General features: G+C 50.5%; 42 protein-coding genes and 2 pseudogenes. 28 read left to right on the top strand and 16 right to left on the bottom strand.

All coding sequences use genetic code 11. The features are described from left to right. Positions 1 to 172: 172 nt before the first annotated feature. Positions 173 to 1,288: a diguanylate cyclase AdrA gene (gene adrA, locus ABZJ92_RS08260; protein ID WP_005053118.1), complete on the top strand. Its 1,116-nt coding sequence runs from the start codon at positions 173 to 175 to the stop codon at positions 1,286 to 1,288. A gap of 16 nt (positions 1,289 to 1,304) precedes the next feature. Here adrA and proC read toward each other — a convergent pair whose 3' ends face one another. Next, positions 1,305 to 2,114, bottom strand: a complete 810-nt coding sequence (gene proC, locus ABZJ92_RS08255; RefSeq protein WP_001295331.1) for a pyrroline-5-carboxylate reductase — start codon at positions 2,112 to 2,114, stop codon at positions 1,305 to 1,307. A 119-nt stretch (positions 2,115 to 2,233) separates the two neighbouring features. On the opposite strand from proC, the gene ABZJ92_RS08250 reads away from it, so the two are divergent. The 7 genes and pseudogenes from ABZJ92_RS08250 to ABZJ92_RS08220 all read left to right on the top strand — a co-directional run bounded on the left by ABZJ92_RS08250 (position 2,234) and on the right by ABZJ92_RS08220 (position 5,873). Continuing rightward, positions 2,234 to 2,692: a YaiI/YqxD family protein gene (locus ABZJ92_RS08250; protein WP_000158164.1), complete on the top strand. Its 459-nt coding sequence runs from the start codon at positions 2,234 to 2,236 to the stop codon at positions 2,690 to 2,692. A gap of 182 nt (positions 2,693 to 2,874) precedes the next feature. Continuing rightward, complete coding sequence (aroL, locus tag ABZJ92_RS08245) at positions 2,875 to 3,399, top strand: shikimate kinase AroL (RefSeq protein WP_000193385.1); 525 nt, start codon at positions 2,875 to 2,877, stop codon at positions 3,397 to 3,399. Between the two features lie 49 nt (positions 3,400 to 3,448). Next, positions 3,449 to 3,640, top strand: a complete 192-nt coding sequence (yaiA, locus tag ABZJ92_RS08240) for a protein YaiA (protein WP_001142439.1) — start codon at positions 3,449 to 3,451, stop codon at positions 3,638 to 3,640. A 257-nt stretch (positions 3,641 to 3,897) separates the two neighbouring features. After that, positions 3,898 to 4,575, top strand: a complete 678-nt coding sequence (locus ABZJ92_RS08235) for an AroM family protein (protein WP_001276420.1) — start codon at positions 3,898 to 3,900, stop codon at positions 4,573 to 4,575. A 71-nt stretch (positions 4,576 to 4,646) separates the two neighbouring features. Beyond that, entirely contained in the window at positions 4,647 to 4,931 is a 285-nt protein-coding gene (gene ppnP, locus ABZJ92_RS08230; RefSeq protein ID WP_000941942.1) for a pyrimidine/purine nucleoside phosphorylase, read from the top strand. Positions 4,932 to 5,085: 154 nt separating this feature from the next. Next, positions 5,086 to 5,421: pseudogene (locus ABZJ92_RS08225) on the top strand (DUF2773 domain-containing protein); the annotation flags it as partial. Next, entirely contained in the window at positions 5,418 to 5,873 is a 456-nt protein-coding gene (locus tag ABZJ92_RS08220) for an SF0329 family protein (RefSeq protein WP_000194195.1), read from the top strand. The pseudogene ABZJ92_RS08225 and the gene ABZJ92_RS08220, both read left to right, overlap by 4 nt. A gap of 77 nt (positions 5,874 to 5,950) precedes the next feature. Here the strand turns inward: ABZJ92_RS08220 and rdgC are convergent, their stop codons facing one another. Continuing rightward, the gene (gene rdgC, locus ABZJ92_RS08215; RefSeq protein WP_005053105.1) at positions 5,951 to 6,862 is read right to left on the bottom strand and encodes a recombination-associated protein RdgC; all 912 of its coding nucleotides are present in this window, start codon (positions 6,860 to 6,862) and stop codon (positions 5,951 to 5,953) included. Between the two features lie 124 nt (positions 6,863 to 6,986). Here rdgC and mak point away from each other — a divergent pair, with 124 nt between their 5' ends. Next, the gene (gene mak, locus ABZJ92_RS08210) at positions 6,987 to 7,895 is read left to right on the top strand and encodes a fructokinase (protein ID WP_001219335.1); all 909 of its coding nucleotides are present in this window, start codon (positions 6,987 to 6,989) and stop codon (positions 7,893 to 7,895) included. Positions 7,896 to 8,037: 142 nt separating this feature from the next. Here the strand turns inward: mak and araJ are convergent, their stop codons facing one another. The 3 genes from araJ to sbcD all read right to left on the bottom strand — a co-directional run bounded on the left by araJ (position 8,038) and on the right by sbcD (position 13,687). After that, the gene (araJ, locus tag ABZJ92_RS08205) at positions 8,038 to 9,219 is read right to left on the bottom strand and encodes an MFS transporter AraJ (protein WP_005053102.1); all 1,182 of its coding nucleotides are present in this window, start codon (positions 9,217 to 9,219) and stop codon (positions 8,038 to 8,040) included. Positions 9,220 to 9,344: 125 nt separating this feature from the next. Beyond that, the gene (gene sbcC, locus ABZJ92_RS08200) at positions 9,345 to 12,488 is read right to left on the bottom strand and encodes an exonuclease subunit SbcC (RefSeq protein ID WP_000698943.1); all 3,144 of its coding nucleotides are present in this window, start codon (positions 12,486 to 12,488) and stop codon (positions 9,345 to 9,347) included. After that, positions 12,485 to 13,687 carry an exonuclease subunit SbcD gene (gene sbcD, locus ABZJ92_RS08195; protein WP_001221306.1) on the bottom strand — a complete coding sequence of 401 codons (1,203 nt, stop codon included), beginning with the start codon at positions 13,685 to 13,687 and terminating at the stop codon, positions 12,485 to 12,487. Before sbcD ends, sbcC begins: the two co-directional genes overlap by 4 nt. A 189-nt stretch (positions 13,688 to 13,876) precedes the next feature. Between sbcD and phoB the strand changes: the two genes are divergently transcribed. From phoB to malZ, 5 genes are all read left to right on the top strand, one after another. Next, positions 13,877 to 14,566 carry a phosphate response regulator transcription factor PhoB gene (gene phoB / locus ABZJ92_RS08190; protein WP_000113938.1) on the top strand — a complete coding sequence of 230 codons (690 nt, stop codon included), beginning with the start codon at positions 13,877 to 13,879 and terminating at the stop codon, positions 14,564 to 14,566. Between the two features lie 57 nt (positions 14,567 to 14,623). After that, complete coding sequence (phoR, locus tag ABZJ92_RS08185; protein WP_000893611.1) at positions 14,624 to 15,919, top strand: phosphate regulon sensor histidine kinase PhoR; 1,296 nt, start codon at positions 14,624 to 14,626, stop codon at positions 15,917 to 15,919. A gap of 406 nt (positions 15,920 to 16,325) precedes the next feature. After that, positions 16,326 to 17,645, top strand: a complete 1,320-nt coding sequence (gene brnQ / locus ABZJ92_RS08180; protein WP_000149647.1) for a branched-chain amino acid transporter carrier protein BrnQ — start codon at positions 16,326 to 16,328, stop codon at positions 17,643 to 17,645. Positions 17,646 to 17,720: 75 nt separating this feature from the next. Beyond that, entirely contained in the window at positions 17,721 to 19,094 is a 1,374-nt protein-coding gene (gene proY, locus ABZJ92_RS08175; protein WP_000444173.1) for a proline-specific permease ProY, read from the top strand. Positions 19,095 to 19,249: 155 nt separating this feature from the next. Further along, positions 19,250 to 21,067 (top strand): maltodextrin glucosidase, encoded by a 1,818-nt coding sequence (gene malZ / locus ABZJ92_RS08170; protein WP_000979361.1) that lies wholly within the window; start codon positions 19,250 to 19,252, stop codon positions 21,065 to 21,067. Between the two features lie 4 nt (positions 21,068 to 21,071). Here the strand turns inward: malZ and acpH are convergent. Beyond that, a pseudogene (gene acpH, locus ABZJ92_RS08165) lies at positions 21,072 to 21,645 on the bottom strand (ACP phosphodiesterase). A 92-nt stretch (positions 21,646 to 21,737) separates the two neighbouring features. Here acpH and queA point away from each other — a divergent pair. The 6 genes from queA (at position 21,738) to yajD (ending at position 27,678) form a co-directional block, all read left to right on the top strand. After that, positions 21,738 to 22,808, top strand: coding sequence for a tRNA preQ1(34) S-adenosylmethionine ribosyltransferase-isomerase QueA (queA, locus tag ABZJ92_RS08160; RefSeq protein WP_001266503.1), 1,071 nt, complete (start codon positions 21,738 to 21,740; stop codon positions 22,806 to 22,808). 54 nt (positions 22,809 to 22,862) lie between these two features. Continuing rightward, the gene (gene tgt, locus ABZJ92_RS08155) at positions 22,863 to 23,990 is read left to right on the top strand and encodes a tRNA guanosine(34) transglycosylase Tgt (RefSeq protein ID WP_000667315.1); all 1,128 of its coding nucleotides are present in this window, start codon (positions 22,863 to 22,865) and stop codon (positions 23,988 to 23,990) included. 22 nt (positions 23,991 to 24,012) lie between these two features. Beyond that, positions 24,013 to 24,345 (top strand): preprotein translocase subunit YajC, encoded by a 333-nt coding sequence (gene yajC / locus ABZJ92_RS08150; RefSeq protein ID WP_000007629.1) that lies wholly within the window; start codon positions 24,013 to 24,015, stop codon positions 24,343 to 24,345. A 27-nt stretch (positions 24,346 to 24,372) separates the two neighbouring features. Beyond that, positions 24,373 to 26,220: a protein translocase subunit SecD gene (gene secD / locus ABZJ92_RS08145; RefSeq protein WP_000934822.1), complete on the top strand. Its 1,848-nt coding sequence runs from the start codon at positions 24,373 to 24,375 to the stop codon at positions 26,218 to 26,220. A gap of 10 nt (positions 26,221 to 26,230) precedes the next feature. Next, positions 26,231 to 27,202 (top strand): protein translocase subunit SecF, encoded by a 972-nt coding sequence (gene secF, locus ABZJ92_RS08140; protein WP_000046642.1) that lies wholly within the window; start codon positions 26,231 to 26,233, stop codon positions 27,200 to 27,202. Positions 27,203 to 27,330: 128 nt separating this feature from the next. Then, positions 27,331 to 27,678 carry an HNH nuclease YajD gene (yajD, locus tag ABZJ92_RS08135; RefSeq protein WP_000974813.1) on the top strand — a complete coding sequence of 116 codons (348 nt, stop codon included), beginning with the start codon at positions 27,331 to 27,333 and terminating at the stop codon, positions 27,676 to 27,678. A 176-nt stretch (positions 27,679 to 27,854) separates the two neighbouring features. On the opposite strand, the gene tsx is transcribed toward yajD, so the two are convergent. Both tsx and ABZJ92_RS08125 read right to left on the bottom strand, forming a co-directional pair. After that, on the bottom strand, positions 27,855 to 28,739 hold the full coding sequence (tsx, locus tag ABZJ92_RS08130) for a nucleoside-specific channel-forming protein Tsx (RefSeq protein WP_001295328.1): 885 nt from the start codon (positions 28,737 to 28,739) through the stop codon (positions 27,855 to 27,857). A 297-nt stretch (positions 28,740 to 29,036) separates the two neighbouring features. After that, positions 29,037 to 29,576, bottom strand: a complete 540-nt coding sequence (locus ABZJ92_RS08125) for a SadB/YajI family lipoprotein (protein ID WP_001382892.1) — start codon at positions 29,574 to 29,576, stop codon at positions 29,037 to 29,039. A gap of 150 nt (positions 29,577 to 29,726) precedes the next feature. Between ABZJ92_RS08125 and nrdR the strand changes: the two genes are divergently transcribed. The 6 genes from nrdR to pgpA all read left to right on the top strand — a co-directional run bounded on the left by nrdR (position 29,727) and on the right by pgpA (position 33,832). Further along, complete coding sequence (gene nrdR / locus ABZJ92_RS08120; RefSeq protein WP_000543539.1) at positions 29,727 to 30,176, top strand: transcriptional regulator NrdR; 450 nt, start codon at positions 29,727 to 29,729, stop codon at positions 30,174 to 30,176. 3 nt (positions 30,177 to 30,179) lie between these two features. Continuing rightward, the gene (gene ribD, locus ABZJ92_RS08115) at positions 30,180 to 31,283 is read left to right on the top strand and encodes a bifunctional diaminohydroxyphosphoribosylaminopyrimidine deaminase/5-amino-6-(5-phosphoribosylamino)uracil reductase RibD (RefSeq protein WP_001150448.1); all 1,104 of its coding nucleotides are present in this window, start codon (positions 30,180 to 30,182) and stop codon (positions 31,281 to 31,283) included. 88 nt (positions 31,284 to 31,371) lie between these two features. Further along, positions 31,372 to 31,842 (top strand): 6,7-dimethyl-8-ribityllumazine synthase, encoded by a 471-nt coding sequence (gene ribH, locus ABZJ92_RS08110; RefSeq protein WP_001021161.1) that lies wholly within the window; start codon positions 31,372 to 31,374, stop codon positions 31,840 to 31,842. Positions 31,843 to 31,861: 19 nt separating this feature from the next. Continuing rightward, positions 31,862 to 32,281, top strand: coding sequence for a transcription antitermination factor NusB (nusB, locus tag ABZJ92_RS08105; protein ID WP_000801125.1), 420 nt, complete (start codon positions 31,862 to 31,864; stop codon positions 32,279 to 32,281). A gap of 77 nt (positions 32,282 to 32,358) precedes the next feature. Next, the gene (gene thiL, locus ABZJ92_RS08100) at positions 32,359 to 33,336 is read left to right on the top strand and encodes a thiamine-phosphate kinase (RefSeq protein WP_000742108.1); all 978 of its coding nucleotides are present in this window, start codon (positions 32,359 to 32,361) and stop codon (positions 33,334 to 33,336) included. Continuing rightward, the gene (gene pgpA / locus ABZJ92_RS08095) at positions 33,314 to 33,832 is read left to right on the top strand and encodes a phosphatidylglycerophosphatase A (protein ID WP_000154147.1); all 519 of its coding nucleotides are present in this window, start codon (positions 33,314 to 33,316) and stop codon (positions 33,830 to 33,832) included. Before thiL ends, pgpA begins: the two co-directional genes overlap by 23 nt. A gap of 110 nt (positions 33,833 to 33,942) precedes the next feature. On the opposite strand, the gene yajO is transcribed toward pgpA, so the two are convergent. From yajO to xseB, 4 genes are read right to left on the bottom strand one after another with little or no spacing between them, the layout of a single operon-like run. Next, the gene (yajO, locus tag ABZJ92_RS08090) at positions 33,943 to 34,860 is read right to left on the bottom strand and encodes a 1-deoxyxylulose-5-phosphate synthase YajO (protein ID WP_001199828.1); all 918 of its coding nucleotides are present in this window, start codon (positions 34,858 to 34,860) and stop codon (positions 33,943 to 33,945) included. Between the two features lie 54 nt (positions 34,861 to 34,914). After that, positions 34,915 to 36,777: a 1-deoxy-D-xylulose-5-phosphate synthase gene (gene dxs / locus ABZJ92_RS08085; RefSeq protein ID WP_000006825.1), complete on the bottom strand. Its 1,863-nt coding sequence runs from the start codon at positions 36,775 to 36,777 to the stop codon at positions 34,915 to 34,917. 24 nt (positions 36,778 to 36,801) lie between these two features. Continuing rightward, a complete protein-coding gene (gene ispA, locus ABZJ92_RS08080) occupies positions 36,802 to 37,701 on the bottom strand; it encodes a (2E,6E)-farnesyl diphosphate synthase (protein WP_000347234.1) in 900 nt (299 codons plus the stop codon). Continuing rightward, positions 37,701 to 37,943 (bottom strand): exodeoxyribonuclease VII small subunit, encoded by a 243-nt coding sequence (gene xseB, locus ABZJ92_RS08075; protein WP_001124935.1) that lies wholly within the window; start codon positions 37,941 to 37,943, stop codon positions 37,701 to 37,703. The genes ispA and xseB overlap by 1 nt, the downstream gene beginning before the upstream one ends. 205 nt (positions 37,944 to 38,148) lie before the next feature. Between xseB and thiI the strand changes: the two genes are divergently transcribed. Continuing rightward, positions 38,149 to 39,597, top strand: coding sequence for a tRNA uracil 4-sulfurtransferase ThiI (thiI, locus tag ABZJ92_RS08070; RefSeq protein WP_000668704.1), 1,449 nt, complete (start codon positions 38,149 to 38,151; stop codon positions 39,595 to 39,597). A gap of 53 nt (positions 39,598 to 39,650) precedes the next feature. On the opposite strand, the gene yajL is transcribed toward thiI, so the two are convergent. Next, a complete protein-coding gene (gene yajL, locus ABZJ92_RS08065; protein WP_001276336.1) occupies positions 39,651 to 40,241 on the bottom strand; it encodes a protein deglycase YajL in 591 nt (196 codons plus the stop codon). Then, positions 40,204 to 41,115 (bottom strand): 2-dehydropantoate 2-reductase, encoded by a 912-nt coding sequence (gene panE, locus ABZJ92_RS08060; protein WP_000705865.1) that lies wholly within the window; start codon positions 41,113 to 41,115, stop codon positions 40,204 to 40,206. The genes yajL and panE overlap by 38 nt, the downstream gene beginning before the upstream one ends. Before the next feature lie 167 nt (positions 41,116 to 41,282). Between panE and yajQ the strand changes: the two genes are divergently transcribed. Next, positions 41,283 to 41,774, top strand: a complete 492-nt coding sequence (gene yajQ, locus ABZJ92_RS08055) for a nucleotide binding protein YajQ (protein ID WP_001138904.1) — start codon at positions 41,283 to 41,285, stop codon at positions 41,772 to 41,774. A 59-nt stretch (positions 41,775 to 41,833) separates the two neighbouring features. Here the strand turns inward: yajQ and ABZJ92_RS08050 are convergent, their stop codons facing one another. Together ABZJ92_RS08050 and ABZJ92_RS08045 are read right to left on the bottom strand one after the other, a co-directional pair. Continuing rightward, complete coding sequence (locus ABZJ92_RS08050; RefSeq protein ID WP_000645013.1) at positions 41,834 to 43,564, bottom strand: tetratricopeptide repeat protein; 1,731 nt, start codon at positions 43,562 to 43,564, stop codon at positions 41,834 to 41,836. A gap of 52 nt (positions 43,565 to 43,616) precedes the next feature. Then, positions 43,617 to 45,770, bottom strand: a complete 2,154-nt coding sequence (locus ABZJ92_RS08045) for an SEL1-like repeat protein (protein WP_005060811.1) — start codon at positions 45,768 to 45,770, stop codon at positions 43,617 to 43,619. Positions 45,771 to 45,961: the final 191 nt, after the last annotated feature.

Below are 45,961 nucleotides of genomic sequence, written 5' to 3'. Positions count from 1 at the left end.
AAAAACGAGTATTTTTAGTCATCCTGTTTACCTCTTTCTCAGGAAGTTTAGTCTCCAGGATTCCCGGGGCGGTTCAGATAGTGCTAACGGGTGAGCTACGAAAGTGGCTCACCCGAAATTTCATACTTCTGCCTTTAGCCCCGTCTCTATAATTTGGGAAAATTGTTTCTGAATGTTCCCAAAAATAATGAATGATGAAAACTTTTTCAAAAAAGCGGCGGCGCATGGGGAGGAACCTCCTTTAACTCCTCAAAACGAACATCAGCGGTCCGGGCTGCGCTTCGCCCGTCGCGTCAGACTACCCCGTGCGGTTGGCCTGGCTGGCATGTTCTTACCGATTGCTTCAACGCTGGTTTCGCACCCGCCGCCGGGCTGGTGGTGGCTGGTGTTGGTCGGCTGGGCGTTCGTCTGGCCGCATTTAGCCTGGCAGATAGCGAGCAGGGCCGTCGATCCGCTTAGCCGGGAAATTTACAACTTAAAAACCGATGCAGTATTAGCGGGAATGTGGGTAGGCGTAATGGGCGTAAACGTGCTGCCTTCCACCGCTATGTTGATGATTCTGTGTCTGAATTTGATGGGGGCAGGCGGCCCCCGTCTGTTTGTCGCGGGTCTGGTGTTGATGGTGGTTTCCTGCCTTGTCACCCTCGAGCTTACGGGCATTACCGTGTCGTTCAATAGTGCTCCGCTGGAATGGTGGCTCTCCCTTCCCATTATTGTCGTTTATCCTCTGATGTTTGGCTGGGTCAGCTACCAGACGGCAACCAAACTGGCGGAACATAAACGCAGGTTGCAGGTCATGAGTACTCGCGACGGCATGACGGGCGTGTATAACCGACGTCATTGGGAAACTATGTTACGCAATGAATTTGATAACTGTCGGCGGCATAATCGCGATGCAACGTTACTGATTATCGATATCGACCATTTCAAGAGCATCAACGATACCTGGGGTCATGATGTGGGCGATGAAGCGATTGTGGCGCTTACCCGACAGTTACAAATTACCCTGCGCGGTAGCGATGTGATTGGTCGGTTTGGCGGCGATGAGTTTGCAGTAATCATGTCCGGTACGCCAGCTGAGAGCGCCATTACCGCCATGTTACGGGTGCGTGAAGGGCTAAACACGTTACGCTTGCCGAATACGCCACAGGTAACTTTACGGATTAGTGTGGGGGTTGCGCCGCTGAACCCACAAATGAGTCACTATCGTGAGTGGTTGAAATCGGCAGATTTGGCGCTTTACAAAGCAAAGAAAGCCGGACGTAACCGCACCGAAGTGGCGGCCTGACGTCCGGCGAAAGTCATCAGGATTTGCTGAGTTTTTCTGATTTTTCCATACACTTCGTCATCGCTTCGATCACTGCGGCACGGAAGCCTTTCTCTTCCAGTACGCGTACCGCTTCAATGGTGGTGCCTCCCGGTGAGCAGACCATATCTTTCAGTGCCCCCGGATGTTCTCCCGTTTCCAGCACCATTTTTGCGGAACCCATTACCGCCTGAGCGGCAAATTTATACGCCTGGGCGCGTGGCATCCCGCCCAGCACGGCGGCGTCGGCCATCGCTTCGATAAACATAAATACGTAGGCTGGCGAAGAACCGCTCACACCGACCACCGGGTGGATCATCGGCTCAGCAATTACTTCCGCTTCGCCAAAGCAGCGGAAAATATTCAGCACATCAGCGGTATCTTCTGGGGTTACCAGCGCGTTTGGCGTTACGGAGGTCATCCCGGCATTAACCAGCGCGGGAGTGTTCGGCATGGCGCGGATAATTTTCCGGTCATGGCCCAGCGCGCGGGCAAGCTGGTCGAGCGTGACACCTGCAGCAATAGAAACGACCAGAGAGTCTTTATTCAGGCTGGAGGTGATTTCGCTAAGCACTTTAATCATGATGCCAGGTTTAACGGCAGCAAAAATGATGTCGGCGATTTGCGCCACTTCTTGCGCCGATTCTGCGGCGTTGATGCCGAACTGGTCATGCAGGGCGGCGACTTTATCCGGGGAGGGGGTGTATACCCAGATTTGCCCTGGAAGCACCTGACCGCTGGCAATCAGACCGCCGAGAATGGCTTTTCCCATATTGCCGCAGCCAATAAAACCGATTTTCTTTTCCATTGCCTCACTCCTGCCGTGAAATTCATTGTTTTGATAATCGCTGGCAGAAGCATAAACAGAACTATGCCGGAAGGCAAAAGCGCGACACAATAGAGGATTACCTAACAAAGGATGACTTTATGACAATTTGGGTGGATGCCGACGCGTGTCCCAATGTAATTAAAGAGATTTTGTATCGCGCGGCGGAACGTATGCAGATGCCGCTGGTACTGGTAGCAAACCAGAGTTTACGCGTGCCGCCATCGCGATTTATTCGTACGCTGCGCGTCGCGGCAGGTTTCGACGTTGCCGATAACGAAATTGTCCGGCAGTGTGAAGCGGGCGATTTGGTGATCACCGCAGATATACCTTTGGCTGCTGAAGCCATCGAGAAAGGCGCAGCGGCGCTTAATTCGCGCGGCGAACGTTACACGCCAGCGACCATTCGTGAGCGCCTGACGATGCGCGATTTTATGGATACCTTACGTGCCAGTGGGATCCAGACCGGCGGACCAGATAGCCTTTCACAACGTGACCGCCAGGCCTTTGCCGCGGAGCTGGAGAAGTGGTGGCTGGAAGTGCAACGTAGTCGTGGCTAAATGTAATTTATTATTTACACTTCATTCTTGAATATTTATTGGTATAGTAAGGGATGTATTGAGATTTTTACTTTAAGTGGAATTTTTTCTTTACAATCGAAATTGTACTAGTTTGATGGTATGATCGCTATTCTCATGACACCGGCTTTCGCCGCATTGCGACCTATTGGGGAAAACCCACGATGACACAACCTCTTTTTCTGATCGGGCCTCGGGGCTGTGGTAAAACAACGGTCGGAATGGCCCTTGCCGATTCGCTTAACCGTCGGTTTGTCGATACCGATCAGTGGTTGCAATCACAGCTCAATATGACGGTCGCGGAGATCGTCGAAAGGGAAGAGTGGGCGGGATTTCGCGCCAGAGAAACGGCGGCGCTGGAAGCGGTAACTGCGGCATCCACCGTTATCGCTACAGGCGGCGGCATTATTCTGACGGAATTTAATCGTCACTTCATGCAAAATAACGGGATCGTGGTTTATTTGTGTGCGCCAGTATCAGTCCTGGTTAACCGACTGCAAGCTGCACCGGAAGAAGATTTACGGCCAACCTTAACGGGAAAACCGCTGAGCGAAGAAGTTCAGGAAGTGCTGGAAGAACGCGATGCGCTATATCGCGAAGTTGCGCATATTATCATCGACGCAACAAACGAACCCAGCCAGGTGATTTCTGAAATTCGTAGCGCCCTGGCACAGACGATCAATTGTTGATTTTAGAGCGCCTATACTTAACGTTCATCCCGTGAAATAAGGAAGAACGATGCCAACGAAACCGCCTTATCCTCGTGAAGCATATATAGTGACGATTGAAAAAGGAAAGCCAGGACAGACGGTAACCTGGTACCAACTCAGAGCCGATCATCCTAAACCAGACTCGTTGATCAGTGAACATCCGACGGCTCAGGAAGCGATGGATGCGAAAAAACGCTATGAGGACCCTGACAAAGAGTGACCGCATCAGACTGCTCGGAAGGGATTCTGAGTGCCACTACAAGGGATCTGCGTCACATTTTTCATAATTTATGTTTTTCTAATAATTAGAATATTAAACAATAACATTCCATTACTGGAATCATTTGGAATCTTTACATTATGCCGTGCACGTCTGCTGCTACGCTTTTTGTCATTTGTAGCACAAGTAAGTGTCAGCAGTGGTGCTTCACACTTGCCCGGTAATTAACGACGAAAGAAAAGTAAGGTGGATGAACAATGAGTGCGTCGTTGGCGATCCTGACCATCGGCATTGTACCTATGCAGGAGGTTTTGCCGCTCCTGACGGAATACATTGACGAAGATAATATTTCCCATCATAGCCTGCTGGGGAAGTTAAGTCGTGAAGAAGTGATGGCGGAGTACGCGCCAGAAGCAGGCGAAGACACCATTCTCACATTATTAAATGACAACCAGCTGGCCCATGTTTCGCGTCGTAAAGTGGAGCGAGATCTGCAAGGTGTGGTTGAAGTGCTCGATAATCAGGGTTATGACGTCATTTTATTAATGAGTACAGCAAACATTAGTAGTATGACTGCGCGTAATACGATCTTTCTTGAGCCGTCGCGAATATTGCCTCCACTGGTTTCCTCTATTGTTGAAGATCATCAGGTGGGGGTTATCGTTCCGGTTGAGGAGATGCTGCCCGTTCAGGCGCAAAAATGGCAAATTTTGCAGAAATCGCCGGTATTTTCATTGGGTAACCCCATTCATGATTCAGAACAAAAAATCATTGATGCTGGGAAAGAATTACTGGCAAAAGGGGCTGATGTCATCATGCTGGATTGTTTAGGATTTCACCAACGTCATCGCGATTTACTGCAAAAACAGCTCGATGTTCCTGTCTTGCTCTCTAACGTATTGATTGCACGGCTGGCTGCGGAATTACTGGTGTAATTTTGCGTGACAGCCAGCGCCTCTGGCCCCTATAGTGAAGTAGATGTTCAACTACCAGACAGGGCCAGTTTATGCTTCAAAGTAATGAGTACTTTTCCGGCAAAGTGAAATCGATCGGCTTTTCCAGCAGCAGCACTGGTCGCGCCAGCGTGGGTGTTATGGTTGAAGGCGAATACACCTTCAGCACCGCTGAGCCGGAAGAGATGACGGTAATCAGTGGCGCGCTGAATGTGTTACTGCCTGACGCGACCGACTGGCAAGTGTATGAAGCCGGTTCGGTGTTTAATGTTCCCGGTCACAGTGAGTTTCATCTTCAAGTTGCCGAACCTACCTCTTATCTGTGCCGCTATCTGTAATTCCTCGCCTTCCCCTTGAACGGGAGGGCATTTTTCTGAAATATCCTCTCTTTAACCCATAATAATATTTCCTTTGCTGCGATTTTTTCAATTTCCGATATATTCATAATTCATCAAGGTTGATATAAATATCAGTGAAGATCTCCAGGTATTTTTTGCGGAACTGGCTACGATAAAAGATAAATCAGATGATGAATGGTGGCGTGCATTGCTGCAAAGTCGCAATGATCATTTGCGCCAAACGGCATTACGCAACGCACATACCCCGGCGTCGTTGTTAACGACATTGACTGAGCCTCAGGATCGGTCGCTGGCTATTAATAATCCACAGCTGGCTGCCGATGTGAAAACGGCGTGGTTAAAAGAGGATCCATCATTACTCTTATTTGTCGAACAACCCGATCTTTCGCAGTTACGTGATTTAGTGAAAACCGGGGCAACGCGGAAAATTCGCAGTGAAGCGCGTCACCGGCTTGAGGAAAAACAATGACACAACGTCCATGGAGCAAGTTACAGCGGGAGATCTATGACTTACTGACGCCAACGATCAACCTGCAAATTCACTGTACCCGTTATCCCATGCGCAGCCAAAATGGTGGAAGTACCGATTTACCGCGTTATTGGATCACGTTGGATAAAAACGTGATCTGGGATTACCCGAAAGACTTTATTGCAGGTAACGCTGGAGTGCGTAATTTTCACGGTGAAACTTGCTGGTATCCTTACCTGACGGATATTTGTTCAATTTCTGATTTATTGCGTGAATATATTGATACCCCAAAAGCGGAGCTGTTAACAAAACAATTTACCAGCGATAAATGGGGGTTAGTGAATATTCTGCGTGCTGCTGACAGGCGAATAGGGATGAGGCGATTAGATCAGTTACGGCGTAAAACGCATAATATTGCTGCGCTAAAAATTATTGCTCGCCGTAGCGAATAATTATATGCCTGGTGTGGCTTCGTACGCCGGATAAGACGCGGCAGGCGTCGCATCCGGCATTAAAGGAAAATCAGCAATTAACGTTGTGCTTCGCCACCTAATCCTTCAATCAGGTTTTGAATTAACGCTGCCAGTTCACCAGTCATCAGGATGAAATCGGCATCAAAACGCTGGGCGAAATCTTCACGGTCGATATCTTCGTTTTGATCGCGCAGCTCGTCGCAGAACTTAAGACGCTTGAGCGAACCATCGTCGCACATCACAAACTGAATGCGCTGCTGCCAGTCGAGCGCCAGTTTAGTCACCACTTTTCCGGCTTCAATGTGATTGGTGATCTCTTCGCTGGTCAGATCTTGTTTCTTCGCGCGGATCACGCCGCCATCTTCCAGCAACGATTTCAGCTCGGCTTCATCAAGCAGCTGGAAGCCCTGTGCCGCACTACCGGAGCGAACCCATTCGGTCAGCGTCAGTTCAATCGGGTTTTCCATGCTCAATGGTACAACCGGTAACGACCCCAGGCTTTTACGCAGTAATGCCAGCGTATCTTCCGCTTTTTTGGCACTGGCGCAGTCCACCATAATCAAACCGTTAACCGTGTCGAGCCACATCATTGTCTGGCTAAAACGGCTGAAAGCACGCGGCAGCAGAGAGTGCAGCACTTCGTCTTTCAGCGAATCTTTTTCGGTTTTCTTCAGCTTACGCGCCTGTTCCGCTTCCAGTTTGGCGATTTTCGCTTCCAGCGCCTGTTTAATCACCGGAGACGGGAGGATTTTTTCTTCTTTGCGCGCGCAGATAACAATTTGACCATTGGCAACGTGCGTTAACGCATCGCTGTGCGATCCCATCGGAGGAACCCAGCCCATCTTCGCCATGTCCTGGCTGCCGCATGGGGTAAATGCCATCGAGGCTAGCTGTTTTTCCATCTCTTCTGCACGCAGCGAAATCTCGCGGCTAAGACGGTAAACCATTAAATTTTTGAACCACAGCATGATAATTTCCACGGCCTTGTCGTTAAATTTAGCGGGCATGATAACGAATTGTCGGCGGCCTTGCATTGCCAATCCGGTTGTCCGTCTCTACGCTATTGATATTGAAAAAAATAAGGAGAGTACAGTGCGTATAGGTATCGATTTAGGCGGCACCAAAACTGAAGTGATTGCACTGGGCGATGCAGGGGAGCAGTTGTACCGCCATCGTCTGCCCACGCCGCGTGATGATTACCGGCAGACTATTGAAACGATCGCCACGTTGGTTGATATGGCGGAGCAGGCGACAGGGCAGCGCGGAACGGTAGGTATGGGCATTCCAGGTTCGATTTCGCCCTACACCGGTGTGGTGAAGAATGTCAATTCAACCTGGCTCAACGGTCAGCCATTCGATAAAGACTTAAGCGCGAGGTTGCAGCGGGAAGTGCGGCTGGCAAATGATGCCAACTGTCTGGCGGTTTCAGAAGCAGTAGATGGCGCGGCAGCGGGAGCGCAGACGGTATTTGCCGTGATTATCGGCACGGGATGCGGCGCGGGCGTGGCATTCAATGGGCGGACGCATATCGGCGGCAATGGCACGGCAGGTGAGTGGGGACACAATCCGCTACCGTGGATGGACGAAGACGAACTGCGTTATCGCGAGGAAGTCCCTTGTTATTGCGGTAAACAAGGTTGTATTGAAACCTTTATTTCGGGCACGGGATTCGCGACGGATTATCGTCGTTTGAGCGGACATGCGCTGAAAGGCAGTGAAATTATCCGCCTGGTTGAAGAAAGCGATCCGGTAGCGGAACTGGCATTGCGTCGCTACGAGCTGCGGCTGGCAAAATCGCTGGCACATGTCGTGAATATTCTCGATCCGGATGTGATTGTCCTGGGGGGCGGGATGAGCAATGTAGACCGTTTATATCAAACGGTTGGGCAGTTGATTAAACAATTTGTCTTCGGCGGCGAATGTGAAACGCCGGTGAGTAAGGCGAAGCACGGTGATTCCAGCGGCGTACGCGGCGCTGCGTGGTTATGGCCACAAGAGTAAAAAACGTAGGCAATTGGCGCATCATGCCTGATGCGACGCTTGCCGCGTCTTATCAGGCCTACAAAATGTGCCAGAACCGCGTAGGGCGGATAAGGCGTTCACGCCGCATCCGGCAATAAGCAACGCGCACCGTGACAGTAATCTACCCCAGTGGTTTCGCCAGCACCGGACTATCCGCCGCTTGCTGGCGCTTATAGCGACCATACAGCAGCAACGATGACATCGCAGCAAACGAAAGCAGGGCGGCAGGCAGCGCCACGTAATTATATGCCAGCCCCAGCGTCAGCATCATACCTCCGCAATATGCGCCGACGGCGCTACCGAGGTTAAACGCTATTTGCCCACCTGCGGCACCTAATAACTCTCCTCCTTTGGCATTTTGCAGTAACAATATTTGCAGAGGTGCTGAAAGGGCAAATAATCCCGCGCAACAAATAAAAGCAAAAATAAGCGACGTTGTTTTCATGCCGCCGCAGAAAAAGAGCATCAGCAGTGCCAGTACAATGATAAAGTCAGTCACTGCTGCAATGCGCAGTGGTGAATAACGTCCTGAAATCCTGCCACTTAGCATATTTCCCAGCACCATCCCTAGCCCAACTAACATCATAATAAAGGTCATCGCCGTTTCCGAAAAACCGGAAATAAACATCATGTATGGCTTTACGTAGCTGAACCAGGCAAACACACCTGCGTTGCCAAACATCGTGGCGGCGAAAATTAACCACGGGGCCGGGCTGCGCAAAAAGTGAAATTGTTCGCGCAGATTTCCTTTCGCCTCGTCGCGAATATCTGGCACCCAAAAATAGACCGATGCCATCACCGCAATATTAAAAACAGCGATCAATAAAAAGGTGTAACGCCAGCATTCCTGACTTAAATACGTTCCCAGCGGAATGCCCAGCAAATTGGCGACTGTCATCCCGGAAACCATCCCCGCCACGGCGGCGGTGACTTTTCCGGGTTTGATAATTTTTGATAACACGATCGCTCCGACGCCAAAAAATGCGCCATGCGGAAAGCCGGATACCAGCCGACCAATGGCGAGCATCAGGTAAGACGAAGAGAGCGTGAACATGGCGTTGCCAATGACGCACAACGCCACCAGAAACAACAAGATATGTTTGAGTGAGTAGCGGCTGGAAAAGAGTGCGATGATTGGCGCACCGACCACCACCACCAGTGCATAATACGAGATCATATGCCCGGCAGCAGGAATCGAAATTCCTACGTTATGCGCCAGCTCCGTGAGCACGCTCATAATGCCAAATTCGGCCATCCCCAAACCAAACGTGCCCAGAGCCAAAGATAAAATGACTTTTTTCATACCACCATCACAACCACCAGAACGGCTACCAATCACCGTAGCCAATAAAGTGATAGCTTGCAGGATAACGACCAGCAAGGCCAAGAGATAATTCACCCCTCTGTATTCATTATCCTGCTGAATAGTTATTTCACTGCAAACGTACTTTCCAGTTTGCTGTAGCCCAGGCCGTTGATCTTTTTCACTTTGATCTGCACCGGAATACGCTCTTTCATCGCTTCTACGTGGCTAATCACACCGATGGTTTTGCCACTGGCGTTCAGGGCATCCAGCGCATCAAGGGCGGTATCCAGCGTTTCGCTATCCAGCGTGCCAAAACCTTCATCAAGGAACAGCGAGTCAATACGTGTTTTATGGCTGACCAGATCCGAAAGCGCCAGCGCCAGCGCCAGACTAACGAGGAAACTTTCGCCGCCGGAAAGGGTACGGGTATCGCGTACCGCATCTGCCTGCCAGGTATCAACAACCTCGACTTCCAGCGCCTCGCTGGCTTTGCGCTGTAACAGATAGCGCACGTGCAGCCGGGTAAGTTGCTGATTAGCGAGATGGACTAAATTATCCAGCGTCAGCCCCTGGGCAAACTTGCGGAATTTATCGCCCTCTTTGGAACCTATTAGCGAATTCAGATATCCCCAGTCCTCAACCTGCTGCGTCATTTGAGCAATTTGCTGCATTAAGGTTTGTTGTTGCTGACGGTTATCTGCATCCTGCTTCAGCTGCTGGCGAATCTCGCCTTGACTCGTGGTGTTTTCACGCAACTTTTGGTGAGTTTGCGCTAACTCTTGCTGAATCTGCTCCACCGTCACAGTGAGAGCCAACCCGTCAGGTCGGTGTTGTTGATGCTGTGCCAGCGTTTCTGCTGTCTGAGTGACCAGCGTTTGCGCCTGACGGCGCTGGTTTTCCAGATTCTGCTTGAGCTGTTCCAGCTGCGTTAGTGTTTGTTCATCCATTAGCGCCGCAAGGAACGCCTGCTGATCGTCAAAGACGCTGGCCTGTAGCGCGGTGTCAAACTGCGCTTGGGCTTTTTGCAGACTTTGCGCCGCCAGAACATCCTGTTGCTGTAACGTCTGCTGCTGGCTGTGTAATGCGAGACATTGTTCATGAACCTGCCGCCAGTTATCCAGCGCCACAGTTTCTTCGCTGTGCGGGAGATCATCACTTTGCGGCAACGTTTCCAGAATCGGTGTCAGCTGCTGAATACGGTTTTGCAGCGCGGTTAATTCGTTCTGGCGTTGCTGCCAGCTCTGCGCTTCTTGCTGACGTGTCGCCAACCAGCTCTCTTCTTCATCTTCCTGTGGCAATGTCAGTGCATAACCCGCCAATGCCGTTAAGAGCTGCTGCTGACGTTGTTCAATTTGCTGTTGATACTGGATAATTTGCTGATTATGCGCGGCAATCTGCCCTTGTAATTCATGTCGTTGGCTGAGTAACCGCAGCTGGCGTTCGTGCTCATCTTGTGCATCCAGCCACGGTTGAATATCGTCCTGTGGCTGCAAGGTGATATTGAGGCTGGCCGTGACGGCTTGCCATTGTTGAGTAAGTGCTTGCTCATCTTGTCGGAGGCTTTGCGCTTCGTTTTCATCGCGCTGAAGCTGCTTCGTTAATGCATCCAGTTGCCCGCGCAGCGCCGCACCTTCTTCGCCGAGCTTTTTAACTTCGTTTTCCAGCGCCAGTAATCGAGACTGATTAACACCAGGCTCCAGCGCCTGATACGCCTCGACCGCCGGGTGGCTGGTGGAACCACAAAGTGGACAAGGCTGACCCGCCTGTAACTGTGCACGCTGGGCTTCCAGCGTTTTGATGCGCGCTTCCTGCTCGCAAATGGTTTTCACATCGGCAAGTTGCTGCGTCTTTTCTTTATAACGCTGGCGCATTTCGTTAAGTGCGACATTACGTTGCGTCTGTTCCAGAGTGACATTCTGGATAGTGACCATTAACTGCGCCAGACGTTTTTGTTGGGGAACAATCTGCCCATGCAGCGCGACCAGGCGCTGACGCAGTGGGCGTTGCTCGGCATGTTGCGCCAGGGCGGTAGCAACTTCATCGGCGGTTAACGTCAACGTGATCGCCGCAAGCGCATTAAGTTTTTGCTCAGCATGGGTTAACTGTTGCTGCCATTGCCGCAGATGCTCGCGATCGCTGGTTTGTTGGGAGAACTGCGCACGCCAACCCGCCAGTTCGTTGTTCCACTGACGGAAGCGGTCGTGTTCCTGTAACCAGGTATTCAGGCTTTGTTGCTGCTGCTGTAATTCTGCTGACTGCTTCGCCGCGTGGTGGCGAATGCTCGCGCGAAGCGCCATTGTGCTCTGTAAGCGAGTATTTACTTCTTCAATCTGCTGGCGAATATGCGCCAGCGCCGCGCTGTGTTCTGCGATGCGTTCCCAGTGTGGACGAAGATTTCGTGCCGGTTGTGCCAGACTAAGCGCCGCCAGTTGAGGTTGCGCTTTTTCTTCTTCGGCTAACGCCTGTTGCAAGGCCTGTTGACGGCGGCTGGCTTCTTGCTGCAATTCGTCCTGACGCGTTAACCAGTTTAGCGATTGTTGTTCTTGCTGCTGCGCGGTAATTAACTGTTTTTCTTCGTCAGTAAGTACCTGCAAACTCGCTGTCAGCGATTGCACTTGTTCCGGCGTGAGCAACGTGACGCCGCTGGCCTGCGCTTGCAGCTTCTCCAGCTCAGTGCGGGCCGATTTGTGCTGCTCAAAAACCATCGCCGAGATTTGCCCGTAGATTTCAGTGCCGGTTAACTCCTCGAGCAATTCCGCGCGTTCTTTGGGTTTGGCATTCAGGAAGGCAGCAAATTGCCCCTGCGAAAGCAGCATCGAACGGGTGAAGCGCCCGTAATCCAGCCCGGTTAACGTCGCTGTCAGTTCCAGCTTATCTTTCACTTTGTCGGCGAGAATTTTGCCGTCGGCGCAGCGCGCCAGCTCTACGCGAGGCACCTGCAAATTACCGTCCGGCTGGTTACGCGCCCGATTCTGGCTCCAGAACGCGCGATACGCTTCACCTTTCACTTCAAACTCCACCTCCGCCAGACATTCAGCGGTATCGCGGGTCATGAGATCATTTTGCGATTGTGAAACGTTAGAGAGACGCGGAGTTTCGTGATACAGCGCCAGACAAATGGCGTCCAGCAGGGTGGTTTTCCCCGCACCGGTTGGGCCGGTAATGGCAAACAGCCCGTTGCTGGCGAACGGCTCGCGGGTGAAATCAATCTTCCATTCGCCTTTTAATGAGTTCAGGTTTTTCAGGCGCAGGCTGAGAATTTTCATGCTTCGTGTTCTCCGGCGAGGGTACGCAACGTCGTGGTGAAAAGATGCTGCAGACGTTGCTGCTGCGATTCATCCAGGTCTTCCAGTGCCAGACGGCGATTGAACACCTCTTCGACGCTGAGTTCGCTGAGGGTTTCACGCTGTTGGCTGGCTAACACACGCTCGCGCTGTTCACGACTCCGACGTACCAGCAATACTTCGACAGGCAATGATTCGGTTAATGCCTGGATTTTGCGCTGAATATCATGCAGATACTCATCAGTAGTGATTTCGATATCCAGCCAGACAGGTGGCTCCTGCGATACATCGCGCCACTGTTCCAGCTGTGCGGTAATCGACGCCAGATCGCCTTTCAGCACCGCCATGGGTTGAGTTACCGGTACGTTCAGGTTTTCCACGCTCTCTAATTTGCCGTTTGAAAATGTCACCAGATGGACATATTTACTCTTACCGCATTCATCAAAACTCAGTGGAATGGGGGAACCGCAATAGCGAACATGTTCCATGCCGCCAATAATCTGTGCGCGGTGAATATGCCCGAGCGCGATGTAGTCGGCTGGTGGAAAGTTTTGTGCCGGAAACGCGTCCAGCGTGCCAATATAAATGTCACGCACGGCGTCACTTTTACTGGAACCCACGGTCGTTAAATGTCCCGTGGCGATGATGGGCAGAGGCTGATCGCCGCGCAGTTTGCAGGCATCGGCATAGTGTTGTTGGTAATAATCGGTAATCGCTGCCAGTAAATGCTGCTGTTTTTCAATACCGTTAAGCCCCGCCTGGCTGGAAATAATGTCACGCGGGCGTAAAAACGGAATGGGGCACAGCACTGCGCCTGGCGTCCCGTCGCGACGAGGCAAGATTTGCGGCGCATGTCCGGCGCTGGCGACCACGGTTGTATTGAGGAACGCCATGATATCGCGCGATTCATTCAGCGTGGCGACCGAGTCATGGTTTCCTGCCAGTACCACCAGATGACAGCCAGTTTGCTGTAAATTGACAACAAAACGGTTGTATAACGTGCGGGCGTAACTGGGCGGCGAGCCGGTATCGAAAACATCACCAGCAACAATAATCGCATCCACCTGATGGGTTTGTGCTGTCTCCAGCAGCCAGTCAAGAAAAGCCTGATGTTCAGCTTCGCGGCTTTTACTGTAGAAGTTCTGGCCGAGATGCCAGTCTGAGGTGTGAAGGATGCGCATAACGGTTCCCTGGCGAAAAAGCATGGTCGCGATTATACCCAAACAGATGTGCCATTTGCTTTTTTCTGCGCCACGGAAATCAATAACCTGAAGATATGTGCGACGAGCTTTTCATAAATCTGTCATAAATCTGACGCATAATGACGTCGCATTAATGATCGCAACCTATTTATTACAACAGGGCAAATCATGGCGAGACGTATTCTGGTCGTAGAAGATGAAGCTCCAATTCGCGAAATGGTCTGCTTCGTGCTCGAACAAAATGGCTTTCAGCCGGTCGAAGCGGAAGATTATGACAGTGCTGTGAATCAACTGAATGAACCCTGGCCGGATTTAATTCTCCTTGACTGGATGTTACCTGGCGGCTCCGGTATCCAGTTCATCAAACACCTCAAGCGCGAGTCGATGACCCGGGATATTCCAGTGGTGATGTTGACCGCCAGAGGGGAAGAAGAAGATCGCGTGCGCGGCCTTGAAACCGGCGCGGATGACTATATCACCAAGCCATTTTCGCCGAAGGAGCTGGTGGCGCGAATCAAAGCGGTAATGCGCCGTATTTCGCCAATGGCGGTGGAAGAGGTGATTAAGATGCAGGGATTAAGTCTCAACCCGACATCTCACCGAGTGATGGCGGGCGAAGAGCCGCTGGAGATGGGGCCGACAGAATTTAAACTGCTGCACTTTTTTATGACGCATCCTGAGCGCGTGTACAGCCGCGAGCAGCTGTTAAACCACGTCTGGGGAACTAACGTGTATGTGGAAGACCGCACGGTCGATGTCCACATTCGTCGCCTGCGTAAAGCACTGGAGCCCGGCGGGCATGACCGCATGGTGCAGACCGTGCGCGGTACAGGATATCGTTTTTCAACCCGCTTTTAACGCCTTGCTCATCGGACGCAGAGCAGGGCTTATGATTTCTTAACTGGAGTATCTTACGTGCTGGAACGGCTGTCGTGGAAAAGGCTGGTGCTGGAGCTGCTACTTTGCTGCCTCCCGGCTTTCATCCTGGGTGCATTTTTTGGTTACCTGCCCTGGTTTTTGCTGGCATCGGTAACAGGACTGCTTATCTGGCATTTCTGGAATTTATTGCGCCTTTCATGGTGGCTGTGGGTGGATCGCAGTATGACCCCGCCACCGGGGCGTGGTAGCTGGGAACCGCTACTATACGGCTTACACCAGATGCAGCTGCGAAATAAAAAACGCCGCCGTGAACTGGGCAATCTGATTAAACGCTTTCGTAGCGGCGCGGAGTCGCTGCCCGACGCGGTGGTGCTGACCACGGAAGAGGGCGGTATTTTCTGGTGTAACGGTCTGGCGCAACAAATTCTTGGTTTGCGCTGGCCGGAAGATAACGGGCAGAACATCCTTAACCTACTGCGTTACCCGGAGTTTACGCAATATCTGAAAACGCGTGATTTTTCTCGCCCGCTCAATCTGGTGCTCAACACCGGGCGGCATCTGGAAATTCGCGTCATGCCTTATACCCACAAACAGTTGCTGATGGTGGCGCGTGATGTCACGCAAATGCATCAACTGGAAGGGGCGCGGCGTAACTTTTTTGCCAACGTGAGCCATGAGTTACGTACGCCATTGACCGTGTTACAGGGTTACCTGGAGATGATGGATGAGCAGCCGCTGGAAGGCGCGGTACGCGAAAAAGCGTTGCACACCATGCGCGAGCAGACCCAGCGGATGGAAGGGCTGGTGAAGCAGTTGCTAACGCTGTCGAAAATTGAAGCCGCGCCGACGCAATTGCTCAATGAAAAGGTTGATGTGCCGATGATGCTGCGCGTTGTTGAGCGCGAGGCTCAGACTCTGAGTCAGAAAAAACAGACATTTACCTTTGAGATAGATAACGGCCTCAAGGTGTCTGGCAACGAAGATCAGCTACGCAGTGCGATTTCGAACCTGGTCTATAACGCCGTGAATCATACGCCGGAAGGCACGCATATCACCGTACGCTGGCAGCGAGTGCCGCACGGTGCCGAATTTAGCGTTGAAGATAACGGACCGGGCATTGCACCGGAGCATATTCCGCGCCTGACCGAGCGTTTTTATCGCGTTGATAAAGCGCGTTCCCGGCAAACCGGCGGTAGCGGATTAGGGTTAGCGATCGTGAAACATGCGGTGAATCATCACGAAAGTCGCCTGAATATTGAGAGTACAGTAGGAAAAGGAACACGTTTCAGTTTTGTTATCCCGGAACGTTTAATTGCCAAAAACAGCGATTAATCCGCCTTTGTCATCTTTTATTGCCATAAGCCAGCCGATGCTGGCTTATTTTCTTTGCAGTCAAAATACGGGCGTTAGATTTTACAACGGTTGGTGATTTTTTGTTCGCATGATTAGCCATGTCTTTTTCACGGAAATAGTGTTTTATACTGGTTGGTGATTTCTTATCGCTATATACCTCTGGTTTTTAGATCCCTCCTTGCTTTAAAACGTTATAAGCGTTTAAATTGCGCTTCAGGTGCTGTCATACTGACTGCATTAACGCGGTAAATCGAAAAACTATTCTTCGCCGCGCCTGGTTGGGAGTATTTCCCGCTAAAATTGTTTAAATATACCGCTGTATCATCCCCAGGGATTGGCACAAAAATTTAACGTTACAACACCACATCCACAGGCAGTATGATTTATGACCCATCAATTAAGATCGCGCGATATCATCGCTCTGGGCTTTATGACATTTGCGTTGTTCGTCGGCGCAGGTAACATTATTTTCCCTCCAATGGTCGGCTTACAGGCAGGCGAACACGTCTGGACTGCGGCATTCGGCTTCCTCATTACTGCCGTTGGCCTGCCGGTATTAACGGTAGTGGCGCTGGCAAAAGTTGGCGGCGGTGTTGACAGCCTCAGCACGCCAATCGGTAAAGTCGCTGGCGTACTGCTGGCAACGGTTTGTTACCTGGCGGTGGGGCCGCTTTTCGCTACGCCGCGTACAGCTACCGTTTCCTTTGAAGTGGGGATTGCGCCGCTGACGGGTGATTCCGCGCTGCCGCTGTTTATCTACAGCCTGGTCTATTTCGCTATCGTTATTCTGGTTTCGCTCTATCCGGGCAAGCTGCTGGATACCGTGGGCAACTTCCTTGCGCCGCTGAAAATTATCGCGCTGGTCATCCTGTCTGTTGTCGCGATTGTCTGGCCGGCGGGTTCTATCAGCACGGCGACTGAGGCTTATCAAAACGCTGCATTTTCTAACGGCTTCGTTAACGGCTATCTGACCATGGATACGCTGGGCGCAATGGTGTTTGGTATCGTTATTGTTAACGCGGCGCGTTCTCGTGGCGTTACCGAAGCGCGTCTGCTGACCCGTTATACCGTCTGGGCTGGCCTGATGGCGGGTGTTGGTCTGACTTTGCTGTACCTGGCGCTGTTCTGTCTGGGTTCAGACAGCGCGTCGCTGGTCGATCAGTCTGCAAACGGCGCTGCTATTCTGCATGCTTACGTTCAGCACACCTTTGGCGGCGGCGGTAGCTTCCTGCTGGCGGCGTTAATCTTCATCGCCTGTCTGGTCACGGCGGTTGGCCTGACCTGTGCTTGTGCAGAATTCTTTGCCCAGTACGTACCGCTCTCTTATCGTACGCTGGTGTTTATCCTCGGCGGCTTCTCGATGGTGGTGTCTAACCTCGGCTTAAGCCAGCTGATCCAGATCTCCGTACCGGTGCTGACCGCTATTTATCCGCCGTGTATCGCACTGGTTGTATTAAGTTTTACACGCTCATGGTGGCATAATTCGTCCCGCGTGATTGCTCCGCCGATGTTTATCAGCCTGCTTTTTGGTATTCTCGACGGGATCAAAGCATCTGCATTCAGCGATATCTTACCGTCCTGGGCGCAGCGTTTACCGCTGGCCGAACAAGGTCTGGCGTGGTTAATGCCAACAGTGGTGATGGTGGTTCTGGCCATTATCTGGGATCGCGCGGCAGGTCGTCAGGTGACCTCCAGCGCTCACTAAATCACTGAACATTTGTTTTAACCACGGGGCTGCGATGCCCCGTGGTTTTTTATTGTGTTGATGGGTTAGGAATTGATGGAAAGTAAGAATAAGCTAAAGCGTGGGCTAAGTACCCGCCACATACGCTTTATGGCACTGGGTTCAGCAATTGGCACCGGGCTGTTTTACGGTTCGGCAGACGCCATCAAAATGGCCGGTCCGAGCGTGTTGTTGGCCTATATTATCGGTGGTATCGCGGCGTATATCATTATGCGTGCGCTGGGGGAAATGTCGGTACATAACCCGGCCGCCAGCTCTTTCTCGCGTTATGCGCAGGAAAACCTTGGCCCGCTGGCAGGTTACATTACCGGATGGACCTACTGTTTTGAAATCCTTATTGTCGCCATCGCCGATGTGACCGCTTTTGGTATCTATATGGGTGTCTTGTTCCCGACGGTGCCGCACTGGATTTGGGTACTGAGCGTGGTGCTGATCATTTGCGCCGTAAACCTGATGAGCGTGAAGGTCTTCGGTGAGCTGGAATTCTGGTTCTCGTTCTTTAAAGTCGCCACCATCATCATCATGATTGTCGCCGGTTTCGGCATCATCATCTGGGGGATTGGCAACGGCGGGCAACCGACCGGTATTCATAACCTGTGGAGCAACGGCGGCTTCTTCAGTAACGGCTGGCTTGGCATGGTAATGTCGTTGCAAATGGTGATGTTTGCTTACGGTGGGATCGAAATTATCGGGATTACCGCCGGTGAAGCGAAAGATCCTGAGAAATCGATTCCGCGTGCGATTAACTCCGTGCCGATGCGTATTCTGGTGTTCTACGTCGGTACGCTGTTCGTCATTATGTCTATCTACCCGTGGAATCAGGTTGGCACTGCCGGTAGCCCGTTCGTACTGACGTTCCAGCATATGGGCATTACCTTTGCCGCCAGCATTCTTAACTTTGTTGTGCTGACCGCTTCGCTGTCGGCAATTAACAGTGACGTATTTGGCGTAGGCCGTATGCTCCACGGTATGGCAGAGCAGGGCAGCGCACCGAAAATTTTCAGCAAAACGTCGCGTCGCGGTATTCCGTGGGTTACGGTGCTGGTGATGACTACCGCGCTGCTGTTTGCGGTGTATCTGAACTACATCATGCCGGAAAACGTCTTCCTGGTGATCGCTTCGCTGGCAACCTTCGCCACGGTATGGGTGTGGATTATGATCCTGCTGTCGCAAATCGCCTTCCGTCGCCGTTTGCCGCCAGAAGAAGTTAAGGCGCTGAAATTTAAAGTGCCGGGTGGGGTAGCAACGACCATCGGCGGGCTGATTTTCCTGCTCTTTATTATCGGGTTGATTGGTTATCACCCGGATACGCGTATCTCGCTGTATGTCGGTTTCGCGTGGATTGTTGTGCTGTTGATTGGCTGGATGTTTAAACGCCGCCACGATCGTCAGCTGGCTGAAAACCAATAATACTTGCGTTCTGTAAGCCGGTTCAGGAGGAAATCCTGATCCGGCTATTCCGAAAGTTATCCGCCCCCGTCCTCCTCCCCCAAATATCCTTCAGATGATGAGTGATCCTGCATTAGGCTATGGCAAGGTGATCAGATTTTCATCACAGGGGAATTATGATGTTAAATGCATGGCACCTGCCGGTGCCCCCATTTGTTAAACAAAGCAAAGATCAACTGCTCATTACACTGTGGCTGACGGGCGAAGACCCACCGCAGCGCATTATGCTGCGTACAGAACACGATAACGAAGAAATGTCAGTACCAATGCATAAGCAGCGCAGTCAGCCGCAGCCAGGCGTCACCGCATGGCGTGCGGCGATTGATCTCTCCAGCGGACAACCCCGGCGGCGTTACAGTTTCAAACTGCTGTGGCACGATCGCCAGCGTTGGTTTACACCGCAGGGCTTCAGCCGAATGCCGCCGGCACGACTGGAGCAGTTTGCCGTCGATGTACCTGATATCGGCCCACAATGGGCTGCGGATCAGATTTTTTATCAGATCTTCCCTGATCGTTTTGCGCGTAGTCTTCCTCGTGAAGCTGAACAGGATCATGTCTATTACCATCATGCAGCCGGACAAGAGATCATCTTGCGTGACTGGGATGAACCGGTCACGGCGCAGGCGGGCGGATCAACGTTCTATGGCGGCGATCTGGACGGGATAAGCGAAAAACTGCCGTATCTGAAAAAGCTTGGCGTGACAGCGCTGTATCTCAATCCGGTGTTTAAAGCTCCCAGCGTACATAAATACGATACCGAGGATTATCGCCATGTCGATCCGCAGTTTGGCGGTGATGGGGCGTTGCTGCGTTTGCGACACAATACGCAGCAGCTGGGAATGCGGCTGGTGCTGGACGGCGTGTTTAACCACAGTGGCGATTCCCATGCCTGGTTTGACAGGCACAATCTTGGCACGGGGGGAGCTTGTCACAACTCTGAATCGCCCTGGCGCGACTGGTACTCGTTTAGTGATGATGGCACGGCGCTCGACTGGCTTGGCTATGCCAGCTTGACGAAGCTGGATTATCAGTCGGAAAGTCTGGTGAATGAAATTTATCGCGGGGAAGACAGTATTGTCCGCCACTGGCTGAAAGCGCCGTGGAATATGGACGGCTGGCGGCTGGATGTGGTGCATATGCTGGGGGAGGCGGGTGGGGCGCGCAATAATATGCAGCACGTTGCCGGGATCACCGAAGCGGCGAAAGAAACCCAGCCGGAAGCGTATATTGTCGGCGAACATTTTGGCGATGCACGGCAATGGTTACAGGCCGATGTGGAAGATGCTGCCATGAACTATCGTGGCTTCACATTCCCGTTGTGGGGATTTCTTGCCAATACCGACATCTCTTATGATCCGCAGCAAATTGACGCCCAAACCTGTATGGCCTGGATGGATAATTACCGCGCAGGGCTTTCTCATCAACAACAATTACGTATGTTTAATCAGCTCGATAGCCACGATACTGCGCGATTTAAAACGCTGCTCGGTCGGGATATTGCGCGCCTGCCGCTGGCGGTGGTCTGGCTGTTCACCTGGCCTGGTGTACCGTGCATTTATTACGGTGATGAAGTGGGACTGGATGGTAAAAACGATCCGTTTTGCCGTAAACCGTTCCCCTGGCAGGTGGAAAAGCAGGATACGGCGTTATTCGCGCTGTACCGGCGAATGATTGTGCTGCGTAAGAAAAGTCAGGCGCTGCGTCGTGGCGGCTGTCAGGTGCTGTATGCGGAAGATAACGTAGTGGTATTTGTCCGCGTGCTGAATCAGCAACGTGTACTGGTGGCAATCAACCGTGGCGAGGCCAGTGAAGTGGTGCTACCCGCGTCACCGTTTCTCAATGCCGTGCAATGGCAATGCAAAGAAGGGCATGGGCAACTGACTGACGGGATTCTGGCTTTGCCTGCCATTTCGGCTACGGTATGGATGAACTAACGTTTTATAACGCCTTGTGTGACGCCTGCGCCATCATCCGCGGATAAAACTGCCAGAAGCGGGTTTCGAGGGCGTCATAATGAGCGTCTAAATCGTACCAGGAGTCACGCAGGGCATCCAGACGTGGGCGGCGGCTTGCCATGCCGTTTAACACGTTCTGGATGAAATCCATATCGCGATAGCGCACCAGCCACTGCTCTGACCACAAGTAATTGTTCAGATTGATAAAACGTGGCGGTGAGTCCGGCAAAATCGTCATCACTTGCTCGCGGGCATAACAGACAAATTCCTGTAGCGGAAAGTCCGGCGACAGCTGCGACCAGTGGCGGGAAAGAAAGTGATCCCACATGACATCCAGCGTAATAGGCGCAACGCGGCGCGTTTCACTACGAAACCACTCCTGTGCTTCGCGGACTTCCGGCAGATTGTCAGTCAATACGTCGATGCATATGAATGCCAGCCACGACGTCGGGCGGAAAACTTTCTTCAGGATTTCCGCGTACGAAATCAGCCAGTAAATTGCCAGAAAGCGAGCTTTCCGCGAGATGGGCTAAATGCAGGTGAGCTAAAAAATTCATCGATTATATTCTATCCAAAGGGGGGTAAAGGTTGCAGGGAGAGCGCCCCGGCACTAGACTACCCGACTCTTATTTTAGTCTGAGTCAGTGTCATGCGCGTTACCGATTTCTCCTTTGAATTGCCCGAATCCCTGATTGCCCACTATCCCATGCCTGAACGCAGTAGCTGTCGTTTACTGTCGCTGGACGGGCCGACGGGCGCGCTGACGCACGGTACTTTCACCGATTTACTCGATAAGCTCAACCCCGGCGATCTTCTGGTTTTTAATAATACCCGCGTGATCCCGGCGCGTCTGTTTGGGCGTAAAGCCAGCGGCGGCAAGATTGAAGTGCTGGTTGAGCGGATGCTCGACGACAAACGCATTCTTGCGCATATTCGCGCCTCGAAAGCGCCAAAACCTGGCGCAGAACTGTTGCTGGGCGATGACGAAAGTATCAACGCAACAATGACCGCGCGCCACGGCGCACTGTTTGAAGTCGAATTTAATGATGAACGCTCGGTACTGGATATCCTCAACAGCATCGGCCATATGCCGCTGCCGCCGTATATCGATCGTCCGGACGAAGACGCTGACCGCGAACTTTATCAAACCGTTTATAGCGAAAAACCGGGCGCGGTTGCAGCCCCGACCGCTGGTCTGCATTTTGACGAGCCTTTGCTGGAAAAATTACGCGCCAAAGGCGTGGAGATGGCGTTTGTGACGTTGCACGTTGGTGCGGGCACCTTCCAGCCGGTGCGCGTCGACACCATTGAAGATCACATCATGCACTCGGAATACGCTGAAGTACCGCAGGATGTGGTAGACGCGGTACTGGCGGCGAAAGCGCGCGGTAACCGGGTGATTGCGGTTGGCACCACTTCAGTACGTTCGCTGGAAAGCGCGGCACAGGCGGCAAAAAACGATCTTATCGAACCGTTCTTTGACGATACCCAAATCTTTATCTATCCGGGCTTCCAGTACAAAGTGGTCGATGCGCTGGTGACGAACTTCCACTTGCCAGAGTCGACGCTGATTATGCTGGTTTCGGCCTTTGCCGGTTATCAACACACCATGAATGCCTATAAAGCGGCGGTAGAAGAGAAATATCGCTTTTTTAGTTACGGTGATGCGATGTTTATCACGTACAATCCGCAGGCAATTAATGAGCGCGTCGGGGAGTAATTCCGCGGCGCTGGTTTAAACGTTGGACTGTTTTTCTGACGTAGTGGAGAAAAAATGAAATTTGAACTGGACACCACCGACGGTCGCGCACGCCGTGGCCGCCTGGTCTTTGATCGTGGCGTAGTGGAAACGCCTTGTTTTATGCCTGTTGGCACCTACGGCACCGTAAAAGGGATGACGCCGGAAGAAGTTGAAGCCACTGGCGCGCAAATTATCCTCGGCAACACCTTCCACCTGTGGCTGCGCCCGGGCCAGGAAATCATGAAACTGCACGGCGATCTGCACGATTTTATGCAGTGGAAAGGACCGATTCTTACCGACTCCGGCGGCTTCCAGGTCTTCAGCCTTGGTGATATTCGTAAAATCACCGAACAGGGCGTTCACTTCCGTAACCCGATCAACGGCGACCCGATTTTCCTCGACCCGGAAAAGTCGATGGAGATTCAGTACGATCTTGGTTCGGATATCGTCATGATCTTTGATGAGTGTACGCCGTATCCTGCTGACTGGGATTACGCAAAACGCTCTATGGAGATGTCTCTGCGTTGGGCGAAGCGTAGCCGTGAGCGTTTTGACAGTCTTGGTAACAAAAATGCGTTATTTGGTATAATTCAGGGCAGTATTTACGAAGATTTACGTGATATATCTGTTAAAGGTCTGGTAGATATCGGCTTTGATGGCTACGCTGTCGGCGGTCTGGCTGTGGGTGAGCCGAAAGCAGATATGCACCGTATTCTGGAGCATGTGTGTCCGCAAATTCCGGCAGACAAACCGCGTTACCTGATGGGCGTTGGTAAACCGGAAGACCTGGTTGAAGGCGTACGTCGCGGTATCGATATGTTTGACTGCGTAATGCCAACCCGCAACGCCCGAAATGGTCATTTGTTCGTGACCGATGGCGTGGTGAAAATCCGCAATGCGAAATATAAGAGCGATACTGGCCCACTCGATCCTGAGTGTGATTGCTACACCTGTCGCAATTATTCACGCGCTTACTTGCATCATCTCGACCGTTGCAACGAAATATTAGGCGCGCGACTCAACACCATTCATAACCTTCGTTACTACCAGCGTTTGATGGCGGGTTTACGCAAGGCTATTGAAGAGGGTAAATTAGAGAGCTTCGTAACTGATTTTTACCAGCGTCAGGGGCGAGAAGTACCACCTTTGAACGTTGATTAATATTAATAATGAGGGAAATTTAATGAGCTTTTTTATTTCTGATGCGGTAGCGGCAACGGGTGCACCGGCGCAAGGTAGCCCGATGTCTTTGATTTTGATGCTGGTGGTATTCGGTCTGATTTTCTATTTCATGATCCTGCGTCCACAGCAGAAGCGCACCAAAGAACACAAAAAGCTGATGGACTCCATTGCCAAAGGTGATGAAGTTCTGACGAACGGTGGCCTGGTTGGTCGCGTAACCAAAGTAGCGGAAAACGGCTACATTGCTATCGCGCTGAATGACACCACTGAAGTAGTTATTAAACGTGACTTCGTAGCTGCCGTCCTGCCGAAAGGCACCATGAAGGCGCTGTAATTAAAATTTTTCCCTAAGGGAATTGCCGTGTTAAACCGTTATCCTTTGTGGAAGTACGTCATGCTGATCGTGGTGATTGTCATCGGTCTGCTGTATGCGCTTCCCAACCTGTTTGGTGAGGATCCGGCTGTTCAGATCACTGGTGCGCGCGGAGTCGCCGCCAGTGAGCAAACGCTGATCCAGGTCCAGAAAACGTTACAAGAAGAAAAAATAACTGCTAAGTCTGTGGCACTGGAAGAGGGCGCTATTCTTGCGCGCTTCGACTCCACTGACACCCAGTTGCGCGCTCGTGAAGCATTAATGGGCGTTATGGGTGACAAATACGTCGTGGCGCTTAACCTTGCCCCGGCAACGCCGCGCTGGCTGGCAGCTATTCATGCTGAGCCGATGAAGCTCGGCCTTGACCTGCGTGGCGGCGTTCACTTCCTGATGGAAGTGGATATGGACACCGCGCTTGGCAAACTCCAGGAACAAAATATCGATAGCCTACGCAGTGACCTGCGCGAAAAGGGCATCCCGTATACCACTGTTCGTAAAGAAAACAACTACGGCCTGAGCATCACTTTCCGCGATGCTAAAGCTCGTGATGAAGCCATTGCGTATCTGAGCAAGCGCCATCCGGACCTGGTGATTAGCAGCCAGGGCAGCAACCAGCTGCGTGCGGTAATGAGCGATGCTCGTCTGAGTGAAGCGCGTGAATATGCGGTGCAGCAGAACATTAATATCCTGCGTAACCGTGTAAACCAACTTGGCGTGGCGGAGCCGGTGGTTCAGCGTCAGGGTGCTGACCGTATCGTTGTTGAACTGCCCGGTATTCAGGACACTGCGCGTGCGAAAGAGATTCTGGGCGCGACGGCAACGCTGGAATTCCGTCTGGTAAACACCAATGTTGATCAGGCCGCTGCGGCATCCGGTCGCGTACCGGGCGACTCTGAAGTGAAACAGACCCGCGAAGGTCAGCCGGTTGTGCTGTACAAACGCGTAATTCTGACTGGTGACCATATCACCGACTCCACTTCCAGCCAGGACGAATACAACCAGCCGCAGGTTAACATCTCGCTCGATAGCGCTGGTGGCAACATTATGTCTAACTTCACCAAGGACAACATCGGCAAACCGATGGCAACCCTGTTTGTGGAGTACAAAGACAGCGGTAAGAAAGATGCAAATGGTCGTGCGGTTCTGGTGAAACAGGAAGAGGTGATTAACATCGCCAACATCCAGTCTCGTCTGGGTAACAGCTTCCGTATCACCGGCATCAACAACCCGAACGAAGCCCGTCAGCTGTCACTGCTGCTGCGTGCCGGTGCGTTGATCGCGCCGATTCAGATTGTTGAAGAACGTACAATTGGCCCGACCCTGGGTATGCAGAACATTGAGCAGGGGCTGGAGGCTTGCCTTGCCGGTCTGCTGGTTTCTATTCTGTTCATGATCATCTTCTATAAGAAGTTTGGTCTGATTGCGACCAGTGCTCTGATTGCCAACTTGATCTTGATCGTCGGTATTATGTCGCTGTTGCCAGGCGCAACACTGAGTATGCCAGGTATCGCGGGTATCGTCTTAACCCTTGCGGTAGCGGTCGATGCGAACGTACTGATCAACGAACGTATTAAAGAAGAGTTGAGCAACGGACGTACTGTTCAACAGGCAATTGATGAAGGTTATCGTGGCGCATTCAGTTCTATCTTCGATGCGAACATCACCACGCTGATTAAAGTCATCATCCTGTACGCAGTGGGTACCGGGGCAATTAAAGGGTTCGCGATTACTACCGGTATCGGTGTGGCGACGTCGATGTTTACCGCGATTGTCGGTACGCGTGCCATCGTAAACCTGCTATATGGCGGCAAGCGCGTCAAGAAGCTGTCAATCTGAGGAGTGCGATGTGGCACAGGAATATACTGTTGAACAACTAAACCACGGCCGTAAAGTCTATGACTTTATGCGCTGGGACTACTGGGCTTTCGGCATCTCTGGTCTGCTGTTAATCGCTGCTATCGTTATTATGGGCGTGCGCGGCTTTAACTGGGGGCTGGATTTCACCGGTGGTACGGTTATCGAAATTACGCTCGAAAAACCGGCTGAAATTGACGTAATGCGTGATGCATTGCAAAAAGCCGGTTTTGAAGAGCCAATGCTGCAAAACTTTGGTAGCAGCCACGACATCATGGTCCGTATGCCGCCTGCTGAAGGCGAAACCGGCGGTCAGGTGCTGGGCAGCCAAGTTCTGAAGGTGATTAACGAATCCACCAATCAGAATGCAGCAGTGAAGCGTATTGAGTTCGTCGGTCCGAGCGTGGGGGCTGACCTTGCGCAAACCGGTGCGATGGCGTTGATGGCAGCGCTGCTGTCTATCCTCGTGTACGTAGGTTTCCGCTTTGAGTGGCGACTGGCGGCAGGGGTGGTTATTGCGCTGACGCACGACGTTATCATTACGCTGGGTATTTTGTCGTTATTCCATATCGAGATTGACCTGACCATTGTGGCATCGTTGATGTCGGTTATCGGTTACTCGCTTAACGACAGTATCGTGGTATCGGACCGAATTCGTGAAAACTTCCGCAAGATCCGTCGCGGTACGCCTTACGAAATCTTTAACGTGTCCTTGACCCAGACGCTGCACCGTACCTTGATCACATCCGGTACTACCTTGATGGTTATCCTGATGCTGTATCTCTTCGGTGGTCCGGTACTGGAAGGCTTCTCGCTGACCATGCTTATCGGTGTTTCCATCGGCACTGCATCTTCCATCTACGTAGCATCTGCGTTGGCTCTGAAACTGGGTATGAAGCGCGAACACATGTTGCAGCAGAAAGTGGAAAAAGAAGGGGCGGATCAGCCGTCAATTCTGCCTTAATCAAGTTCCCGTTGATGTTGAAAATCCCGGTCAGAAGATCGGGATTTTTTTTGATGTATGGAGATTGCGAAAATCCCCGCATCTTGGGAAACTGCGCGTAACCCTACATTTCATCCAGGTAACTTTTCATGGCTATCATCCCAAAAAACTATGCACGGTTAGAAAGCGGCTATCGCGAAAAAGCATTAAAAATCTATCCGTGGGTCTGCGGTCGCTGTTCCCGCGAGTTTGTTTATTCTAACCTGCGTGAACTTACCGTTCACCACATTGATCACGACCATACCAATAACCCGGAAGATGGCAGTAACTGGGAATTGTTGTGTCTCTATTGCCACGATCATGAGCATTCGAAATATACCGAAGCGGATCAGTATGGTACGACCGTTATCGCAGGGGAAGATGCGCAGAAAGATGTCGGTGAAGCGAAGTACAACCCATTCGCTGACCTGAAAGCGATGATGAACAAGAAGAAGTGATTAAAACGTAAAATTGCCTGATGCGCTACGCTTATCAGGCCTACGTTATTTCAGCAATATATTGAATTTACGTGCTTTTGTGGGCCGGACAAAGCGTTTACGCCGCATCCGGCATGAACAAAGCACACGTTGTTAACAATCAGAAATGCCGGGAATAAATCCCGGCATTTTCATAATCAGAAGTTGTAACCTACTACCAGGTAACCACCCCAGCCGGTAGAGCGAACGTTGAAGTTGCCGTTGCCGAAGTTCAGTTCTGCATCGTCGTTCCACTGACCACCGTCGTGCCAGTAACGAGCTACGACAGAGTAGTGCCAGTGATCGTAGTTCAGAGCCAGAATATGGCTGGAAGCGATAGAGTTATTAGTACGGGTCTTAATACCGTTGATTGCGTTACCGCTGTCATCCCCTAAATCGGAACCCCAGTCGAAGTTGGTGAAGCCGATGTAGCTCAGCTGACCGCCCCACAGATCGGTAATCGGCACAAAGTATTTAATTTTGAAACGGTAACCGTCCCACTCGTTTTCGTTCGCTGCGCCATAGTTCTGCCACTGGTATTTCGCATAGACGTTCATGGACAGGCTCATCGGCAGGCCAGTGTCGATATCGGTACCCAGACCCATGTACCAGGTGCTCTGGCGACCATCTTTATTACGACCCATGTCGTAAATGTAGTTGTTCGCGAAGTACCACTCTTTGAACGGACCGAAGCTAAGGTCAGTATTGGTCAGCTTGTCGATGGAGAAACGTGGTTCGATTTCCATAAACAGCGGAGAACCGTGGTTCCAGATACCTTTAGCATCGGAGTTACCGCCGAAGAATACCGGCGCATCCGCATAACCATAGAAGTCGAACCAGTCTTTTTTAGCGAATGCTTCGTACTCAAGGTAGGTATCGTTGCGGATCTGCGGTCCGAAACGGGTGTGATAGCTTCCGACAACGTTAACGCTCTGGTGCCACCAGTCGGAAAGATACTGCGGTTTGTCGTTTTCAGCTGCGTTGACAGTAAAAGACGAAGAGAGCGCCAGTACCGCACCGGCTGCCAGTAATGTTTTTTTCATATGTATGCCACTGTTTGAAAATCCCTTGCGGGAGTGAAAAAGGCGCAAATTGCGTTTCTAAATATTTCGTATACAGAGGAGCCTATTATAAAAATCATTGCTCACAAAAATATGTTTCGTTTCACAGTTCTATCATTTACGTAATCGATTGCGTTCACGTTTACACACATTCGGGCGGGGATTGTACTGACTTTCGCCCTTGTTGCAAACTTTTACTATCAATCCAGGTGATGTAAGCAGAGTAACAAAATGACGGGGAAGATGTTGCGGGACGCACAAAATCGTCCCGAAATACGTTTACTGCATAACAGGTTGAATGTCGTGGATACGTACAAAGCCTAACTGATCCACAGAAATCCCCTTTAATTGTAACGGAATATCAACATCGCTGGGGGCGAGGACGCTGGCAGGGGCATTAATCAATTGATTCTGCACATTGATTTCCTGAAAGTTGTCTATTGTTCCCTGAATTTGCCCATATTCAACAGTTCCGCTGAATGCGGGCAAGGGATCATTCGACTCACCCTGAATACGTAGTGTAAGGGTGGTGCCATCTGTATCAGGCGTAATATTCACCAGCGACATACGTAAAGTACCGATCTGGCTTTCCAGTCTTGCCGGTGTTTTCGCTCCAGGCAGAAGGTAAACCCCACTGCTGGATTTTGCATTCAGCCTGTTTTGCTGAGTGATTTTGACTGTTTCTTGATTGAGTTGCGTCATCTCCTGGTTCAGCGTGCTGACGCTGTGTTTCATCTGTCGCACTTCACTTTGCTGCACACAGGCGCTAAGGCTGAACAGGCTTCCCAGCAGGAGCAGTCGAAAAACGTTAGTATTCATAGGTCGTCCCTTTCTCGTCGCAATTAGCCTAATGGTAGAGGGTAAAAGCAGCGAAAGCATCGATCCTTTATCTCAAAAGCGTTGCGCCTTTGTTGTATCGTCAGTTCAGGGTAAAATAGATTTCCGTTAACCACCTGGTCAGGACGCCGTATGCATTGCCCATTCTGTTTCGCCGTGGACACTAAGGTAATTGACTCTCGTCTCGTGGGCGAGGGTTCATCCGTACGCCGCCGTCGGCAGTGTCTGGTGTGTAATGAACGTTTCACCACCTTTGAAGTGGCGGAGCTGGTTATGCCGCGTGTTGTAAAAAGCAACGACGTGCGTGAACCGTTTAATGAAGAGAAATTGCGTAGCGGAATGCTGCGGGCGCTGGAAAAACGTCCGGTGAGTTCCGATTACGTTGAAATGGCAATCAATCATATTAAATCGCAGCTGCGCGCCACCGGTGAGCGCGAAGTACCGAGCAAGATGATTGGCAATCTGGTGATGGAGCAATTGAAAAAGCTCGATAAAGTCGCCTATATCCGTTTTGCCTCTGTCTACCGCAGTTTCGAAGATATCAAAGAATTTGGCGAAGAGATCGCGCGCCTGGAGGACTAAGCCGTGCAGGACGAGTATTACATGGCGCGGGCGCTAAAGCTGGCGCAACGAGGACGTTTTACCACCCACCCCAACCCGAATGTCGGGTGCGTCATTGTCAAAGATGGCGAAATTGTCGGTGAAGGTTACCACCAACGAGCGGGTGAACCACATGCCGAAGTACACGCGTTGCGTATGGCGGGTGAAAAAGCCAAAGGCGCAACGGCGTATGTGACACTCGAACCCTGTAGCCATCATGGCCGTACGCCACCGTGCTGTGACGCACTCATCGCCGCTGGCGTAGCGCGCGTGGTCGCAGCGATGCAAGATCCTAACCCGCAGGTCGCTGGGCGTGGACTTTACCGTCTGCAACAGGCTGGCATTGACGTCAGCCACGGGCTGATGATGAGTGAAGCCGAGCAATTGAATAAAGGCTTTCTCAAGCGGATGCGCACCGGCTTTCCTTATATTCAGTTAAAACTTGGCGCATCGCTTGATGGCCGCACGGCGATGGCGAGCGGCGAAAGCCAGTGGATCACTTCGCCTCAGGCGCGGCGCGACGTACAACGACAGCGCGCACAAAGTCATGCCATTTTAACCAGCAGCGCCACGGTGCTGGCGGATGATCCAGCCTTAACAGTGCGTTGGTCTGAACTGGATGAACAAACTCAGGCGCTCTACCCGCAACAAAATCTCCGCCAGCCAGTACGTATTGTGATTGATAGCCAAAATCGCGTGACGCCGGAACATCGCATTGTGCAGCAGCCCGGCGAAACCTGGTTCGCGCGTACGCAGGAAGATTCTCGTGAGTGGCCGGAAACGGTGCGTACCTTGCTGATTCCAGAGCATAAAGGTCATCTGGATCTGGTTGTACTGATGATGCAACTGGGTAAACAGCAGATTAACAGCATCTGGGTGGAAGCGGGGCCAACGCTCGCTGGCGTATTGCTACAGGCGGGTTTAGTCGATGAGCTGATTGTCTATATCGCACCTAAACTATTAGGCAGCGACGCCCGTGGATTATGCTCGCTGCCAGGGCTTGAGAAATTAGCCGACGCCCCCCAATTTAAATTCAAAGAGATACGTCATGTAGGCCCGGATGTTTGCCTGCATTTAGTGGGTGCATGATCTCCCGGCTCGAAAGGGAAGCAGCGCACGAAATATTATGCTAAAATCCGCCCCCCTGCGGGGCCATACTCGAACCCGAAGGAAGAAAATGAACATTATTGAAGCTAACGTTGCTACCCCGGACGCTCGCGTCGCCATCACCATCGCGCGTTTCAACAACTTTATCAATGACAGCCTGCTGGAAGGTGCAATTGACGCACTGAAACGTATCGGTCAGGTAAAAGATGAAAACATTACCGTTGTTTGGGTGCCTGGTGCCTATGAGCTGCCGCTGGCGGCGGGTGCACTGGCTAAAACCGGTAAATACGACGCGGTGATTGCGCTGGGTACGGTTATTCGTGGTGGCACTGCCCACTTTGAATATGTCGCTGGTGGTGCAAGCAACGGCCTGGCGCATGTTGCCCAGGACAGCGAAATTCCGGTTGCTTTTGGGGTTCTGACCACTGAAAGCATTGAACAAGCGATCGAACGTGCTGGCACCAAAGCTGGCAACAAAGGTGCAGAAGCTGCACTGACCGCGCTTGAAATGATTAATGTATTGAAAGCCATCAAGGCCTGAAATTAGTAAGGGGAAATCCGTGAAACCTGCTGCTCGTCGCCGCGCTCGTGAGTGTGCCGTCCAGGCGCTCTACTCCTGGCAGTTGTCCCAGAACGACATCGCTGATGTTGAATACCAGTTCCTGGCTGAACAGGATGTAAAAGACGTTGACGTCCTGTACTTCCGTGAGCTGCTGGCCGGGGTGGCGACTAACACCGCATACCTCGACGGACTGATGAAGCCCTACCTGTCCCGCCTGCTGGAAGAACTGGGCCAGGTAGAAAAAGCAGTACTGCGCATTGCGCTGTACGAACTGTCTAAACGTAGTGATGTGCCATACAAAGTGGCCATTAACGAAGCGATCGAACTGGCGAAATCGTTCGGCGCAGAAGACAGCCATAAGTTCGTCAACGGCGTACTCGATAAAGCAGCACCTGTGATTCGCCCTAACAAAAAGTAATATCCAGGCCGGTAGATTCACGGAAGACTGTTCCATGATCGCCGGCCTTTTCTTTTTTACCTGCTGAGGCATAACGTATGGCATGTGGCGAGTTCTCCCTGATTGCCCGTTATTTTGACCGTGTAAGAAGTTCTCGTCTTGATGTCGAACTGGGCATCGGCGACGATTGCGCTCTTCTCAATATCCCCGAGAAACAGACCCTGGCGATCAGCACTGATACGCTGGTGGCGGGCAACCATTTCCTCCCTGATATCGATCCTGCTGATCTGGCTTATAAAGCACTGGCGGTGAACCTAAGCGATCTGGCAGCGATGGGGGCCGATCCGGCCTGGCTGACGCTGGCATTAACCTTACCGGACGTAGACGAAGCGTGGCTTGAGTCCTTCAGCGACAGTTTGTTTGATCTTCTCAATTATTACGATATGCAACTCATTGGCGGCGATACCACGCGTGGGCCATTATCAATGACGTTGGGTATCCACGGCTTTGTTCCGATGGGACGAGCCTTAACGCGCTCTGGGGCGAAACCGGGTGACTGGATCTATGTGACCGGTACACCGGGCGATAGCGCCGCCGGGCTGGCGATTTTGCAAAACCGTTTGCAGGTTGCCGATGCTAAAGATGCTGACTACTTGATCAAACGTCATCTCCGTCCATCGCCGCGTATTTTACAGGGGCAGGCACTGCGCGATCTGGCAAATTCAGCTATCGATCTCTCTGACGGTCTGATTTCCGATCTCGGGCATATCGTGAAAGCCAGCGACTGCGGCGCACGTATTGACCTGGCATTGCTGCCGTTTTCTGATGCGCTTTCTCGCCATGTTGAACCGGAACAGGCGCTGCGCTGGGCGCTCTCTGGCGGTGAAGATTACGAGTTGTGTTTCACGGTGCCGGAACTGAACCGTGGCGCGCTGGATGTTGCTCTCGGACACCTTGGCGTACCGTTTACCTGTATCGGGCAAATGACCGCCGATATCGAAGGGCTTTGTTTTATTCGTGACGGCGAACCTGTCACGTTTGACTGGAAAGGATATGACCATTTTGTCACGCCATAAAGATGTCGCGAAAAGTCGCCTGAAGATGAGTAATCCGTGGCATCTGCTTGCTGTCGGATTCGGAAGTGGATTAAGCCCAATCGTTCCTGGCTCGATGGGATCGCTGGCGGCGATCCCTTTCTGGTATCTGATGACCTTTTTACCCTGGCAGCTCTACTCGCTGGTGGTGATGTTGGGGATCTGTATCGGCGTCTATCTTTGTCATCAAACGGCGAAAGATATGGGCGTGCACGATCACGGCAGCATTGTCTGGGACGAATTTATTGGTATGTGGATCACGCTCATGGCGCTGCCGACCAATGACTGGCAGTGGGTTGCCGCCGGGTTTGTGATTTTCCGTATTCTGGATATGTGGAAGCCGTGGCCGATCCGCTGGTTTGATCGCAATGTACATGGCGGCATGGGGATCATGATCGACGATATTGTCGCCGGGGTGATTTCCGCAGGCATCCTGTACTTTATCGGTCATCACTGGCCGCTGGGTATTCTGTCGTAGTTGTGCACCGATGCCTGATGTGACGCTTGTCACGTCTCATCAGGCCTGGACTCTTATTTAAATCCTACGACCGCATGCGGTTTATACGGCGTTTCCAGCTCGGCAATCTGTTATGGCTTCAAAGTGATATCCACCGCGTTCAGCAGCTCATCAAGCTGTTCTTCCCGCGAAGTTCCGATAATCGGTGCGGCAATGCCCGGTTTACTTAACAACCAGGCCAGCGCAACTTGTGCTCGTGTTGCACCGAGTTCTTCACTGACGCCCGTTAACCGCTCTGCGATCTGCGCGTCATTTTCATCGCTTTCTTTATAGAGATTTTTCCCCACCTCATCAGACACCAGTCGTGCGGTAGTTTCTCCCCATGGACGCGTCAGTCGCCCCCGCGCCAGCGGGCTCCACGGAATCACCGCCACGCCCTCCTGATAACACAGAGGCAGCATCTCGCGCTCTTCTTCGCGATAAATCAGATTATAGTGATCCTGCATACTGACAAACTGCGCCCAGCAGTGCTGTTTTTGTAGTTCCAGCGCCTGAGCAAACTGCGAAGCGTGCATGGATGACGCGCCGATATAACGCGCTTTCCCGGCTTTTACCACGTCGTTCAGGGCTTCCAGCGTCTCTTCGATCGGCGTGTTGTAATCCCAGCGATGAATTTGCAGGATATCGACATAATCCATGCCGAGACGTCGCAGGCTGTCGTTGATAGAGCGCAAAATTTGTGCACGGGATAATCCTTCCGGTAAATCACCAACGCGATGGAACACTTTGGTGGCAACGACTACGTCTTCACGACGGGCGAAATCCCGCAGTGCGCGACCAACGATCTCTTCGCTGCTACCATCGGAATAGCTATTGGCGGTATCAAAGAAATTTATGCCACCTTCCAGCGCGCGTTTAATTATGGGACGGCTGCTCTCTTCCGGCAGTGTCCATGCGTGATTACCGCGATCTGGCTCGCCAAAGGTCATACAGCCGAGGCAAAGTCGGGAAACGCGAAGGTCGGTTTTTCCTAAGGGGTTGTATTGCATGCTGCCACTCCTGCCATGAATAATTTCTTAAGCATAGCAGGAGTGGAGTAGGGATTATGCCAGCCAGGCCTTGATTTTGGCTTCCATACCGGCGGCATCGAGGCCGAGTTCGGCGCGCATTTCTTCCTGAGTTCCTTGCGGAATAAAGAAGTCCGGCAGGCCAATGTTCAGCACGGGTACTGGTTTACGATGGGCCATCAGCACTTCGTTCACTCCGCTACCTGCGCCGCCCATAATGGCGTTTTCTTCTACGGTGACCAGCGCTTCATGGCTGGCGGCCATTTCCAGAATTAACGCTTCATCAAGTGGTTTCACAAAACGCATATCGACCAGCGTAGCGTTCAGCGATTCGGCGACTTTGGCCGTTTCTGGCATCAGCGTACCAAAGTTAAGGATCACCAGTTTCTCGCCACGACGCTTCACAATGCCTTTGCCAATTGGTAGTTTTTCCAGCGGCGTCAGTTCCACGCCAACCGCGTTGCCGCGCGGGTAGCGCACCGCGGACGGGCCATCGTTATAGTGATAGCCGGTATAGAGCATCTGGCGACATTCGTTTTCATCGCTCGGGGTCATAATGACCATTTCTGGTATGCAGCGCAGGTAAGAGAGATCAAAAGCGCCCTGGTGAGTTTGACCGTCAGCACCAACAATGCCCGCGCGGTCAATGGCGAACAGGACCGGTAGCTTTTGAATTGCCACGTCATGCAGCACCTGATCATAGGCGCGTTGCAGGAAGGTGGAGTAGATCGCGACAATGGGTTTGTATCCACCAATCGCCAGACCGGCGGCAAAGGTCACTGCGTGTTGCTCGGCAATAGCCACGTCGAAGTAACGATCCGGGAATTTACGTGAAAACTCGACCATGCCGGAACCTTCACGCATCGCCGGAGTAATCGCCATCAGCTTGTTGTCTTTCGCTGCCGTTTCGCACAACCAGTCGCCAAAGATTTTTGAATAGCTCGGCAAACCGCCGCTACTTTTCGGCAAACAACCGCTGGAGGGATCAAATTTAGGCACGGCGTGGAAAGTGATCGGGTCTTTTTCTGCCGGTTCATAACCACGACCTTTTTTGGTCATGATATGCAGGAACTGCGGGCCTTTCAGGTCGCGCATGTTCTTTAGCGTGGTGATAAGCCCCAGCACATCGTGACCGTCCACCGGGCCGATGTAGTTAAATCCCAGCTCTTCAAACAACGTGCCAGGCACCACCATGCCTTTAATATGTTCTTCGGTACGTTTGAGCAGCTCTTTAATGGGCGGCACGCCAGAGAAAACTTTTTTCCCGCCTTCGCGCAGTGAAGAGTAAAGCTTACCGGAAAGCAGCTGAGCCAGATGGTTGTTAAGCGCGCCAACATTTTCGGAAATCGACATTTCATTGTCGTTGAGGACCACCAGCATATCAGGACGAATATCGCCCGCGTGATTCATCGCTTCAAACGCCATGCCAGCGGTAATCGCGCCGTCGCCAATCACACAGACGGTGCGGCGATTTTTGCCTTCTTTCTCGGCAGCAACCGCAATACCAATTCCGGCACTGATGGAGGTTGATGAATGCCCGACGCTTAATACGTCATATTCGCTTTCGCCGCGCCACGGGAACGGGTGCAGACCGCCTTTCTGACGGATGGTGCCGATTTTGTCGCGGCGTCCGGTCAAAATTTTATGCGGATAAGCCTGATGTCCCACATCCCAAATCAATTGGTCAAATGGGGTGTTGTAGACATAGTGCAGCGCCACGGTCAGTTCGACCGTGCCCAGCCCGGAGGCGAAGTGCCCGCTGGAACGGCTCACGCTGTCGAGTAAATAGCGGCGCAGTTCGTCGCAGAGTTTCGGTAAACTCTCTTTCGGCAACAGTCGTAACTCCTGGGTGGAGTCGACCAGTGCCAGGGTCGGGTATTTGGCAATATCAAAACTCATCAGGGGCCTATTAATACTTATTGTTTATTTATTACGCTGGATGATGTAGTCCGCTAGCGCTTCCAGTGCCGAGGTATCGAGTGACTGTTCAGCCAGTTGTTTCAGCGCCTGACGGGCATCGTCGATCAGATCCCGGGCTTTCTTCCGGGCTTGCTCAAGACCCAGAAGTGCAGGGTAGGTACTTTTACCAAGTTGCTGGTCGGCACCCTGGCGTTTTCCCAACGTTGCAGTATCTCCTACCACATCCAGGATGTCATCCTGAACCTGGAAGGCAAGGCCGATGCTCTCTGCGTACTTGTCGAGTACTGGCAGAGCACGACGCCCTTTATCTCCGGCGCTTAATGCACCAAGGCGAACGGCGGCGCGAATCAATGCGCCGGTTTTATGACGATGAATACGCTCAAGCGCGTCCAGAGGTACGTGTTTGCCTTCCGCGTCTAAATCTAATGCCTGACCACCGCACATTCCGGCAATACCGCTGGCGCTCGCCAGTTCAGAAATCATCGAAATTCTGTCGCGATCCGACACTTCCGGCATATTGGCATCGCTTAGAATCGAGAACGCCAGCGTTTGTAAAGCGTCGCCAGCGAGAATCGCGTTTGCTTCGCCAAACTTCACATGGCAGGTCGGCAAACCGCGACGCAGATCGTCATCATCCATCGCCGGTAAATCATCATGAATTAATGAGTAAGCGTGGATACACTCTACGGCAGCAGCGGGTGCGTCCAGCGTGTTTGTGCTAACGCCAAACATATGACCGGTGGCATAAACCAGGAAAGGTCGCAGGCGCTTACCACCTAATAATGCGCCATACTGCATGGTTTCGACCACGGGAGTGTTCTGAAAGGGCAGTGGGGCGATAAAACGGCTCAGCGCCTGGTTGGCCTGCTTAACGCAGGCTTCGAGTTGCTGCGGAAAGTCCATTACTCATTGTCCGGTGTAAAAGGGGTTAGAGAGGCGTCTTCATTGTCAGACAGCAGAATTTGTACGCGCTGTTCGGCTTGTTGTAATTTGGCCTGCCCCTGACGTGCCAGCTGCACGCCGCGTTCGAACTCGTTCAGCGCCTCTTCCAGCGGCAGGTCGCCACTTTCCAGACGGGTTACAATCTGTTCCAGCTCGCTCAGCGCCTTTTCAAAGCTGGCGGGCGCCTCATTTTTCTTCGGCATAATGAATGTCTGACTCTCAATATTTTTCGCCCCGTCATGGTAACGGACTCAGGGCAAATAGCAAATAACGCGCAATGGTAAGGTGATGTGCGCAGCAAAGCGATGTTAGTGGTATACTTCCGCGCCTGGATGCAGCCGCAGGTGTGGGCTGCTGTATTTTTCCCTATACAAGTCGCTTAAGGCTTGCCAACGAACCATTGCCGCCATGAAGTTTATCATTAAATTGTTCCCGGAAATCACCATCAAAAGCCAATCTGTGCGCTTGCGCTTTATAAAAATCCTTACCGGGAACATTCGTAACGTTTTAAAGCACTATGATGAGACGCTCGCTGTCGTCCGCCACTGGGATAACATCGAAGTTCGCGCGAAAGATGAAAACCAGCGTCTGACTATTCGCGACGCCCTGACCCGTATTCCGGGTATCCACCATATTCTCGAAGTCGAAGACGTGCCGTTTACCGACATGCACGATATTTTTGAGAAAGCGTTGGTTCAGTATCGCGATCAGCTGGAAGGCAAAACCTTCTGCGTACGCGTGAAGCGCCGTGGCAAACATGATTTTAGCTCGATTGATGTGGAACGTTACGTCGGCGGCGGTTTAAATCAGCATATTGAATCCGCGCGCGTGAAGCTGACTAACCCGGATGTAACTGTTCATCTGGAAGTGGAAGACGATCGCCTCCTGCTGATTAAAGGTCGCTACGAAGGTATTGGTGGTTTCCCGATTGGCACCCAGGAAGATGTGCTGTCGCTCATTTCCGGTGGTTTCGACTCCGGTGTTTCCAGTTATATGTTGATGCGTCGCGGCTGCCGCGTGCATTACTGCTTCTTTAACCTCGGCGGCGCAGCGCATGAAATTGGCGTGCGTCAGGTGGCGCATTATCTGTGGAACCGCTTTGGCAGCTCCCACCGCGTGCGTTTTGTCGCCATTAATTTCGAACCGGTTGTCGGGGAAATTCTCGAGAAAATCGACGACGGTCAGATGGGCGTTATCCTCAAACGTATGATGGTGCGTGCCGCATCTAAAGTGGCTGAACGTTACGGCGTACAGGCGCTGGTCACCGGCGAAGCGCTCGGCCAGGTGTCCAGTCAGACGCTGACCAACCTGCGCCTGATTGATAACGTCTCTGACACGCTGATCCTGCGTCCGCTGATTTCTTACGACAAAGAGCACATCATCAACCTGGCTCGCCAGATTGGCACCGAAGACTTTGCTCGCACGATGCCGGAATATTGTGGCGTGATCTCCAAAAGCCCGACGGTGAAAGCGGTTAAATCGAAGATTGAAGCGGAAGAAGAGAAGTTCGACTTCAGTATTCTCGATAAAGTGGTTGAGGAAGCGAATAACGTTGATATCCGCGAAATCGCCCAGCAGACCGAGCAGGAAGTGGTGGAAGTGGAAACCGTCAACGGCTTCGGCCCGAACGACGTGATTCTCGATATCCGTTCTGTCGATGAACAGGAAGATAAGCCACTGAAAGTCGAAGGGATTGATGTGGTTTCTCTGCCGTTCTATAAACTGAGCACCAAATTTGGCGATCTCGACCAGAACAAAACCTGGCTGCTGTGGTGTGAGCGCGGGGTGATGAGCCGTCTGCAGGCGCTCTATCTGCGCGAGCAAGGCTTTAACAATGTGAAGGTATATCGCCCGTAATTTGTAGTTTTTACGTCGCATCTGGTCAGATGCGACGTTTGCCGCATCCGACACTACTCGTAATAATTATAAATCCCTGCCGCCATCACCAGTTGTGATGCCACTTCATGGGCTTTCTCGCGCCCAACCAGCAGGTCGATAATTTTCAGACCAAAGTCGATAGCTGTACCCGGCCCCTGGCTGGTCAGCAATTTTACCCGTGCATCCCAGACGACGCGCTTGTCCTGCCATTGTTCAGCGGGAATTTTGTCTTTCAGCGTCGGGAAGCCGGTCATATTGCCAATCGGAAAGATATCGTGCGGCACCAGCACGGTGGCTGGCGCGGCGCAAATAGCCGCGACGATACGCCCGGAACGGTGGAACTGTTTAACGGTTTCAACCAGCAGAGTGCTATCGCGAAAACACTCCGTGCCTTTAATGCCACCAGGCAGCACGATCACGTCATATTCGCCATCAGCCACTTCGACCAGCGGCGCATCCGCCAGCAGCTTCACGCCGCGCGAGCAGGTAATTGCCAGGTTGCCATCGCTGTCGACGCTGGCAGTGGTGACTTTGATACCGCCGCGAACCAAGAGGTTGATCGTGGTGACGGCTTCAGTCTCTTCACTACCAGGGGCGAGGCAAACCAGTGCCGATGCGCTCATATTCACTCTCCTTTCTTTTTACCATTTCAAACAGGCGGGTGTTTTCCGGTACGGCAATCCCATGCGCGCGGGCGCGGCGTAAGAGAAAACCATTGATATAGTCGATTTCGGTGTGGCGCAGCGCGCGGATATCCTGCAACATCGACGAGATATTTTCTGCTGTGGCATCAATCACCTGCATCACGTAATCACGCAAATCTTCCGCTGAAGTATGATGCCCTTCGCGTTCGATCACTGCCGCGACTTCTTCGCATATTTGCATAATTTCTTGCGGATGATGACGTAATTCACCGTTCGGGCAATTCCAGATGGCAGTCAGTGGATTAATCACGCAGTTGACGGCCAGCTTGCGCCACAGCTCGGCGCGAATATTGTTATGCCAGGCAACGTCAGGCAACACGGTTTGCAAAATATCCGCCAGATAACTGTAATCGCCATCCTGTTGCCGTGCCGGACCGATATGCGTGATTCCGTTTGCCACATGAATAATGACATTGCCGTCGCGGCGGGCGGCATGGGTGGTGGTGCCCATCAGTAATGGCTGCTGAATGTTTTGCAATTCTTCGATGGTGCCCATGCCGTTGTGAATTAACAGTATTGGCGTAGTTACAGGCAGTGTGGATGCGAGGCTTTTGACGGCATCGGAAACCTGCCATGCTTTCAGCGTCACCAGGAGCAGATCGCTGGTGGCGAGAAAATCGGGATCGTTGGCGGTCAGCGATTCGTTAAATATCGAACCATCTGTCTCAACCAGATTCACACTACAATAAGGTTGCGGTACACGCAGCCAGCCCTGAACTTCATGACCCTGTTTACAAAGTGCTGTAAGCCATAATTGCCCTAAGGCACCGCATCCCAATACGGTAATTTTCATTGTTCCTCCTCACCCGCAACCACTCCGGGTGTTCAATAAGGCTATCCCTTAATTGTGCATGCTGTTGCGACTATGCACAATTAAGGGATACGTCCTGGTGCAGGACTGTTGGTTATTTAACTTTGCAGGTATTATGCTTCGCATCAAAAATGAAGGGAGAGGAAAAGATGCCATCTTTCGATATTGTCTCTGAAGTTGATCTTCAGGAAGCACGTAACGCGGTCGATAACGCGAGTCGCGAAGTGGAGTCCCGTTTTGACTTCCGTAACGTTGAAGCCTCATTTGAGCTGAACGACGCCAGCAAAACCATCAAAGTGTTGAGCGAGTCCGACTTCCAGGTCAATCAGTTGCTGGATATTCTGCGTGCCAAGCTGCTGAAGCGCGGCATTGAAGGCAGTTCACTGGATGTACCGGAAAATATCGTTCATAGCGGTAAAACCTGGTTTGTGGAAGCGAAACTGAAACAGGGCATTGAGAGCGCCACTCAGAAAAAAATCGTCAAGATGATCAAAGACAGCAAACTGAAAGTGCAGGCGCAAATTCAGGGCGATGAGATCCGCGTGACTGGCAAATCTCGTGATGATTTGCAGGCTGTCATGGCGATGGTGCGCGGTGGCGATCTCGGTCAGCCGTTCCAGTTCAAAAACTTCCGCGATTAACTTTCTGGATATAGCTACTGATTGTCAGGGCCACCGTGGTGGCCCTTTTGACCATGCATTTATTGAGTTGCAGAGGCGCTTCCTGATGCCCGGTCATAAAGCGACTGAATTAAAACCTGTTGCTCTGGCTCAGGTTTAATTTCCAACTTATGGTAGATTTTGCCAATCTGATAAAGTTGCTCATTACCCACGCTATCTATTTTTGTTATTGCTGGTTGTGTTGTTAATTTATTAAGCGTAAAGGTAATGTGTGCCATGCATTCTGCATTTTTTTGCATACAAATATTCTCCAACAATATCAGATTATGCATACCCAACATTTCCTCTTTTATCAATAATTCCCTGGCATTGTTCCATTCTTTGGCATTTATAAAATATTGAATCATATGATCTGTATTGAAGGCAGGGACATGCTGATGGAACACTCGGTTTGCGCTGGCAGTATCATTACCAAAACTATATAATTCGGCAAGTGATGAAAATAGTCCTCTCATTTCACTTTCAGAATGTGATTTTTGCTCTTTTATATAAAATTCTTCAGCGAAAGATGCGAGATGTTGAGCATATTTGGTTAGACCCACTTCACTAAATTTTTCACCAGTATTACTTATTATTATATCCCAGTCTTCTAATGGTTGATTACTGATCTCTTTAAGAAGAGTCGTGAAATATTTGTCCATTAGCTCATTGTCATGATGACGATACAGGATTTTTAATGCGCTGACTTTGTCTTCATAACAATACTGACTATTATAACAAGCGTATTCTGGTGCTGTCATCAGAAACGCCAGACGTTTTCTCATCAATTCCACCTCATTTAATGAATTTAATAAATTAATGAGGCTTAATTCACTTCTTGTTGATGGGGAAAAGGCAAAAATTTTATCGATAAATACTATGTAATTTGAAAGGCTGTTTTGATAGTCTTGCTGCATATCATTATTTCTATAAAACAATAAAATTCCTTCCAGAGTACTTAAGTAATTCGATTGAGATTCGGTAATGGCTTTGTGTAGACGTTGAGATAAAACCACCGCTTTTTCTTTGTTGCCATTGGCGGCGTAGATATTCATGAGTTTCAAATACTCATCACTATAATGGGATTCACGACTGCTATCTACAGCAATAGCTTTATCAAACATATTCAGCGCCTTATCGGCATAATGAATGGCGTTTTTTATATCGCCTTTTGTTTGATAACCCTCCGCAACTGTAAGTAACATGGTGACTTGCTGATAGGGTATAACAACATTATCTCCATATACAGAATTATAAATACTTATTGCCTTATCAGGAACGATCTGATATGCGACTAACACAGTCGGTAAATAATAATTCAGGGCATTCTCATCGAGGCTGAGAAGCTGCATAGCCTTTTCGGGTTGTTTGCTTTTTATCCAGCTATTGATATAGCTCTCAAAGGATGTAAGAGTAGCCGGTTTATTTAACCCAATTTTTGATAAAAAAGTTAAGGCTGTCTCTGGTGCTTCTTCTTCAGCGACTCTGGAGGCAGTTAAATCCAGATAATATTTAGCGTTTTTCGATTCTGTCTCAAGTTTGCTCAGTAAATTGTAAGCACGTTCAGGGTAGCCAGATACTAATAATTCATATTGCAAATTAAACCATTCAGCCTGCGATCTGAAGGTGGTATTTTCTTCCAGAGGTAAAGCAGAGTTTAGTTTTTTCTCGACGACAGAATAAACATCCGGCTGAGTGGGTTCGCTGGATAAAACCTGATGAGAATAAAAAACAGATAAAATCATTAATAACAAAGTGGATTTCGCTTTCATCGCAAACTATATCCTTTTCTGTTTGATGAACCTTACGTGGTCCCTGAGCGCTTTATTTTGTTTGATGTTCAAGTTCATTTAATGCTTTAAGCGCAGGTTCTATTCCACCTTCTGCCGCATTAGATAGATGAAACCTGGCTTTTTCCATATTTCTCTCAACGCCGTCACCATTCTGATACATCCTTCCCAGATAGAAATGTGCGGCAAAATTACCTTGTGCAGCTGCTTTTTTGAACCAGACACCAGCATCAGGAAGATTCTGTGGTAGTTCTTTTCCGATGAGATATAAATAGCCAATTTCCGCCTGGGCATTACTACTGCCCAGTGTTGCAGCTTGTTGCAGATATGCTAGGTATTTTTCATTGTTTGCAGGTATACCATTGCCTTTGTAGGCTGTAGCTAAAAAGTATATCGCATCAGTGTTTTTTTGCTCTGCAGATTTGGTTAACCATTTAATCCCTTCATCTATATTTGCACAGATGAATTCGTATTTCCCTAATGCAAATTGAGCACTGGAATCGCCTGTTGTTGCATTATCTTTTATTTGTGTTGGATTGTCTAAAGACGATAATTTCTGATCATTTTGATAGCATGTAATATATTTTATTCCGTTTTGATCATAAGTTTCCTCCGTACCATGTCTTTTATTATTAACATATTGCGTGGAGGTTAATAGTTTACCTGTGCGATCGTTAAACTCTTTTTCCACTCCCTGTCTGATACCATTGACGTACAGGGTTTCTTTGGTTAGTTTACCTGTGTTTTTGCTCCAGTTACGATATGCCCCATTCTCTACGCCATTTTTGTATTCGATTGAATAGGTTAATTTACCATACTTATTCCATGATTTGGCAATGCCGTCGGTTTTTCCATTCTTATAAGGGTACAAACTTTCAGGGATGCCATTTTCGTACCACTCTTCACTGTTACCATCGAGTATGTCATGTTTATAGTTTTGTGATTTTGCAAGATTACCATTTTTATACCATTGCTTAACCAGACCATTTAATTGGCCTTGCTCATCAAAATGTTTCTCCTCTTCTTTCTGCCCATTTTCATACCAGGTTTGAACAGAAATTTGTTTTCCGTCTTTATAGACGGATTTAGACAGTAACTTACCCTCTTCACTATAACGTTCGTTAGCTCCATCATACTGACCACGGGAATTTCTATTGTGTATAGAGCTTATTTTTCCGGATTGGTAGTAACTGGTATCGTTTCCAATCAACACACTTTGCTGATAGAAATTTTCCTGCATGAGTTTGCCATCAGGATAATATTCATATGCAGGACCATCGAGTTTACTATTCAGATAGCTATGTTGCTGTTTGATTTTCCCATCTTCATAAAAATGAGGGCATTCACCATCTTTAATTTTGTCGTTATTAAAATGACGTTTACTTTCAATGGCCCCATTTTCATAATATGTAATAAACTCACCGTTGATAAGACCATTAGAAAAACTTAGAGATTCATAGACGTTACCATTGCTATTGTAATAACTTTCGTATTTTCCATCTCTTTCTCCTTTTGGATTATAGTTAGCAATGTTTTTTATCTTTCCACTTTCAAACCAGGATTTAAATGAAGAAATAAATTTAGAATCGGAGAGGTTATCTGTGTCTGTATATCCTTCAAATGCAATCTGTTTAGTTGAAGACTGATTATCAGTTGATGAGATATACCATCCGGTGACTTTCCATTGTTTTTTCTCCTCGTCATAGGGTAAAGGAGATTGAATAAAATAAATTGCCAGACGTTTAGCAGTTGGTTTTAAAGTTTCATCGAGCCATACAGTAGACATTTTCTTTGTATATTCAGCACCACATAATTCTGTTGTACATACTTTTATGTCTGTCAGCATGGGAGTGCCATTACCGTCACACTGATTGATGGTCATAAAGAAATAGCGATCATCAAGAAAAGGAGTTTCTAATTTTTTTAATTTGTCGGCATAGGCTTTGTCAGTAATATCCATTGATTCTGGTCGAGCAGAAATTGAATTTGTTTCGCAAGGATTACTGGTTTTGAAATAAAAACGATCGGCAAGAACGAGTTTCATATCATGAGATAATGCTGTTTTATTTAGCTCAACATGATCGATTTGTGCAATGAAAGTTATAGTGCTTGCGGGAGGGGATTCGCTTTTTGCATATGAACTGGCGCTATACAGTAGAATGATAATAGTAAATAATGATTTGTACATGATGTATTTTCCATGTGAATAATTTATCCCTGATATTTCATAAAAAGTATAGTTTACTTCTAATGTAATCGTCCAGTTATATGGAATTAAGCGAAGGTAATGCTGCCAACTTATTGATTTAGTGTATGATGGTGATTTTAAGGTGCTTGCGTGGCTTCCATTTCCATCAGATGTCCTTCCTGCTCCGCTAC

This window comes from Shigella sp. FJ200513, assembly GCF_040495915.1.
Classification (GTDB): Bacteria; Pseudomonadota; Gammaproteobacteria; order Enterobacterales; family Enterobacteriaceae; genus ECMA0423.
The sequence above is the reverse complement of the archived record's forward strand: the minus strand, read 5'-3'. Positions and strand labels throughout refer to the sequence as shown.

What these genes read in the sequence shown, in the direction of transcription:
- sbcD (WP_001221306.1), bottom strand. Translation starts at nt 13,687, where the DNA reads ATGCGCATCCTTCACACCTCAGACTGGCATCTCGGCCAGAACTTCTAC.
- ABZJ92_RS08235 (WP_001276420.1), top strand. Translation starts at nt 3,898, where the DNA reads ATGAGTGCGTCGTTGGCGATCCTGACCATCGGCATTGTACCTATGCAG.
- phoB (WP_000113938.1), top strand. Translation starts at nt 13,877, where the DNA reads ATGGCGAGACGTATTCTGGTCGTAGAAGATGAAGCTCCAATTCGCGAA.
- proC (WP_001295331.1), bottom strand. Translation starts at nt 2,114, where the DNA reads ATGGAAAAGAAAATCGGTTTTATTGGCTGCGGCAATATGGGAAAAGCC.
- yajQ (WP_001138904.1), top strand. Translation starts at nt 41,283, where the DNA reads ATGCCATCTTTCGATATTGTCTCTGAAGTTGATCTTCAGGAAGCACGT.
- yajC (WP_000007629.1), top strand. Translation starts at nt 24,013, where the DNA reads ATGAGCTTTTTTATTTCTGATGCGGTAGCGGCAACGGGTGCACCGGCG.
- tsx (WP_001295328.1), bottom strand. Translation starts at nt 28,739, where the DNA reads ATGAAAAAAACATTACTGGCAGCCGGTGCGGTACTGGCGCTCTCTTCG.
- ABZJ92_RS08045 (WP_005060811.1), bottom strand. Translation starts at nt 45,770, where the DNA reads ATGTACAAATCATTATTTACTATTATCATTCTACTGTATAGCGCCAGT.
- aroL (WP_000193385.1), top strand. Translation starts at nt 2,875, where the DNA reads ATGACACAACCTCTTTTTCTGATCGGGCCTCGGGGCTGTGGTAAAACA.
- nrdR (WP_000543539.1), top strand. Translation starts at nt 29,727, where the DNA reads ATGCATTGCCCATTCTGTTTCGCCGTGGACACTAAGGTAATTGACTCT.
- adrA (WP_005053118.1), top strand. Translation starts at nt 173, where the DNA reads ATGTTCCCAAAAATAATGAATGATGAAAACTTTTTCAAAAAAGCGGCG.
- ABZJ92_RS08125 (WP_001382892.1), bottom strand. Translation starts at nt 29,576, where the DNA reads ATGAATACTAACGTTTTTCGACTGCTCCTGCTGGGAAGCCTGTTCAGC.
- malZ (WP_000979361.1), top strand. Translation starts at nt 19,250, where the DNA reads ATGATGTTAAATGCATGGCACCTGCCGGTGCCCCCATTTGTTAAACAA.
- yajL (WP_001276336.1), bottom strand. Translation starts at nt 40,241, where the DNA reads ATGAGCGCATCGGCACTGGTTTGCCTCGCCCCTGGTAGTGAAGAGACT.
- xseB (WP_001124935.1), bottom strand. Translation starts at nt 37,943, where the DNA reads ATGCCGAAGAAAAATGAGGCGCCCGCCAGCTTTGAAAAGGCGCTGAGC.
- ppnP (WP_000941942.1), top strand. Translation starts at nt 4,647, where the DNA reads ATGCTTCAAAGTAATGAGTACTTTTCCGGCAAAGTGAAATCGATCGGC.
- ABZJ92_RS08220 (WP_000194195.1), top strand. Translation starts at nt 5,418, where the DNA reads ATGACACAACGTCCATGGAGCAAGTTACAGCGGGAGATCTATGACTTA.
- ribH (WP_001021161.1), top strand. Translation starts at nt 31,372, where the DNA reads ATGAACATTATTGAAGCTAACGTTGCTACCCCGGACGCTCGCGTCGCC.
- ABZJ92_RS08250 (WP_000158164.1), top strand. Translation starts at nt 2,234, where the DNA reads ATGACAATTTGGGTGGATGCCGACGCGTGTCCCAATGTAATTAAAGAG.
- proY (WP_000444173.1), top strand. Translation starts at nt 17,721, where the DNA reads ATGGAAAGTAAGAATAAGCTAAAGCGTGGGCTAAGTACCCGCCACATA.
- queA (WP_001266503.1), top strand. Translation starts at nt 21,738, where the DNA reads ATGCGCGTTACCGATTTCTCCTTTGAATTGCCCGAATCCCTGATTGCC.
- panE (WP_000705865.1), bottom strand. Translation starts at nt 41,115, where the DNA reads ATGAAAATTACCGTATTGGGATGCGGTGCCTTAGGGCAATTATGGCTT.
- pgpA (WP_000154147.1), top strand. Translation starts at nt 33,314, where the DNA reads ATGACCATTTTGTCACGCCATAAAGATGTCGCGAAAAGTCGCCTGAAG.
- sbcC (WP_000698943.1), bottom strand. Translation starts at nt 12,488, where the DNA reads ATGAAAATTCTCAGCCTGCGCCTGAAAAACCTGAACTCATTAAAAGGC.
- yajO (WP_001199828.1), bottom strand. Translation starts at nt 34,860, where the DNA reads ATGCAATACAACCCCTTAGGAAAAACCGACCTTCGCGTTTCCCGACTT.
- ABZJ92_RS08050 (WP_000645013.1), bottom strand. Translation starts at nt 43,564, where the DNA reads ATGAAAGCGAAATCCACTTTGTTATTAATGATTTTATCTGTTTTTTAT.
- thiI (WP_000668704.1), top strand. Translation starts at nt 38,149, where the DNA reads ATGAAGTTTATCATTAAATTGTTCCCGGAAATCACCATCAAAAGCCAA.
- rdgC (WP_005053105.1), bottom strand. Translation starts at nt 6,862, where the DNA reads ATGCTGTGGTTCAAAAATTTAATGGTTTACCGTCTTAGCCGCGAGATT.
- araJ (WP_005053102.1), bottom strand. Translation starts at nt 9,219, where the DNA reads ATGAAAAAAGTCATTTTATCTTTGGCTCTGGGCACGTTTGGTTTGGGG.
- ispA (WP_000347234.1), bottom strand. Translation starts at nt 37,701, where the DNA reads ATGGACTTTCCGCAGCAACTCGAAGCCTGCGTTAAGCAGGCCAACCAG.
- thiL (WP_000742108.1), top strand. Translation starts at nt 32,359, where the DNA reads ATGGCATGTGGCGAGTTCTCCCTGATTGCCCGTTATTTTGACCGTGTA.
- yajD (WP_000974813.1), top strand. Translation starts at nt 27,331, where the DNA reads ATGGCTATCATCCCAAAAAACTATGCACGGTTAGAAAGCGGCTATCGC.
- dxs (WP_000006825.1), bottom strand. Translation starts at nt 36,777, where the DNA reads ATGAGTTTTGATATTGCCAAATACCCGACCCTGGCACTGGTCGACTCC.
- brnQ (WP_000149647.1), top strand. Translation starts at nt 16,326, where the DNA reads ATGACCCATCAATTAAGATCGCGCGATATCATCGCTCTGGGCTTTATG.
- tgt (WP_000667315.1), top strand. Translation starts at nt 22,863, where the DNA reads ATGAAATTTGAACTGGACACCACCGACGGTCGCGCACGCCGTGGCCGC.
- yaiA (WP_001142439.1), top strand. Translation starts at nt 3,449, where the DNA reads ATGCCAACGAAACCGCCTTATCCTCGTGAAGCATATATAGTGACGATT.